This is a genomic window from Pseudoalteromonas sp. SR43-7, from assembly GCF_014163785.1.
Lineage (GTDB): Bacteria > Pseudomonadota > Gammaproteobacteria > Enterobacterales > Alteromonadaceae > Pseudoalteromonas > Pseudoalteromonas distincta.
This window is the reverse complement of the sequence record NZ_JACJDY010000001.1, coordinates 1-57671: the sequence shown is the minus strand read 5'-3', so window position 1 is coordinate 57671 and position 57671 is coordinate 1. Positions and strand designations below refer to the sequence as shown.

Annotated in this window: 57 protein-coding genes and 2 rRNA genes (1 of these 59 running past the window's edge); 22 read left to right on the top strand and 37 right to left on the bottom strand. The window is 39.3% G+C overall.

Annotation, left to right across the window (positions count from 1 at the left end):
- The 4 genes from H5087_RS00295 to H5087_RS00280 form a co-directional block, all read left to right on the top strand.
- Positions 1–726, top strand: the 3' portion of a protein-coding gene (locus H5087_RS00295; RefSeq protein ID WP_008135298.1) for a MoxR family ATPase. It extends 123 nt beyond the left edge of the window; only the last 726 of its 849 coding nucleotides appear in the window; its start codon lies beyond the left edge, outside the window; its stop codon occupies positions 724–726.
- Position 727: 1 nt separating this feature from the next.
- Positions 728–1915, top strand: coding sequence for a VWA domain-containing protein (locus H5087_RS00290; protein WP_182670791.1), 1188 nt, complete (start codon positions 728–730; stop codon positions 1913–1915).
- A gap of 1 nt (position 1916) precedes the next feature.
- On the top strand, positions 1917–2339 hold the full coding sequence (locus H5087_RS00285) for a hypothetical protein (RefSeq protein ID WP_182670790.1): 423 nt from the start codon (positions 1917–1919) through the stop codon (positions 2337–2339).
- A gap of 191 nt (positions 2340–2530) precedes the next feature.
- Positions 2531–3388, top strand: a complete 858-nt coding sequence (locus H5087_RS00280; RefSeq protein ID WP_182670789.1) for a hypothetical protein — start codon at positions 2531–2533, stop codon at positions 3386–3388.
- Positions 3389–3409: 21 nt separating this feature from the next.
- Here the strand turns inward: H5087_RS00280 and H5087_RS00275 are convergent, their stop codons facing one another.
- The 5 genes from H5087_RS00275 to tkt all read right to left on the bottom strand — a co-directional run bounded on the left by H5087_RS00275 (position 3410) and on the right by tkt (position 8349).
- The gene (locus H5087_RS00275; protein WP_182670788.1) at positions 3410–3862 is read right to left on the bottom strand and encodes a GNAT family N-acetyltransferase; all 453 of its coding nucleotides are present in this window, start codon (positions 3860–3862) and stop codon (positions 3410–3412) included.
- Positions 3863–3946: 84 nt separating this feature from the next.
- A complete protein-coding gene (locus H5087_RS00270; protein ID WP_182670906.1) occupies positions 3947–5122 on the bottom strand; it encodes an NRAMP family divalent metal transporter in 1176 nt (391 codons plus the stop codon).
- Between the two features lie 202 nt (positions 5123–5324).
- Entirely contained in the window at positions 5325–5681 is a 357-nt protein-coding gene (gene hpf / locus H5087_RS00265) for a ribosome hibernation-promoting factor, HPF/YfiA family (protein WP_007376058.1), read from the bottom strand.
- Positions 5682–5858: 177 nt separating this feature from the next.
- Positions 5859–6173, bottom strand: a complete 315-nt coding sequence (locus H5087_RS00260) for a pyrimidine/purine nucleoside phosphorylase (RefSeq protein WP_002958974.1) — start codon at positions 6171–6173, stop codon at positions 5859–5861.
- Between the two features lie 184 nt (positions 6174–6357).
- The gene (tkt, locus tag H5087_RS00255) at positions 6358–8349 is read right to left on the bottom strand and encodes a transketolase (protein WP_138489545.1); all 1992 of its coding nucleotides are present in this window, start codon (positions 8347–8349) and stop codon (positions 6358–6360) included.
- A 304-nt stretch (positions 8350–8653) separates the two neighbouring features.
- On the opposite strand from tkt, the gene metK reads away from it, so the two are divergent.
- The 5 genes from metK to serA all read left to right on the top strand — a co-directional run bounded on the left by metK (position 8654) and on the right by serA (position 13090).
- Complete coding sequence (gene metK, locus H5087_RS00250; protein WP_002958976.1) at positions 8654–9805, top strand: methionine adenosyltransferase; 1152 nt, start codon at positions 8654–8656, stop codon at positions 9803–9805.
- 175 nt (positions 9806–9980) lie between these two features.
- Positions 9981–10529, top strand: a complete 549-nt coding sequence (locus H5087_RS00245) for a hypothetical protein (protein WP_182670787.1) — start codon at positions 9981–9983, stop codon at positions 10527–10529.
- Between the two features lie 18 nt (positions 10530–10547).
- A complete protein-coding gene (locus H5087_RS00240) occupies positions 10548–11144 on the top strand; it encodes a 5-formyltetrahydrofolate cyclo-ligase (protein WP_182670786.1) in 597 nt (198 codons plus the stop codon).
- A 53-nt stretch (positions 11145–11197) separates the two neighbouring features.
- A complete protein-coding gene (rpiA, locus tag H5087_RS00235) occupies positions 11198–11851 on the top strand; it encodes a ribose-5-phosphate isomerase RpiA (RefSeq protein WP_002958979.1) in 654 nt (217 codons plus the stop codon).
- A 9-nt stretch (positions 11852–11860) separates the two neighbouring features.
- Positions 11861–13090, top strand: a complete 1230-nt coding sequence (serA, locus tag H5087_RS00230; protein WP_024595232.1) for a phosphoglycerate dehydrogenase — start codon at positions 11861–11863, stop codon at positions 13088–13090.
- A gap of 52 nt (positions 13091–13142) precedes the next feature.
- Here serA and panP read toward each other — a convergent pair whose 3' ends face one another.
- A complete protein-coding gene (gene panP / locus H5087_RS00225; RefSeq protein WP_182670785.1) occupies positions 13143–14768 on the bottom strand; it encodes a pyridoxal-dependent aspartate 1-decarboxylase PanP in 1626 nt (541 codons plus the stop codon).
- Between the two features lie 264 nt (positions 14769–15032).
- Here panP and H5087_RS00220 point away from each other — a divergent pair, with 264 nt between their 5' ends.
- On the top strand, positions 15033–16913 hold the full coding sequence (locus H5087_RS00220; RefSeq protein ID WP_033020723.1) for a GGDEF domain-containing protein: 1881 nt from the start codon (positions 15033–15035) through the stop codon (positions 16911–16913).
- Positions 16914–17156: 243 nt separating this feature from the next.
- Here the strand turns inward: H5087_RS00220 and H5087_RS00215 are convergent, their stop codons facing one another.
- The 8 genes from H5087_RS00215 to folB all read right to left on the bottom strand — a co-directional run bounded on the left by H5087_RS00215 (position 17157) and on the right by folB (position 23329).
- Positions 17157–17834, bottom strand: coding sequence for a tRNA (guanosine(46)-N(7))-methyltransferase TrmB (locus H5087_RS00215; RefSeq protein ID WP_182670784.1), 678 nt, complete (start codon positions 17832–17834; stop codon positions 17157–17159).
- Positions 17834–18601: an ABC transporter permease gene (locus tag H5087_RS00210; protein WP_002961025.1), complete on the bottom strand. Its 768-nt coding sequence runs from the start codon at positions 18599–18601 to the stop codon at positions 17834–17836. The genes H5087_RS00215 and H5087_RS00210 overlap by 1 nt, the downstream gene beginning before the upstream one ends.
- Positions 18602–19531 (bottom strand): ABC transporter ATP-binding protein, encoded by a 930-nt coding sequence (locus tag H5087_RS00205; protein ID WP_182670783.1) that lies wholly within the window; start codon positions 19529–19531, stop codon positions 18602–18604.
- Entirely contained in the window at positions 19528–20151 is a 624-nt protein-coding gene (locus H5087_RS00200; RefSeq protein ID WP_182670782.1) for a flavin prenyltransferase UbiX, read from the bottom strand. Before H5087_RS00200 ends, H5087_RS00205 begins: the two co-directional genes overlap by 4 nt.
- 1 nt (position 20152) lies before the next feature.
- On the bottom strand, positions 20153–21508 hold the full coding sequence (gene mpl, locus H5087_RS00195; protein ID WP_182670781.1) for a UDP-N-acetylmuramate:L-alanyl-gamma-D-glutamyl-meso-diaminopimelate ligase: 1356 nt from the start codon (positions 21506–21508) through the stop codon (positions 20153–20155).
- 175 nt (positions 21509–21683) lie between these two features.
- Positions 21684–22484, bottom strand: a complete 801-nt coding sequence (locus H5087_RS00190) for an undecaprenyl-diphosphate phosphatase (protein ID WP_182670780.1) — start codon at positions 22482–22484, stop codon at positions 21684–21686.
- Complete coding sequence (gene folK, locus H5087_RS00185) at positions 22481–22969, bottom strand: 2-amino-4-hydroxy-6-hydroxymethyldihydropteridine diphosphokinase (protein WP_024604057.1); 489 nt, start codon at positions 22967–22969, stop codon at positions 22481–22483. Before folK ends, H5087_RS00190 begins: the two co-directional genes overlap by 4 nt.
- Positions 22970–23329: a dihydroneopterin aldolase gene (folB, locus tag H5087_RS00180; protein WP_024604056.1), complete on the bottom strand. Its 360-nt coding sequence runs from the start codon at positions 23327–23329 to the stop codon at positions 22970–22972. It abuts the gene before it with no gap.
- Between the two features lie 230 nt (positions 23330–23559).
- Here folB and plsY point away from each other — a divergent pair, with 230 nt between their 5' ends.
- A complete protein-coding gene (gene plsY / locus H5087_RS00175; protein WP_182670779.1) occupies positions 23560–24171 on the top strand; it encodes a glycerol-3-phosphate 1-O-acyltransferase PlsY in 612 nt (203 codons plus the stop codon).
- Positions 24172–24182: 11 nt separating this feature from the next.
- On the opposite strand, the gene tsaD is transcribed toward plsY, so the two are convergent.
- Genes tsaD through H5087_RS00160 form a run of 3 tightly spaced genes read right to left on the bottom strand, consistent with a single transcriptional unit; the run spans position 24183 to position 26171 of the window.
- Positions 24183–25196, bottom strand: a complete 1014-nt coding sequence (gene tsaD / locus H5087_RS00170; protein ID WP_182670778.1) for a tRNA (adenosine(37)-N6)-threonylcarbamoyltransferase complex transferase subunit TsaD — start codon at positions 25194–25196, stop codon at positions 24183–24185.
- Between the two features lie 38 nt (positions 25197–25234).
- A complete protein-coding gene (locus tag H5087_RS00165; protein ID WP_182670777.1) occupies positions 25235–25825 on the bottom strand; it encodes a YjaG family protein in 591 nt (196 codons plus the stop codon).
- On the bottom strand, positions 25818–26171 hold the full coding sequence (locus H5087_RS00160) for a DUF2007 domain-containing protein (RefSeq protein WP_002961041.1): 354 nt from the start codon (positions 26169–26171) through the stop codon (positions 25818–25820). The genes H5087_RS00165 and H5087_RS00160 overlap by 8 nt, the downstream gene beginning before the upstream one ends.
- A gap of 75 nt (positions 26172–26246) precedes the next feature.
- Between H5087_RS00160 and H5087_RS00155 the strand changes: the two genes are divergently transcribed.
- The 3 genes from H5087_RS00155 to H5087_RS00145 all read left to right on the top strand — a co-directional run bounded on the left by H5087_RS00155 (position 26247) and on the right by H5087_RS00145 (position 28644).
- Positions 26247–26669 carry a DUF2721 domain-containing protein gene (locus H5087_RS00155; protein WP_182670776.1) on the top strand — a complete coding sequence of 141 codons (423 nt, stop codon included), beginning with the start codon at positions 26247–26249 and terminating at the stop codon, positions 26667–26669.
- A 378-nt stretch (positions 26670–27047) separates the two neighbouring features.
- Positions 27048–27932, top strand: coding sequence for a LysR family transcriptional regulator (locus tag H5087_RS00150; RefSeq protein ID WP_182670775.1), 885 nt, complete (start codon positions 27048–27050; stop codon positions 27930–27932).
- 91 nt (positions 27933–28023) lie between these two features.
- Positions 28024–28644, top strand: a complete 621-nt coding sequence (locus H5087_RS00145; protein WP_002961046.1) for a 2OG-Fe(II) oxygenase — start codon at positions 28024–28026, stop codon at positions 28642–28644.
- Between the two features lie 38 nt (positions 28645–28682).
- On the opposite strand, the gene ubiA is transcribed toward H5087_RS00145, so the two are convergent.
- The gene (gene ubiA, locus H5087_RS00140; RefSeq protein WP_182670774.1) at positions 28683–29561 is read right to left on the bottom strand and encodes a 4-hydroxybenzoate octaprenyltransferase; all 879 of its coding nucleotides are present in this window, start codon (positions 29559–29561) and stop codon (positions 28683–28685) included.
- The gene (locus H5087_RS00135; RefSeq protein WP_182670773.1) at positions 29558–30097 is read right to left on the bottom strand and encodes a chorismate lyase; all 540 of its coding nucleotides are present in this window, start codon (positions 30095–30097) and stop codon (positions 29558–29560) included. Before H5087_RS00135 ends, ubiA begins: the two co-directional genes overlap by 4 nt.
- A 154-nt stretch (positions 30098–30251) precedes the next feature.
- On the opposite strand from H5087_RS00135, the gene H5087_RS00130 reads away from it, so the two are divergent.
- The gene (locus tag H5087_RS00130; protein WP_002961049.1) at positions 30252–30650 is read left to right on the top strand and encodes a flagellar basal body-associated protein FliL; all 399 of its coding nucleotides are present in this window, start codon (positions 30252–30254) and stop codon (positions 30648–30650) included.
- Positions 30651–30653: 3 nt separating this feature from the next.
- On the opposite strand, the gene glpG is transcribed toward H5087_RS00130, so the two are convergent.
- The 6 genes from glpG to H5087_RS00100 form a co-directional block, all read right to left on the bottom strand.
- Positions 30654–31472 carry a rhomboid family intramembrane serine protease GlpG gene (glpG, locus tag H5087_RS00125; RefSeq protein ID WP_024595695.1) on the bottom strand — a complete coding sequence of 273 codons (819 nt, stop codon included), beginning with the start codon at positions 31470–31472 and terminating at the stop codon, positions 30654–30656.
- Positions 31469–31786: a thiosulfate sulfurtransferase GlpE gene (gene glpE, locus H5087_RS00120; RefSeq protein ID WP_010554397.1), complete on the bottom strand. Its 318-nt coding sequence runs from the start codon at positions 31784–31786 to the stop codon at positions 31469–31471. The genes glpG and glpE overlap by 4 nt, the downstream gene beginning before the upstream one ends.
- 68 nt (positions 31787–31854) lie before the next feature.
- On the bottom strand, positions 31855–32880 hold the full coding sequence (tdh, locus tag H5087_RS00115) for an L-threonine 3-dehydrogenase (RefSeq protein ID WP_024595694.1): 1026 nt from the start codon (positions 32878–32880) through the stop codon (positions 31855–31857).
- A gap of 50 nt (positions 32881–32930) precedes the next feature.
- Entirely contained in the window at positions 32931–34124 is a 1194-nt protein-coding gene (locus H5087_RS00110; RefSeq protein ID WP_002961055.1) for a glycine C-acetyltransferase, read from the bottom strand.
- A 159-nt stretch (positions 34125–34283) separates the two neighbouring features.
- On the bottom strand, positions 34284–34847 hold the full coding sequence (gene gmhB, locus H5087_RS00105) for a D-glycero-beta-D-manno-heptose 1,7-bisphosphate 7-phosphatase (protein ID WP_024604046.1): 564 nt from the start codon (positions 34845–34847) through the stop codon (positions 34284–34286).
- The gene (locus H5087_RS00100) at positions 34847–35905 is read right to left on the bottom strand and encodes a glycosyltransferase family 9 protein (protein WP_182670772.1); all 1059 of its coding nucleotides are present in this window, start codon (positions 35903–35905) and stop codon (positions 34847–34849) included. The genes gmhB and H5087_RS00100 overlap by 1 nt, the downstream gene beginning before the upstream one ends.
- Positions 35906–36027: 122 nt before the next feature.
- On the opposite strand from H5087_RS00100, the gene H5087_RS00095 reads away from it, so the two are divergent.
- Positions 36028–36756: a 3-deoxy-D-manno-octulosonic acid kinase gene (locus tag H5087_RS00095; protein ID WP_182670771.1), complete on the top strand. Its 729-nt coding sequence runs from the start codon at positions 36028–36030 to the stop codon at positions 36754–36756.
- Position 36757: 1 nt separating this feature from the next.
- Here H5087_RS00095 and H5087_RS00090 read toward each other — a convergent pair whose 3' ends face one another.
- Complete coding sequence (locus H5087_RS00090; RefSeq protein WP_182670770.1) at positions 36758–37843, bottom strand: glycosyltransferase; 1086 nt, start codon at positions 37841–37843, stop codon at positions 36758–36760.
- Entirely contained in the window at positions 37840–38913 is a 1074-nt protein-coding gene (locus H5087_RS00085) for a glycosyltransferase (RefSeq protein ID WP_182670769.1), read from the bottom strand. The genes H5087_RS00090 and H5087_RS00085 overlap by 4 nt, the downstream gene beginning before the upstream one ends.
- Before the next feature lie 211 nt (positions 38914–39124).
- Here H5087_RS00085 and H5087_RS00080 point away from each other — a divergent pair, with 211 nt between their 5' ends.
- Complete coding sequence (locus H5087_RS00080) at positions 39125–40630, top strand: capsule assembly Wzi family protein (protein ID WP_182670905.1); 1506 nt, start codon at positions 39125–39127, stop codon at positions 40628–40630.
- An 82-nt stretch (positions 40631–40712) separates the two neighbouring features.
- Here the strand turns inward: H5087_RS00080 and hldE are convergent, their stop codons facing one another.
- Together hldE and H5087_RS00070 are read right to left on the bottom strand one after the other, a co-directional pair.
- Complete coding sequence (gene hldE / locus H5087_RS00075; protein WP_002961064.1) at positions 40713–42152, bottom strand: bifunctional D-glycero-beta-D-manno-heptose-7-phosphate kinase/D-glycero-beta-D-manno-heptose 1-phosphate adenylyltransferase HldE; 1440 nt, start codon at positions 42150–42152, stop codon at positions 40713–40715.
- On the bottom strand, positions 42152–42742 hold the full coding sequence (locus H5087_RS00070) for an SIS domain-containing protein (protein WP_002961065.1): 591 nt from the start codon (positions 42740–42742) through the stop codon (positions 42152–42154). Before H5087_RS00070 ends, hldE begins: the two co-directional genes overlap by 1 nt.
- Before the next feature lie 182 nt (positions 42743–42924).
- Between H5087_RS00070 and waaA the strand changes: the two genes are divergently transcribed.
- Together waaA and H5087_RS00060 are read left to right on the top strand one after the other, a co-directional pair.
- Positions 42925–44208 carry a lipid IV(A) 3-deoxy-D-manno-octulosonic acid transferase gene (gene waaA / locus H5087_RS00065; RefSeq protein WP_182670768.1) on the top strand — a complete coding sequence of 428 codons (1284 nt, stop codon included), beginning with the start codon at positions 42925–42927 and terminating at the stop codon, positions 44206–44208.
- Positions 44205–44753 (top strand): DUF1415 domain-containing protein, encoded by a 549-nt coding sequence (locus H5087_RS00060; RefSeq protein ID WP_024591451.1) that lies wholly within the window; start codon positions 44205–44207, stop codon positions 44751–44753. The genes waaA and H5087_RS00060 overlap by 4 nt, the downstream gene beginning before the upstream one ends.
- A gap of 47 nt (positions 44754–44800) precedes the next feature.
- On the opposite strand, the gene H5087_RS00055 is transcribed toward H5087_RS00060, so the two are convergent.
- From H5087_RS00055 to purL, 4 genes are all read right to left on the bottom strand, one after another.
- Positions 44801–45130 (bottom strand): YdbL family protein, encoded by a 330-nt coding sequence (locus H5087_RS00055; RefSeq protein WP_002961068.1) that lies wholly within the window; start codon positions 45128–45130, stop codon positions 44801–44803.
- 11 nt (positions 45131–45141) lie between these two features.
- Positions 45142–45339 (bottom strand): YnbE family lipoprotein, encoded by a 198-nt coding sequence (locus H5087_RS00050; RefSeq protein ID WP_007378800.1) that lies wholly within the window; start codon positions 45337–45339, stop codon positions 45142–45144.
- A 2-nt stretch (positions 45340–45341) separates the two neighbouring features.
- A complete protein-coding gene (locus H5087_RS00045; protein ID WP_182670767.1) occupies positions 45342–47792 on the bottom strand; it encodes a YdbH domain-containing protein in 2451 nt (816 codons plus the stop codon).
- A 135-nt stretch (positions 47793–47927) separates the two neighbouring features.
- A complete protein-coding gene (gene purL, locus H5087_RS00040) occupies positions 47928–51818 on the bottom strand; it encodes a phosphoribosylformylglycinamidine synthase (RefSeq protein ID WP_182670766.1) in 3891 nt (1296 codons plus the stop codon).
- A gap of 211 nt (positions 51819–52029) precedes the next feature.
- On the opposite strand from purL, the gene mltF reads away from it, so the two are divergent.
- Positions 52030–53538, top strand: a complete 1509-nt coding sequence (gene mltF, locus H5087_RS00035) for a membrane-bound lytic murein transglycosylase MltF (RefSeq protein ID WP_182670765.1) — start codon at positions 52030–52032, stop codon at positions 53536–53538.
- A 164-nt stretch (positions 53539–53702) separates the two neighbouring features.
- Positions 53703–53870 carry a hypothetical protein gene (locus tag H5087_RS00030; RefSeq protein WP_002961076.1) on the top strand — a complete coding sequence of 56 codons (168 nt, stop codon included), beginning with the start codon at positions 53703–53705 and terminating at the stop codon, positions 53868–53870.
- A gap of 2 nt (positions 53871–53872) precedes the next feature.
- Here the strand turns inward: H5087_RS00030 and tadA are convergent, their stop codons facing one another.
- Positions 53873–54388: a tRNA adenosine(34) deaminase TadA gene (gene tadA / locus H5087_RS00025; RefSeq protein WP_002961078.1), complete on the bottom strand. Its 516-nt coding sequence runs from the start codon at positions 54386–54388 to the stop codon at positions 53873–53875.
- 178 nt (positions 54389–54566) lie between these two features.
- Between tadA and H5087_RS00020 the strand changes: the two genes are divergently transcribed.
- The gene (locus H5087_RS00020; protein WP_024597413.1) at positions 54567–55871 is read left to right on the top strand and encodes an inosine/guanosine kinase; all 1305 of its coding nucleotides are present in this window, start codon (positions 54567–54569) and stop codon (positions 55869–55871) included.
- 36 nt (positions 55872–55907) lie between these two features.
- On the opposite strand, the gene glsB is transcribed toward H5087_RS00020, so the two are convergent.
- The 3 genes from glsB to rrf (H5087_RS00005) all read right to left on the bottom strand — a co-directional run bounded on the left by glsB (position 55908) and on the right by rrf (H5087_RS00005) (position 57669).
- Positions 55908–56831, bottom strand: coding sequence for a glutaminase B (glsB, locus tag H5087_RS00015; protein WP_002961081.1), 924 nt, complete (start codon positions 56829–56831; stop codon positions 55908–55910).
- A 546-nt stretch (positions 56832–57377) separates the two neighbouring features.
- Positions 57378–57492 (bottom strand): 5S ribosomal RNA (gene rrf, locus H5087_RS00010).
- Between the two features lie 62 nt (positions 57493–57554).
- Positions 57555–57669 (bottom strand): 5S ribosomal RNA (rrf, locus tag H5087_RS00005).
- Positions 57670–57671 lie beyond the last annotated feature (2 nt).

Here is a 57671-nt window from a genome sequence, read left to right as displayed (position 1 = left end):
CTGGCTGAGGAGTTGGCTAAAAGCCTAGATACCACACTTATTCAGTGGCATATAAAATCGACTACTAAAGCGCAGCAAGGTTTATACGAGTACGACGCGGTTTCGCGCCTGCGCGACAGCCAACTAGGTGACGAGCGCGTACACAACATTAGTAACTACATCGTTAAAGGTAAGCTTTGGCAGGCATTTACGTATGCAGAGCTTAACGGCAAACGCCCAGTACTATTAATTGATGAAATAGACAAAGCCGACATAGAGTTCCCAAACGACTTACTACTTGAGCTTGATAAAATGGAGTTTCATGTTTACGAAACTAACGAGCGCATTGTCGCAAAAGAGCGCCCTATTGTGATCATCACATCAAATAACGAAAAAGAATTACCGGACGCATTTTTACGCCGCTGCTTTTTTCATTATATTGATTTTCCTAGCAGCGATGAAATGCAGCAAATTATTGACGTGCACTACCCTAACGTTAAACAGGATTTAGTACGCCAAGCACTTGAAGTGTTTTTTAACCTGCGCGAAGCAAGCGGCCTTAAAAAGAAACCTTCCACCAGCGAATTACTCGACTGGTTAAAGCTTTTAATGGCTGAAGACATAGACGCTAAAACACTGCACGACAAAGCTAAAAAAGGCGGTTTAATGCCCATGTTCGGCGCATTACTTAAAAATGAGCAAGATATAAGCCTAATCGAAAAATTAGCCTTTATGAGCCGCCGTTAATATGTTGATTGCGTTTTTCTTCAAACTGCGTGAATACCGTTTACCGGTGAGCCTTCGAGAACTACTCGATTTAATAAACGCCTTAAAAAAAGGCGTTATATTTGCCGACGTAGACGCTTTTTACCATTTAGCACGCACCATCATGGTAAAAGATGAAACGCATTTTGATCGATTCGATAAAGCCTTTAGCGACTACTTTAGCGGTATTGCCGATCTTGATTTGCTCGAGAGTTTAAAGCAGCAACACAACTTGCCTGAAGACTGGCTACGTAAAGAGTTTGAAAAAAACCTAAGCGATGAAGAAAAAGCCCAACTCAAAGCTATGGGCGGGCTCGATGAGCTTATGAAAACCCTAAAAGAGCGTTTAGAAGAGCAACAAAAACGCCACGCTGGCGGTAATAAATGGGTAGGTACTGGCGGCACATCACCTTTTGGTGCATACGGCTATAACCCAGAAGGCGTGCGTATTGGGCAAGACGGCAACCGTAACCGCCAAGCAGTAAAAGTGTGGGACAAACGAGAATACAAAAACCTCGACACCGACAGAGAAATTAGTTCGCGCACAGTTAAACTCGCCCTTAAAAAGTTACGTAAGTTTGCCCGCACAGGCGCAAGCGACACGCTTGATTTAAACGAGACTATTCGCGCTACTGCAAAACAAGGCGGCATGCTTGATGTAAAAATGGCACCCGAACGCCACAATGCAGTAAAAGTATTAATGCTGTTTGATATTGGCGGCTCAATGGATGACTACATCCACACCTGCGAAGAATTATTTAGCGCAGCCCACAGCGAGTTTAAACACTTAGAGTTTTACTACTTTCATAACTGTTTATACGAGCACGTTTGGCAAGACAACGCGCGCCGACATTCAAACGTAATAGACACCATGACGCTCATAAACAAGTTCACTAGCGACTATAAAGTAATATTTGTTGGCGATGCCACTATGGGCCCTTACGAAATAGCTTATGCGGGAGGCTCGGTAGAGCACTACAACGAAGAGCCCGGCAGTGCATGGTTGCAACGTATAACAAACCACTTTGATAAAGTCGCTTGGCTCAACCCACAACCCGTTGAACACTGGCCGTACTATCAATCGATTGGGTTTATAAAAGAGCTAATGAACAATCGCATGTATGCACTGAGTTTAGATGGGATAAGTAGAGCGATAAAAGAGCTGAGTTAAAGTGAATAATAGAAATAGATTAAAATTAGTTTTGTTTGCATCACTTATAATAAATATAGTTTTTATTACTACCTTTATAAGTCACTCTAAAAAGGATAAAAGCATTTACTTATTAGCAAGCAATGTTGAAGCTAAATGCTTGAATGACTGGAAGTCACAAGACTTTAGGGTACCTTTTATTACCTCTCATCAAATTTTAGGGCCAGATCCTTTTACTGAGTATAACCTTTTAGAGCTGGGAGGTTATGATCAGTCAACATCTTTCATATACGAATTCTCAGCATGTTTTAAAGATAAATTTTCTACAGTAAGAACAATTGCAGAGATGAAATATGCTATTGATCTCATGAGTAAGCAATCAAAAAATGTAGGGTTTTATAAATTACCAAATTCTGATGAGATTATTGTTTACTCAAATGAGTAACAATTGGGCTAGATTAGCTAAAGTCATAACTCGTTGAGCATTGGCTGTACTATAAATTAACTTTATAAAGTAGCTGTAGATAACAGAATATATCAGCTGGGTTTAGGTGTAATAGGTAAGGTGATAAAAGAACTGAGTTAATTTAACAATCTAAAATTTGATATGCCTAAAACTAATGGAATGACGAGATTATGACTCAACAAACAGAAAATGGAATTATTGATTTATTTCGAGAGCGGCTAGCAAGCCCTTTCATATTTACGTATTTTTGGGTTTCGTGCACTTGGAATTGGAAGGCTATTTACTGGTTTATTTATGAGCCCTTAAAGCCTAGTTTAAAACTTCAAAATATCCCTTTTAAGTGGGACATTTTCATACCGCTATTTATCGCTATAGTCATAGTAGTATTTGTTCCTTGGATCAATAACTTTGTGGAGTTTTTGAAACGGTTTGCTGAGAATAAATATAATCAGTGGCTTCATAAGCATGGCTGGAAAGAAATGATTTCATCAGAAGAGCACTCCATAGCGATTGAAGAAATCGCCAATTTAAAGTCAAAAGTTTATGGACTAGCCAATAATAATGAAGATGTAAAAAAGAAAGAAAATGAACTTAAAATTGAGCTTTTTCAGGAAAAAGAAAAACTATCAAACTCACTTACTGAAATTGGTATATACCAAGATAAAGCTAATAAACTCAAAGAAACACTATCTGCTAGCGAAAACGACATATCACGAATTACATTAGAGAACAGTCAATTATCTAATAAACTTCAAAATGAAACAAAAATTGTAAAACTTAACAATGTGATTTTAGAAGGCTTAAATGTTAAAAATGCTGAATTAAGCTCAATTATTACAATGCTAACTGAGAAAAAAAGTTATTTAGATGAATCAATTAGCAATGTTGATGAACTCAATCGATTACTCCAAACTGACTCCGTCCAAAACAGCAATATTGACTTAGTATTATTACATACCTTAAGAGTCAGAGCAGAGGAGATACAGACCATGCTAACTACATTGAAAAAGTCTTATGAGAAATTATAGCTAATTATAAGCAACCTCTTACTAAGTGCGCTCCATAAACAAGCTGTAAGGATCTAACTCATAATCACCAAATGGTTCGCATTCTTTAAAACCAAATTGAGTGTAAAGCTTTTGTGCGGGTAAAAATGCCTCTGCTGTTCCAGTTTCTAAGTTTAACTTTTTATAACCTCGTAAGGTCGCTTGCTCAATAATATGCGTGAGCAATTTAGCAGCGATGCCTTGGCGTAAATAGTTGCTTGATGTGCGCATTGATTTAATTTCGCCATGCATTGTATTTAGTGCTTTTAAAGCGCCAACACCCGCTAAATTATTATCAATCCATAAGCTATAAAAAGTTATATCGGGCTGAGTGAGTTTACTCACATCTAGTGCATGTACGCTCTCAACGGGTGAGTGTTTTAACATATCGTTATGATGCGCTTGTAGTAACTTTATAACGTGTGGGTTTGAAAGCTCACCTATTCTAATATCCATTTATACCTCGTTTAATCCTAGAATTTAATGCTTTAGGGCTTTAACTAATGCACTTAAGTAAAGCCCTTAAGTAAATAGCGAAATTTAAGCTGCTAGTTTCCACACAACAAAGGCAGCAGCAAAACCTACTAAATACACTAGCCCTAACCACGTTAAGCTGCGTAATAGCACGCTGTGCTTAATAGCGGGTTCTGAGCGTACAAGGCTAAAGTTGAGCCATGCAAATACAGGCGTTGTAACAAATGAAAGTGTCATCGCAAACGTAAGCATGGGGCCAAGGGCTGATTTAAAAAATAAAATAACCGCCATACCGGCAAGTGCTTGTAGTATTAACCAAATATTTAGACTGTGTTTTGATTGCCCAAAGCCAAGTAGTTTATGAGATTCGTTAAGCGTACGGGCGTAGCCATCTAGCACGGTGAGTGTAGTGCCAAACATACATAAAAAGGCGATTGCTGATACAAGCGGCCTTGCCCACTCGCCTATTGTTAATGCGTACATATCAATAAGCTGCTTGGCAAACGCGACACCGCCGAGTTCTATACTACTGGTTTGCCCGTACTGCACTAATACACCTAAGCTAAAAAATACCAAGGCTAAGCCAGCTGTAAGCCAGTAACCTACGTTAAAATCGAACAAGCCTTGGCTTTTAGAAACTGTTTGCTGGGCTTGTTTTTCTTTTAGCCATAAAGAACTTAATGCAGATATTTCGATAGGTGCTGGCATCCAGCCCATTAAAGCCACCATAAAGCTCAGCATAGCCAGCTCGTAAGGTGATGGGCCAACATAGTCAGCAGGCGCCATTGGGCCATTACTAAACGCGATAACTAACGCAATAACAGTAGCCAGCGTTAATAACCCCATTATGCCTTTGGCCACACTGTCGAGCGCTTTAAAGTGCCCTAACAATAATATGACTAAGCACACTCCTAATAATATCCAACATAGCAGTGTTACTTCTATCACTACGGGCAACGCGTAATGCAGTAAGCTTGCAGTAAGTAGTAATACGCCAGCGGTATTAACTACGGCGGCTACAATGTTTAAACCGATAAAACTGTAAAAATAAAACGGGCCTTTGCTTTTATAGCCCTCCACTAGGCTATTTTTAGTGGCGAGTGTGTATTCCATACCAAAGCGAAAAAACGGGTACTTTAAAACATTAACAACAAGGATAAGCCAAAATAATTGCCAGCCAAATATTGCCCCAGCTTGCGTAGAGGCAACTAAGTGAGAACCGCCAATAGCGGCTGTTGCCATGAGTATTCCAGGTCCAAGCGCACCTAGTCGAGACTTCCATACTGCTTTTGTTGTGTGCATTAATTTCTCAAAATATGTGTGTTGTGTGTTCTTTTTATTAATTTTTTTAATTAATAAACTGCAAGAACGCATAACTTACCTAAATTACAGGCAATAAAAAAGAGCCATACGGCTCTTTTTTACAATACTTTGGAACTAAATTTTATTTAAGATCCATCTCTTGGATGATCTCATGTGCGATTTCAGGTGTAGTGCTAACAGGCTTTTCGTGTAAGTTTGCTTTTATCTGCCCTTTTCGATGTTTTAGTGCCGCATCGAGTTTTTTAGCTGCGCTTGCAATAGCTGGGTACATAACTTCGTTTTCCCCTTTTACCGATATGCGCGTGCCTTCGTAATTAGTGCTAATTTCAGCTTGGATTTTATGATGCTCTTTAGACAAAATAATATCGAGTGCAATAAGCGATGGAAAGTGGCTCTCGATTTTTGAAAATTTTTCGTTGATGTGCTCTCTAATAGAGTCAGTAACTTCAACATGGTGACCAGAAAGATTAATTTTCATAGGGTATCCTTTTATTTGTTACCTCATAAATAGTATTGGGGGCTATTTAGATTAACACAAGGAAAAAAGAGAGATATTTGAGGTTTATTTACGGTTTTTGGTGATTTAAATCATGTGTTGCGCAAAGTTTATGCAAAGCCCATAGTGCATGGGCTTTCAGACGTCTAGCTGTATTGATTAATCTGTGTACGAACAACAGTAGTCAGCAAAATCAGATACTTTTACTTTAAAGCTTACATTTGCATCAACATTAAACGATTCACCTGCGTTAAATGTTTTCCACTCACTTGCCCCTGGTAATAAAATATCCCATTGGCCAGCTAAAAGCTCCATGCATTCTTTTTGGTTTGTATCAAAAACAAACTCACCTGGTTGCATAAAGCCTAAAGTTTTCGCTTCTCCATCACCTAAAATAACGGTACGGCTCGACACTTTTCCGTCAAAATATACATTGGCTTTTTTTACTACACTTACGTTATCGAACTTTGGCATTTTTAGCTCCTGCTATTAATTTGAGATTTTTATTTATAAATTTTATCGCACTACCTTGCCTGATAGCTTACTTTCTTGCAAGGAAAGCAGCATTGTTCAAGGTGAAGTTGCTTCATGTTAGGGCATAAAAAAACCCGCAACATGTGCGGGTTTTTCAATTACTTACTTTATTTAATCAAAGCGATTAAAAAAGCTCGTTTGCTTTGCTTACAATGTTTGCCACTGTAAAACCAAAGTGCTCAAACAGCTCACCAGCAGGTGCCGACTCACCAAAGGTAGTCATACCTACTACTGCGCCATTTAGACCTACGTACTTGTACCAGTAGTCAGCAATACCTGCTTCTACTGCTACGCGGCGTGTAACAGATGCCGGTAATACGCTTTCTTTGTACTCTGCGCTTTGATCTTCAAAGGCATCAGTACATGGCATAGATACAACACGTACCTTTTTACCTTGGCTGCGTAGCTCAGTTGCTGAATCTTGTGCTAGTTGCACTTCAGAGCCCGTCGCAATGAAAATAATTTCAGGATTGCCGTCACAGCTAAGGATGTAACCACCCTTTTTAACATCGCTTAATTGCTGTGCGTCACGCGCTTGTTGCTCAAGACCTTGGCGAGTAAAGATTAACGATGTAGGACCGTCTTTACGCTCAATAGCTTGTTGCCATGCAATTGCCGACTCAACTTGGTCACATGGGCGCCAGTTGTATAAGTTAGGCGTTAAACGCATGCTTGCAATTTGCTCTACTGGTTGGTGAGTTGGACCATCTTCACCTAAACCGATTGAATCGTGCGTGTATACAAAAATGCTTGGTTGCTTCATTAATGCAGCCATACGTACGGCATTTTTTGCATATTCAACAAACATTAAGAACGTAGCACCGTAAGGAATAAAGCCTTTATGAAGGGCAATGCCATTCATAATTGCCGACATACCAAACTCACGTACACCGTAGTAAATGTAGTTACCGCTTGCATCGTCGTGTGTTAAACCTTTAGAGCCATCCCAAATTGTTAAGTTTGAGCCTGCTAAATCAGCTGAGCCACCCATAAATTCTGGTAATAACGGACCAAATGCGTTTAATGCATTTTGCGATGCTTTACGAGATGCTGGGTTTGCAGGGTTTGCTTGTAATTGCTCAATGTACGCTTGAGATTTTTCAGCCCAATCGCCAGGCAGTTCGTTATTAATACGACGCTTATATTCAGCTGCAAGCTCTGGGTATGCTTTTGCGTATGCTGCAAATTTTTCGTCCCAGCTTGATTCAAGCTGTTGACCTTTTTCTTTGCTGTCCCATTGTGCGTAAATATCATCAGGAATTTCGAACGCATCGCCAGTCCAACCTAAGAATTCGCGAGACGCTTTAATTTCGTCATCACCTAGTGGTGCACCGTGACAATCGTGGCTACCAGATTTATTAGGTGAGCCGTAACCAATAATTGTTTTACAACAAATTAGTGATGGTTTATCGGTAACACTTTTAGCTTCTGCAATTGCAGCACTTATAGCATCGCTGTCGTGGCCATCAACACCACTAATTACATGCCAACCGTATGCTTTAAAGCGAGCTGGTGTGTCATCTGTAAACCAACCTTCTACTTCACCATCGATAGAGATGCCGTTGTCATCCCAAAATGCAACAAGTTTACCCAGACCTAATGTGCCTGCAAGTGAACCTGCTTCATGAGAAATACCTTCCATAAGGCAGCCATCGCCCATAAATGCATAGGTAAAGTGATCAACAATATCGTGACCTTCACGGTTAAACTGTGCAGCAAGTGCTTTTTCGGCAATTGCCATACCTACGGCATTTGTGATCCCTTGACCTAATGGACCCGTAGTAGTTTCGATTCCTGGTGCATAACCATATTCTGGATGACCTGGTGTTTTAGAATGCATTTGACGGAAGTTTTTAATTTCGTCTAGTGGTAAATCATAACCACTTAGGTGCAATAGAGAATATATAAGCATTGAACCGTGGCCGTTCGATAATATAAATCGATCTCGGTCAGCCCACTCTGGATTTGTTGGGTTATGCTTTAGATAATCGCGCCATAATACTTCTGCGATATCAGCCATGCCCATAGGGGCTCCAGGGTGACCAGATTTGGCCTTTTGTACTGCGTCCATTGACAAGACGCGAATAGCATTTGCAAGTTCTTTGCGAGATGGCATGAATTCTCCTACCTTTATGTGTATTTGCGCGGGTATTTATGTGTTTGTTTATGCACCCAAGTAACTTGGGTTTGTTTATATCGACCATTCTTACTTATTGTGGGGGCTGTGTGCAATTAAAAACCCTATAAAAGTGAGGCATTATGAATATTTTTTAAGACCAAAAAGTTATTAGTAATTTTATTTAGACGTCTAGGCGTAAAAACACTATGCAAGGTGTTTTGTTTTCGATAAAATACGCCCCTTAATTTTTTAGCGCTAATACCGACGTTTGTGAAGCGCAATATTTGTGAGCAGAAATACAATGGCAAAACATTTATTTACTTCTGAATCAGTTTCTGAAGGTCATCCGGATAAAATCGCCGATCAAATCTCTGATGCGGTACTTGATGCTATCCTAGAGCAAGACTCTCATGCCCGTGTTGCGTGCGAAACTTACGTAAAAACAGGTATGGTTATGGTTGGTGGTGAAATCACTACTAGCGCATGGGTTGATATTGAAGAAATTACACGTAAAACAGTACGTGAAATTGGCTACACGCATTCAGACATGGGTTTCGATGCAGATTCATGTGCAATTTTAAACACTATTGGTAAACAGTCTCCTGACATTAACCAAGGTGTTGACCGCACTAGCCCAGAAGAACAAGGTGCTGGCGACCAAGGTCTTATGTTTGGTTACGCATGTAACGAAACAGAAGTGCTAATGCCTGCGCCAATTACTTACTCACACCGTTTAGTACAGCGCCAAGCGCAAGTACGTAAAAGCGGCGAGCTTAACTGGTTACGTCCAGATGCAAAATCTCAAGTTACTTTTGCATACGAAAATGGTAAGCCAGTAGGTATTGATGCAGTAGTACTATCTACTCAGCACAGTGAAGACATTTCACAAAAAGATTTAGTAGAAGCGGTGATGGAAACTATCATCAAGCCGGTACTTCCTGCAGAGCTTATTACAAGCGCGACTAAATTTTTCATTAACCCAACGGGTCGCTTTGTAATTGGCGGACCTATGGGCGATTGTGGTTTAACAGGTCGTAAAATCATCGTTGATACATACGGTGGTATGGCTCGTCACGGTGGTGGTGCTTTCTCTGGTAAAGATCCATCAAAAGTTGACCGCTCAGCTGCATACGCTGCACGTTACGTTGCTAAAAACGTAGTTGCGGCTGGCCTTGCTGATAAATGTGAATTACAAGTTTCTTACGCAATCGGTGTTGCAGAGCCTACATCTATCAGCGTTGAAACGTTTGGTACAAGCAAGTTAGAAGAAAGCCGTTTAATCGAGCTTATTCGTGAACACTTTGACCTGCGCCCTTACGGCTTAATTCAAATGCTTGATTTAGAGCGCCCTATCTACCTTCCTACAGCGGCTTACGGCCACTTTGGTCGTGACGAATTCCCTTGGGAACGTACAGATAAAGCTGATGCACTTCGTGCAGCCGCTGGCCTTTAAGCAAAAAGTGTTGAAGAAAATTAAAAACGGCCCTTAATAGGGCCGTTTTTGTATCTAAAACTTATCAGTTACATTGTTTGTAGTGCGTCTACAAAATAACTATAAAATCGACCTCGAATTCTTTTGTACTTTAGGTATATACTCATTTCATTATAAAAGCTTTAGGGATAGTTAAATGGCCGATAACTTTCGCGTTATATTTGCAGGACTTGCCGATAACGTTGACATAAAAACAGCGTGCGCAAGCTTAGCTGCAAAATTAAAAACGTCAGATGAAAAAGTAGCTCTTTTTTTTAAAGGTAAGCCGCTGTTTGCGCCAAGCGATAAAGACAAAGCGTTAAAACAGACTAAGTTATTAGCAAGCTTAGGTATTAAAAGTAAGCTGCAAGCTGTTTCAAATGCGATTCAAAATAGCTCCCCCGCAGCTGCAAATAACAACCAACGTGATGAACGTATTTTTGATGCACTTGATTACATCACTAGCAGCTTAATACGCCTTGAAGAAAAGCTAGATGAGCTAGAGCAACGCCTTCCTGAAGCTCAATTAAATGCACCAGACGAAAGTGTAGACGAATGGCAAAATGACGACCTAATGCTAGATGAGGATTTAGCGACTCCTAAAAAACACAGTAACTTACTTTTATATTCATTGATTGCAACTGCCACCATTTTGCTAGTCGTACTGGCTGTTTTTTTGATTTTTCCCGATTTATTCTCTTTTTAAAAATGGCTAATTAGTTTAATGAGCAATAAACGCGCACAAATAAGAGCTGAAATTCGTAACACCCGTAAAAACTTGTCAAATAATCAGCAAATAATTGCTGCGCAATCGCTAAAAATGAATTTTATTCAACACTTAAAAAGCGAAAATACAACGAATTCAAAGCATATTGCCATTTATTTAAGTAACGATGGAGAACTAGACACTTCATTGTTAATTAAAGAATTATGGAACTTAAACCATGCTGTTTATCTACCTATAATACACCCATTTAATGGCGCTAATTTACTATTTCAGCGCTATGAGAAAAACTCACCCATGAGGGCAAATCGCTATGGTATCTTGGAGCCTAAGCTGAACTGCTCTCAAATATGCCCATTACCAGTGCTTGATTACCTCCTTATGCCATTAGTTGCATTTGATAAACAAGGTAATCGCCTAGGAATGGGAGGTGGGTTTTACGACCGGACATTGGCGCGTTTACATGAACAAAATTGGCAAAAACCGCAACTAATTGGCCTTGCACATGAATGTCAAAAAGTTGATGCTCTACCAATCGAGTCATGGGACGTACCACTTAAAACCATTATCACCCCAGATAAAACATACTGTTGGTAACATTTAATTTTGGTTACTAACCGCATATTTCTGACATACATGAGCACAAAGCAATGACACAAGACGAATTAAAAAAAGCAGCTGCCTGGGCAGCACTCGAGTTTGTAAAAGAAAACACCATTGTAGGTGTCGGTACAGGCTCTACTGTTAATCACTTTATTGATGCCCTTGGCTCAGTAAAGGACACTATTGTAGGCGCTGTATCAAGCTCAGAAGCGTCAACTGCACGTTTGGAAGCGTTAGGTATTGAAGTGTTTGAACTTAATAACGTTGATGCTTTAGATGTATACGTTGACGGCGCTGACGAAATAAACGCTCAAAACGAAATGATTAAAGGCGGCGGCGCAGCGTTAACACGTGAAAAAATAGTAGCAGCAGTTGCAAAACAGTTTGTGTGTATTGTTGATGACACAAAGCTGGTAGATACATTGGGCGACTTCCCGCTTCCGGTAGAAGTTATTCCAATGGCGCGCAGCTACGTTGCACGAGAATTATTAAAACTTGGTGGTGACCCTGTTTATCGCCAAGGCGTAGTTACCGATAATGGTAACGTTATATTAGATGTATTTAACTTAAAAATTACCAATGCCAAACAACTTGAAACACAAATAAATTCAATTGTTGGCGTAGTTACCAACGGCCTATTTGCGATGCGAGGTGCTGATAAAGTGATTATCGGTACCAAAAATGGGCCACAAATTAAATAGGATGAGGTTATGAGTAAGGTATCGTTAGCAAAAGACAAAATTAAAATTCTCTTGCTTGAAGGTGTTCACCAAAGCGCTGTTGAAACGCTAAAACGTAACGGTTACAGCAATATCGACTACGTTAAAACATCCTTACCTGAGGACGAGCTTAAAGAGCGCATTAAAGATGTTCACTTTGTAGGACTTCGTTCTCGTACTCATATTAACCAAGCCGTATTAGACTCAGCTGAAAAGCTAGTTGCTATTGGTTGTTTTTGTATTGGTACAAACCAAGTTGATTTAGATGCAGCACGCGAACGTGGTATTGCTGTATTTAACGCTCCATTTTCTAATACTCGTTCAGTTGCTGAACTTGTACTTGGCGAAATACTACTTTTATTACGTGGTATTCCAGAGCGTAATGCAGCGGCTCATCGTGGTGGCTGGTTAAAAACAGCAAATGGTTCGTTTGAAGCACGTGGTAAAACATTAGGTATTATTGGCTACGGTCACATTGGTACTCAGCTAGGTATTATGGCTGAAAATATCGGTATGAACGTGGAGTTTTACGATATCGAAGATAAGTTATCACTGGGTAATGCAACACAAGTTCATAACCTTACTCAGCTGTTACAACGCTCTGATATTATTAGCTTACATGTACCAGAAACACCGCAAACTAAAAACCTTATTGGTACAGCAGAACTTGCAGTTATGAAGCAGGGGTCTATTTTGATCAATGCCTCACGCGGAACTGTTGTTGATATTGATGCTCTTGCAGAAGCGCTTACAGAGAAAAAACTAAGTGGTGCAGCAATCGATGTGTTCCCTACTGAGCCAAAATCTAACGATGAAGAATTTGTATCGCCACTGCGCCAATTCGACAATGTTATTTTAACGCCACACATTGGTGGTTCTACACAAGAAGCGCAAGAAAACATTGGTATTGAAGTAGCGGGTAAATTGGCCAAATATTCAGATAATGGCTCAACTATTACTGCGGTTAACTTCCCTGAAGTATCGCTACCTGAGCTTGCTAATCGTAGCCGTTTATTACACGTACACCACAACCGCCCAGGTGTACTAACGCAAATTAACCAAGCGTTTGCACAGCACGGTATTAATATTGCTGCGCAATACCTACAAACAGACGCATCTATTGGTTATGTAGTTATTGATGTTGATACAGATCAATCTGAAGTAGCACTTAAAGAACTAAGCGCTGTTGAGGGTACAATTAGAGCACGTATTTTACATTAACCATTCTTTGATATTAAAAAAGGGTCCTTATGGACCCTTTTTTGTATTTAGATTACATATACTTTCTCAAGTATTTTTTGAATACCGGATCTGTTGCAGCCAACTCTTTTTGCTCAGCTAATATCTCTTTTAAAATAGCGCCTGAGGTAAGCGGGTTAGCAAGAACCACTCTAAATACAACCGTTGGTTGATTGTCGTATTTAGGAGGCGTTAAGCGTGTACGTGATACAAATGAGCGACCAGACTCGCGTTGACGCTTTTGCATACTGGCAGTAAAACGGTTCAGTGAAGCAAAAATATCTAACCGAGTTGCGGCATCAGCATCAGCTATTGCTTGTTTAATTTGCTTAGGTACATAACGATACGTTAATAAGCACAACTCAGGCTCCGAAATAAGCTCAAAGTCTTCATCAGCCTTAATTAAATCAGCAAAGTAATGTGCTTTTTTGATGCTGCGATCAATCAGCATTTCGTAACCTTTGCGACCAATAACACGTAAGCAAGCGTGTACTAACATTGCCATACCCGGTCGGCTGCCTTCAAGCGTGTGGCTACCTAAGTCTTTTGAACCTTTACGTAATATATACTCAGCGTGATGCTCTATTGCATCTGTGGCAGCGGGGTCTTTAAATAAAACCAAACCCGCTCCCATTGGTACATACATTTGTTTATGTGCATCGATGGTAATTGAATCTGCTCGCTCAATCCCTTTTAGTAAAGGACGGTGCGTACTCGATAAAAGGGTCGCTCCCCCCCATGCAGCATCTACATGAAAATGGCAGTTAATGTCTTGTGCTAAGTCGGCCATTTCATCAAGTGGGTCAATATTACCTGTTTCGGTTGTCCCCGCGACCCCAATAATTGCCATTACTTTAATACCTTGCGCTTCAAGCTCACGTGCTTTTTCGCGCATAGCTGTTACATCGACTTTATTATTTTCGCAGGTTTTAATACCAATTAAGTTCTCGCGACCAATGCCGAGTAAATCAACCGATTTACCTAACGAGTAATGCCCGCGTTCTGATATTAATACCGCTAAACCTTTATAACCGTAATGCAGCATACCAGCAATTAAGCCTTGTGCGCCGATACCTCTAAAATCGCCATCAGGTTTTAATAAGCGGTTTCGCGCAATCCAAAGCGCTGTAATATTAGCAACCGTACCACCAGAGCAAAATGCACCTAATGAGGTTTTAGCACTGTGCATCCATTTAGAATAAAATGAGTCTTCTTGCCCATAAGCTAAATGATGCATCATCCCAAGCACTTGACGCTCAAGAGGCGTAAACGCTTTAGATGTTTCTATTTTTACTAGATTTTGATTTAGCCCTACCATCAATTTTGACAGCGGTAATAAAAAGTGCGGCAAGGCAGAGGTCATGTGACCAATAAAACTAGGCGCAGCTGTATGCACAGAATGTGCAACAAGTTGCTCCATTATGTCTTGGGCATAAGCAGAGACAAACGTTGGATCTTCTGGGATCACTGCCGATTGAAAATCTTTTTCTATTTCATGTAATGGTTTTTCAATTGCCGCTATATTTTCGTTTAGAAAACCTGCTAAATTACTCGAAATTTCAAGCTCGATTTTGCTTAAAGTTGAGTCTGGCGCTTCAGGTACAGTAAATATACGCTTAAGGCTTTCTTTAGAGGCGACGGCACAACGCTTTTGATCCATCTTAATACCTAGTGTGTGTAGCTAAAACACGCGCTTACCCATCAAAAACGCCTACTTATTAGGACATTTGGAGCAATCGTGTTTCTTTAAAAATTGCGCTAACTTTACTGCAATATAACTAAAATGTCTCGTTTAAACCTATAAAAGCAATCAAAGCGATGACAAAAAAATGATAATTTAATTAAAACTCTACCAAACCTAATTATTTATTGGGCATTTACTTATTTTGGGTATAATAAATTTGATAACAAAAAAGGGACACATATGCCAGAAGGAAGAGTCAAAGTTAGTTGGATAGTGGCAGGCTTTAGCTTGTTTTTAATAAGCTTGCTAACCTACGTTTACTACACTTACCAAACCACGCGTGCTGAAATAATGCAGTCAGTTGATAATCGCTTACTTAATGCCGCCACCAGCGTTAAACATATTTTAGGTGACGATTATTTAAGTGCGGTTAATCAAGGCGATAATATAAGTTTTTCTTACTATCAAGATAAAAGTAAACAACTCTCTGAATTTGCTCAAGCACTTGATATTGCTTATGTCTATTCAATGATTTTAAAAGACGGTAAGGTGCTTTTTAGCTCATCAAGCTACACGCAAGACGATCAGAATAATGGCAAGGTAACTCAATTTTTAGATCTCTACCCTGAAGCTACCGATGCAAATATAAGTGCTTTTTATTCAACAGAGCCAGTATTTGAAATATCGAGCGATCAGTGGGGCCACTTTAAAACAATTTTTATTCCTTACGTTGACCCAATTAACGGCAATACCTATTTAACGGGTGCCGATATAACTATTTATGACTTAAACGAGAAACTTAAAGAAAGCGTATCAAAAGCTGCTGCAATGGCTAGCTTCTTCTTTTTTATCGCGATACTTGTTGCCGCCATATATATTTATTTACTAAAACGGTCTTTAGCAACTGACTCAAGTACTGGTTTTTCAAATCATATTGCTCTTGAGTACTTTATTAAAAAAAGTAATGCACATCACATGCAATTAGCCGTTATTTGGGTTAATGAAATAGAAGATATAAACAGTTTTTATGGCACTGAAGTGGGTGACAAGGTAATGAAAAACTTACTTATTCACTTTAAACTTAGAAGCTCTACGCATTGCCATATATACAGACTAGCAACAAATAAAATAGTATTACTCGCGCCTAAGGAAATGAGTAATGACGAATTTACCGACCTCGTAAAAACATATAACTTTAATACACCGGTATTAACTGACCCTTTTATCTACATAACCCTATGTGCAGGTATTGCCAGTGGTAATAAATCGCTACTACTTGAAAACGCTCATATAGCAGCGCTGCAAGCTAAACAAGGCAGGCATAGTGTAGTTAACTACTCAAAAGCGCTACACGATGTAAAAACGCAATATCAATACAATGTAGAGATGGCTAAAGAAGTGCGAGAAGCGTTTGATAACAATCGTATAGTGCCTTACTTTCAACCCATTATTGACACAAATACCAATAAGGTCGTTCAATACGAATGTTTAGCTCGAATGGTAACAGCGCAAGGGGAAGTATTAAAACCTGATGCATTTTTAAATGTTGTTACCCGCTCAAGAATGGACGGAATACTTACCCGTACTATATTTTCACAATGTGTTAGTCGCTTTAGAAAAACCGATATTTGCTGGAGTTTAAATATAACAGCACAAGATATGCTCGATCCTAATTTAAGTGAGTTTATTGCGGACGAACTTAAGCGCTACCCGCATCCAGGTAATATCACATTAGAGCTTTTAGAAACCCAAGCTATTGCCAACTTCTCTGAAGTAAAAGCATTTATTGGAATGGTTAAAACGAAAGGCGTTAAGGTTATTATTGATGACTTTGGTAGTGGTTATTCAAATATATCAAACGTACTTAAGCTTGAAGTAGATGGTATTAAATTAGATGGCGCACTAATAAAGCAAATAGTGAATGACAAAGATATCTACTTGTTTATTGAGCATATAGCCAGCTTTGCTAATCAACTTGGTTTACAATTAATGGCAGAATCGGTAGAAAATACAACCATAGTAACCGCACTTAAAAAGGCGAATGTGACACTAATGCAAGGCAACTATTTTGCCCACCCAGTGCCACATGTTAATACGGTTACAGAAGAATTAGCACTTTAACTTACTTTGACTAGGGCGTGTTGATCTTTGTGGATTGAAATTTGTTCAATCTAGGGGCGATTAAATCGCGGCGCGAGGTTTGTAATCTAGTGGGCTAAGTAAAAACTGAGCAAAGCTTCCGCGTCCTGCTCACGCCCCTTACCTACATCCATGTAGGCAACAAAGAGTTAATCGTCCCTAGAAAGAACCCAAAGGGCAGCACATGTTTGGTCTTTATGCTGCTGCAAAATCAATCACGAAAGGTCAACACGCCCTAGGTAAGTTAATAACGAGTCGGTGGCTTTGCTGGCCACTGGCCCAGTATTTACGCTCAAAAGGCGTAATTGCATCGTCTGACTCATAAAGTGTTACATCGCAAGGGTTGCCTGTTAATTCAAGCGCCCGAGCAAACTCCTTAACGTAAATATCCCAATTGCTGCGCACTTCTAATTTTCCACCTAACTTAACGATAAATGGAAAAATAGCTGCGCCATGCCAGCGCCTACGAATATGCTTAGATTTAGGCCACGGGTTTGGATACAACAAATAATGGTGCGTAGGTTGCCAATTGGCGGCTACCGCTAAACGCCAAAAGTCATTTAAATCTGCTTGCACTAAGATGTACTGACCACTGTCGGTTTGCTTATATTCAACATCGTGCTTATCTAATCGGTGCGAAGATTTATCAATACCAATTATAAGTGCGTCAGGGTGGCGCTTAGCTAAGTTAGCTGAGCTTTCACCCACGCCACAACACGAGTCCAAAATAAGCGGACCACTAAAGGCTTGTACTTTAGCGTTTACTTCATCAAATGCGGCCTGAGTATGCGCTGCAATCGGTTTTTTAAACTCAGCCTCTAAGTGCTTATTTACTATTTCATCAAGCTTTTCGTGAATACCCGCTTGATTAGATACAATACTACGTGAATTTGCATCACTCATTAGTGTCTTAGCCCCACACCTTTTTTAATTAAAGTTAGCGCTAAAGTAAATAACACCGTAATAAACACCAAAATAACACCTAGCGCTACACTTAAATCAACATCCGACACACCTAAAAAGCCATAGCGAAATGCATTTACCATGTAAATAATAGGATTTATTTGCGATACGTTTTGCCAAAATTCTGGCAATAACGTTATTGAATAAAATACACCGCCTAAGTAAGTTAATGGCGTTAGTATAAAGGTGGGAATAATGCTTATATCGTCAAAGCTATTTGCGTAAATTGCATTAATTAAACCACCTAAAGCAAACACAGCTGAGGTTAAAATAACGGTCGCCATAATTACAAAAATATTATGAATTTGAATATCAACAAATAACAACGATACACAGGTAACTATAAAGCCCACCATAATACCACGCGTCATACCGCCGCCCATATAACCCAGTACAATGATGTAATTAGGCACTGGTGCAACTAAAAGCTCTTCAATGCTTTTTTGAAATTTTGTTGAGTAAAAACTAGAGGCTACGTTGGAATAGGAATTAGTAATAACCGACATCATTATAAGACCAGGTACAATAAACTCCATATAACTAAAGCCGCCCATATCACCAATACGTGAACCAATTAAGTTACCAAAAATAACAAAATATAAGCTCATCGTAATTGCTGGCGGCACTAAGGTTTGTACCCAGATACGTAAAAAACGAATACACTCTTTAATCCATAAACTCTTTAAGGCTACGCCATATTTAAACATTTATTCGCCCCGCCCTTGCTCTAATAATCCTACAAATAACTCTTCTAGTCTGTTTGCTTTATTTCGCATACTCAATACTGTATTTCCTTGGGTTGTTAATGCGCTAAATACCGCATTTAAGCCCTGTGATTTAGCGACTTCTACTTCAACAGTATGATCGTCCGTCATCGTAAACTTATAACCTTCAAGCGTGACAGGGTATGCTGGCATTTTTAAATCTAAAATAAAGGTTTCTTTATCAAGTTTTGCAAGCAGCGCTTTAATGGTGGTGTTTTCAACAATTCGACCAGAATCAATAATCGCTATGTTTTTACACAGTAACTCAGCTTCCTCAAGGTAGTGTGTGGTTAAAATAATAGTAACGCCTTGCTCATTTATTTGGCGTAAAAAATCCCACATTGAACGACGAAGTTCTATGTCTACACCCGCTGTTGGCTCATCAAGTATAAGTAATTTTGGCTCGTGCATAAGGGCGCGTGCAATCATTAATCGACGTTTCATTCCGCCTGAAAGCGTACGTGCTTGCTTGTCTTTTTTCTCTAACAAACCCAGCTGCGCTAGGTATTTATCAGCACGTTTATGGGCTTCACCACGTGGCACACCATAATAACCGGCTTGGTTAACCAGTATTTGGCTAAGCGTTTCAAACTGGCTAAAATTAAACTCTTGCGGCACTAGGCCTAAATGCGCTTTTGCAGCTTCTAAATCAGTATCAATATCACAGCCAAATACTTCTACTTTGCCTTTTGTTTTATTAACAAGTGACGAAATAACACCAATAGTAGTTGATTTACCAGCTCCATTAGGACCAAGCAAAGCGAAAAAGTCGCCCTCTTCAACTTGTAAATCAACGCCTTTAATTGCCTCAACACCATTTTTATAAACCTTGGTAAGGCCTTCTATATTTAAAGCAATATTTTGCTTATTCATTTCTTACCCTCACCATAACCCCAACGTTTTGTTAGGTTATGCTCAATGTTTAAATGATCTAAAATTCTCGCCACCATAAAATCAACTAAGTCTTCGATACTTTGTGGCTTATGATAAAAACCAGGTGCGGCTGGCATAATTGTTACCCCTAAACGAGATAACTTAAGCATGTTTTCTAAATGAATTTCGTTAAATGGAGTTTCGCGAGGCACTAAAATGAGCTGTCCGCGTTCTTTAATTACCACATCAGCGGCGCGCTCTAATAAATTATCAGACGCCCCCACTGCAATTGCAGAAACCGACCCGGCACTACATGGGCATACTACCATTTTTTTAGGAGCAGCAGAGCCCGAAGCCACAGGGCTAAACCAGTTATCTTTACCGTATACTTTTAGCTGTTCAGGTTTGGCATTAAACAGCGTACTTAACTGCTCTGTGGCTTTATCTTCATTACCAGAGAGCTTAATATTTGATTCTGTATCAAGCACCACGCGTGCTGCACTTGAAATGAGAACGTAGACCTGAAATTGCTGCTCTAGTAATACTTCAAGTAACCTAAGCCCATAAGGCGCACCCGATGCACCACTAAAAGCGAGCGTAATTCTATCTTTAAATTGCACACTATTCTCCGCTGTATTTATCAGCTAAGCCATCAACAAGGTGTTGATGAAGGCCATTAAAGCCGCCATTACTCATAATTAAAATATGCTGATTAGGCTCAATATTTTCAAGCACCGTATCAATAATTGTTTGCGTGCTGCTAAAGCACTGCATGTCTGCTTTATCTGCTTGCTCTTTTAGCGACCAATTTAGATTCTCTGGTTCAAAAAGTAGTACCTCGTCAGCATCACGCAGTGAATCTAATAATGTATGTTGGTGTACGCCCATTTTCATGGTGTTTGAGCGCGGCTCTAAAATAGCGATAATTTTTTCATCGCCTACTTTTGCCCGCAAGCCCGCAAGCGTTGTTTTAATTGCCGTTGGATGATGCGCAAAGTCGTCATACACTTTAATATTATTTATATCAGCCTTAAGCTCCATACGCCTTTTAGGGCTAATAAATTCTCCTAACGCATCAATACTATGATCAATGGCTATACCCACATGGCGCGCTGCTGCGATAGTCATAATCGCATTTTTAACGTTATGCTCGCCTATTGCTTGCCAACAGACAGTGCCCTGCTTTTCGCCATTAAGTAATACATTAAACTCACTTCCATCGGCTTTTATTAATTCATAGCTCCAATCATCGCCTAGCGTTTCGCTTTCGCTCCAAAGCCCTTGTGCTATTACGTCATTAAGCGCTACGTCTTGCTTTGGCCAAATTACCTTGCCGCTTTGAGGTAATGTACGCATTAAGTGATGAAATTGTTTTTTTATTGCGTTTAAATCTTCAAAAATATCAGCGTGATCGAATTCAAGATTATTTAAGATAAGTGTACGCGGGAGGTAATGTACAAACTTACTGCGCTTATCAAAAAAAGCAGTGTCGTATTCATCGGCTTCAATAACAAAAAATGGCGTTTCACCCACTTTTGCCGATACACCAAAATTTTGCACTATGCCGCCAATTAAAAACCCTGGTTTCAAACCTGCGTACTCTAACACCCACGCAAGCATACTTGCTGTGGTTGTTTTACCATGCGTACCAGCAACCGCAAGCACCCAAGAATCTTGCAGTAAGTTATGCTTAAGCCACTCAGGGCCTGAAGTATAAGGCAGGCCTTTATCAAGCACATATTCAACACATGGGTTACCCCGGCTCATTGCATTACCAATAACGACCATATCTGGCTTTAGCTCTAACTGAGATACCGCGTAGCCTTGAGTTAGTTCAATGCCAAGCTCTTCAAGTTGCGTACTCATTGGTGGGTATACGTTTTGATCGGAACCCGTTACTTTATGACCCAACGATTTAGCAATGGCTGCAATACCACCCATAAACGTGCCACAAATACCCAAAATATGTATATGCATATACTTTCCTTAAATCGTATGCTCACTTTACAGCTATGCAAAGTTTAATGGCGCTATAATGCCAAAATTCGTGCTTAGTTACCATTGCGAGTAAGCATTTCACTCGTGCCAAAATGACCACTTGATAATAAAAAAGCCTTCTTAATTAGAAGGCTTTTTTATTAGTCATTATTTGCTACATCATTAAAAATACTATTAAACCTACACCGAGCAATAAACGATATATCACAAATGGCAACATGCCCATTCGCTCTATTACTTTTAAAAACATAAATATACATGCATAAGCCGATAAGAACGATAGCACCACACCTAGTAATAATGTATTCCAATCAACCACATGGTCACCCAAAGCAAGCTCTGCAGTATAATAAAGCCCCATCATAGAAATAATTGGAATTGCCAGTAAGAACGAAAAACGCGCTGCGCTTTGCTTATTCATTCCAAGCATTAAACCAGCAGTCATCGTGATACCTGAGCGAGAAGTTCCCGGGATCATTGCAACAGCTTGTGCAAAACCAATAATAAGTGCTGTTTTCCAATTAAGCTGATAAATAGTTTTAATTTGCTTACCTTTTGCATCCGCGTACCAAAGCAATAAACCAAACACAATTGTGGTAGTGGCAATTACCCAAGCGCTTCGTAGGTACAACTCTATAAAGTCTTTTAAAAGTAAGCCTAAAATAGCGGCAGGCACAGTGCCTAAAATTATCCACCAACCTAGCTTACTATCATCACTAGTACCTTGTGCTCCAAAGGATTTAAACCACGCACTGAGTATGTCGACGACCTCTTTGCGAAAATAAATAACAACGGCAATTAAAGTACCAACATGTACTGCCACGTCAAACGCAAGCCCTTGATCTTCCCAGCCTAAAATTTGCGATGGGAGAATTAAGTGCGCAGAACTAGATATTGGTAAAAACTCAGTAAATCCCTGTATGAGGGCTAAAATAATTATTTCAATGATACTCATGGGTTAGAAAACTCCACCTTCCATAGCTTTTGTTGAGGGTTATTATATTCATTCCATAACTGCGCAATCGTTTGTTTAGCTACAGGATGATAGAAATCTGGGGCAACCTCGCTAAGAGGTTGTAATACAAATGCGTTTTTAGTTATTTCATCTCGTGGTAATTGTGCTGGAGAAGCGCAAATTACATCATCATAAAATAGTAAATCTAAATCGAGCGTTCGTGGACTAAACTTTTTATCGTTCGCTGTGCGTCCATTATCACGCTCTATTTGTTTTAATAAAGCGCATACATCAACAAGCGACATATCAGTTGTAGCGCCAACGACTGAATTATAAAAATTATTGCCAGCAAACCCTACTGCTTCACTTTCAAAAACAGACGAGTGTACAATATGTTCAAAGTGCTGCTTAAGTGCAATTAATGCACATTGTATATAATGCGCTTTATTTATATTTGACCCTAGGCTGATATAAATTTGAGCCATTTAGTCAGTTGCCTTAACACGTGTAATTTCAACACCTACAGTTTGCGCTTGTGCTACTGCTGCTGGTTTACTTACTCTTATAGTAACTTGTGGAGTATTAAACTCGCTTAAAATAATATGCGCTAATTGTTCAACTAAAGTTTCTAGCAACTCTACAGGTTTTAAAGTGCAGTGCTCAATAACTCGCTCACTTACTTTTGAGTAATCGAGTGCTAAATTAATATCGTCATTTTCAGCTGCAGGCTTAATATCGCTTAGCATTTCAATATCAAAATAAAGGCTCTGTTTACTTTCTTTTTCAAAGTCGTACACTCCAATAATAGTGTCGACGTGCAATTGAGATATAAAAACCTTATCCATTGATACTCCAAATAACAACAAACTACTAAGCAACTATACTAAGCATCAATAAAATTAATACTGTATATGGTTTAGCCAGTGTTTAAATATGTAAAAATAACTTCTACAATAGCAAAATAACTAAACTAGCTATTAAATAGCCCGTTAATAATTTTTACGATAAATTTTGCTGCCAATAATAGCCTAAAAGCACTATCAATTGGTATAGCAATTAAAAAATAAGGAAGCGCGTGTTAGCCACTATAATGTTTGTTTTAGCTTATTTACTTGGGTCGATTTCGTCGGCTATTTTAGTGTCGCGGTTGTTCAAACTCCCAGACCCTCGTAATAGTGGTTCTAATAACCCAGGAGCTACAAATGTTTATAGATTAGGCGGAGCATTTCCGGCTTGCTTGGTTCTAGTGTTTGATATTTTAAAAGGCACTATTCCGGTATGGGGGGCTTATTTTTTAGAAGTTGAACCTTTAGAGCTTGGTTTAGTCGCAGTAGCTGCTTGTTTAGGCCATATGTATCCACTGTTTTTTAGCTTCAAAGGCGGTAAAGCCGTAGCAACGGCATTTGGCTCATTATTACCTATTGGCTTATCATTGGCTGGTTTACTTGTGTGTACTTGGTTAGCTATAGTGGCAATAACACGCTATTCATCACTGGCGGCGCTTGTAGCTGTATCTTTAGCGCCCTTGTATACATGGCTAATAAAGCCACTTTATACTCTTCCCGTTACTTTTATCACGCTGTTAATTATATTTCGTCACCGTACTAATATTATTCGATTATTTAGTGGGGAAGAACCAAAAGTGGGTGCTAAAAAAGCACCCACCGATGAAAACAAAAATATCTAAAATATGATTCATTAAATCGGCTCAAGGCTATCTATAGGCCAACGAGGTTTTGTTTTCATATCAAGCGTGGCAAATTGCCCTGCTTTTAAGCGTTGCATTCCAGCATAAGCAATCATTGCACCATTGTCGGTACAAAATTCAGTACGCGGATAAAACACTTCGCCTTTCATACCTTTCATTACGCGTTCGAGCTGCAGTCGAAGCTGTGTATTTGCACTCACACCACCGGCGATGACCAAACGCTTAATACCTGTTTGTTTAAGCGCACGCTTGCACTTAATAACGAGGGTATCAATAACCGCAGTTTGAAATGCATGCGCTATATCAGCTTTGGTTTGATCGTCGTCGTCATTTTCACGAATCGTGATTGATGCCGCTGTTTTTAAACCACTAAAACTAAAATCAAGACCTGGCTTGTCGGTCATAGGGCGAGGAAATACAAAGCGCTTTGCTACGCCATGTTCAGCCATTTTAGCTAAGCGTGGGCCACCGGGGTAATCAAGACCAAGTAACTTAGCCGTTTTATCAAAGGCCTCGCCTGCGGCATCATCAACTGACTCACCTAGTACTTCGTATTGTCCAATACCCGCTACTTTAACCATCATGGTATGACCGCCCGATACAAGCAATGCAATAAACGGAAACTCAGGGGTATTTTCCTCAAGCATCGGAGCAAGTAAATGCCCTTCCATGTGATGTACTGCTACCGCAGGTATATCCCAGCCGTATGCTAATGAACGTCCAATAGACGTACCTACCAATAATGCACCAACTAGACCTGGGCCTGCAGTATAAGCAATACCGTCTAAATCTTCAGGGCCACAACCTGCTTGTGCAAAAGCTGCATCTATAAGTGGTAATGTTTTACGAACATGATCGCGCGATGCAAGTTCCGGCACTACACCGCCGTAATCAGCGTGTACTTTTACTTGGCTGTATAATTGATGAGCTAACAAGCCTTTTCCGTCATCATATATTGCAATACCCGTTTCATCACATGACGATTCAATGCCTAAAATTCGCACTGTACTTCTCCTGCCTTTTAAATTCTACTTTGCTTCTTTTATAACGTAAGACCAATATTTGTTTGGCCATCTTCAAGGGCAAACTTTTTGAGTGCCTTTACGCTATCAGAGGTAATACGCCCCATATTTTCTACAAAATCAATTAGCTCACCTAATACTTCAATTTCGTACTGCATTAATGGGTGCTCTCTCACTGCTGTGTTATCTGCAACCTCACCTTCAACCGTCATTTGATATTCAATAAAGCGAGCCACTGTTGCTTGAGATATTTTGCTCACACTAATGAACTCTTGCTCATCTTGCGCCACTAAACCGTGCATTAAGCTAAGTAAAGACGTTGCAGCATCAATAGCAGGATAAGTACCAAACATATCAAAATCAGCAAGTTCAGGAACATTTGGCTCTATTTTTTCAACTTGTTTTTCGAGATCTATTTTACTTTTAGGCAGTAATATTTTTTCCCAACAAACATTAAGCGAATTACGTAATAAGGTTTCATCACCAAAACCCGTTGCTTCGCTAAATAAACCGTAATTTGGCAGCATTCGCTCTATTAAAGCACTTGCTAAGACGGCCTTTTGTAAATAGTTAAGCTCTCTAATACGCTGAAAATTATTTGCTTTAGTCATTCTTTAACGTCTCACACGACCAACAAAAATCAAATGTTGATCCATTATGCTCATTACAATTAGGGCATACCCAATCTGGAGCGGATTGTTTTACTTGTTGATAGTTTACCAATATTTGCCGCGCATGGCGCTCTTTTATCGCATAAACCTGCACACTAACTTGCGCCTGATCATATGGAATTTCTCCAAGCGCCCCTTGGAGCATCTCGCCTTTAATTTTACACTCTATTCCAGCAGTTTGTATTAAGCCTTTTACGATATTCGCTTCCAAGGTATTTTCAGCTTTATAAATTGTAACCCATTGAAAAGAGCTATCTGTTGAATTGTTATTATTAATATTTTGCAATATTCACCTCATTTATTTTGTGTTAACAATATCCTGCGCTAGATTATTAGCATGCTGTACTTTTAAGGAATAAACATGACACTAACAACCCCAGGCTTACTTTTTCCGGCCATATCGCTGCTATTACTTGCCTATACAAACCGATTTTTAGTTTTAGCGCAATTAATTAGGGAGCTAAATGCACGTGAAGGTGAATCTATTCGGCCTGTTGTAGTGGCTCAAATCACTAACTTACGTAAACGTATTAAGCTAATTAGAACGATGCAAGTGTACGGGGTAGCCTCTTTTCTACTGTGTACACTATCAATGTTTGCATTATTTATTGAGTTTAATACCACAGGAATTATTTTATTTGGCATTAGCTTAGCTTGCTTGAGTTTATCGTTATTAACGTCTTTATTTGAAATACATATTTCCTGTGATGCAATCGAGATAGAACTGCAAAGCATTGAAAATAAACCACTAAGCAGCCGAATAAATAGAAATTTTGTAAAATAGAGTATTATAAATAAAACACTCTATTATTTGTCACAATCATGTTGTATGAACGCCCCTTTTTGGGGCGTACTTTTTTATTAATTAGAACAATTGAATCCAAATATCGTAACTAACTCACTGACAATAAATAACTTTACTTAGATAACCCATTGCAAAAATATAGATAAAATACAATAAACAACTAGTTATGAATTTAAAAAGTAATACTATTTGGTCGCTTTACTCTTTAATTAATACTAAAAGGGGGGTATCCTGCTGGAAACACGTATGAACTTACAAACGTATTTCAATATAGAATTTTACTAAACTTTAGAATAAAAAATTAATGTATTTGATGCCCGTGGTATCTGCGACTTACTTATAAAAAGGGACTATAAAGTGAGATTTGAACAATTAGAGCAATTTGTAGCACTTGGTGTATTACGTCATTTTAGACAAGCTGCTGAACAAACCCAAATTAGTACTTCAGCGCTAACGCGCAGCATTCAAACACTTGAAGATGAAATGGGATATGAATTAGTTAAACGCTCAACACGCTCAGTTAAATTAACGCCAGAAGGCGAACTTTTTCTAGAATATGCTAAAACGACCCTATCGGAACTTGAGCTAACAAAAAAGCGGATTTTTCAATCAGTAAACGGTAATGCTAATGAAAAACTCGTAATTGGGTATACCAATAAGGCAAGCAGCATAGTACCTATTTCTTGTGGGCAGTTTTTGGCTCAATACCCTCATATAAAAATTGAGATGCAGCTTCAAGATCAGCAAGAGCTAACACGCAAACTCCAACAGGGTGAAATAGATATAAGCGTATACTCTCAAGCTATTAACAGCATTGGTAGTGACATTCACTTACCAGATCAGCTTGTATTATTTGTTTCAAAAAACCACCCTCTTGCCCATAAAAACGATATAAGTAAACAAAACCTTGATAGCTACCCGATGTTTGGCTGTTTCTCTGAGTCTAAACAAGTACAAACTATGCTTAATGAAGCAATTGATTCTTTAAATAAATCATCAAGTATTAAAGTGGGCAGTATTGAGCAAGTAATGGCAGGTGTAGTTAAATCAGATCATTTTGCTATTGCAAGCATTGAACATGCTAATGCAATCGCAGAGAATTCTGAATTAGTACAACTTAAAACAAATAAAGATTTAAACCACGAACAACTCGTTGTACAAACAAGCCAACAGACGTCGATTACTGCACATGTAGAGCATTTACTATCGCTTATAAAAAAAGCGGGTGCTGCATTTAGCTAATCTGATATTTCAAAAAGTGCGGCACAATAAACAGTAGCTTTTAACAGCTTTTCGGCTACACTGTCGCACCTTTTTTAAACAGCTGATGTGAATGAACACACTTTTTGGTCCTGATGTCTATTTAGATGATATAGAACGCCAAGGATATACCGTAATTCATAACGCGCTTATTGCCGATTTAGTTAACGATTTAGTTGCAGACTGCCACCGTATAAACCCTCACTTTAGCCTTGCTGGTATTGGTCGATTAAATGACTTACAAATAGATAAAACCGTACGTACTGATAAAACCTATTGGTTTGACGGCAGCTCTCAAGCACAGCTTACCTATCAAGCAATAATGCAAAGTATAAAGACCACGTTAAATCGCAGTTTTTTTATGGGGTTATTTGATTACGAATGCCATTATGCAAAATATACACAGGGTGATTTTTACAAAAAGCACTTAGATGCATTTAAAGGTCGCTCTAATCGAGTATTTACAACGGTACTTTATTTAAATACGCCTAAGCAAGGTGGCGAACTTGTTATTTATAAACCTAAAAGTAAAGAGATAGAAATAACAATTAAACCAACTGCTGGCACATTAGTAATGTTTGAAAGCGAACGCTTTGCCCACGAAGTACTTCCCGCCGTTGACGATCGCTATTCTATTGCAGGCTGGTTTAGAAAAAACGCCTCTATTAGCGGCATTATTGATCCGCCCCGATAACTCCTAATAGAGCATTTTAACAGCCTTTATTGAGGCTTTTAAAATGCTATTGGGTATGAAAGTAATAACCCTATAAAGATAGCCAAACCCACGTAATGATTATTTAAAAACGCTTTAAAACAGGCATCTCTTTCACGTTTATGAATAAGCGTTTGTTGGTATGCCAATAGGCCCGCAGCAATACTTAAACCAACGCCAAACGCGACACTTAAATGATTGCTTATACCAATAAAAGCAACCAACGCTATAAATACAGCATTAAGTAAAAAGATAATATGGCGGTCGTATTTACCAAATAAAATAGCGGTTGATTTTACCCCTATTTTTAAATCGTCGTCCCTATCAACCATCGCATACATGGTGTCGTAAGCCACTGTCCAGCAAATATTGGCTATAAATAATAACCATGCCTGCTGTGGTAGTGCATTAATTGAAGCCATATACGCCATAGGAATAGCCCAACCAAATGCAGCCCCTAAAACAACTTGAGGTAACTGTGTATAGCGCTTCATAAAGGGGTAACAAAAGGCTAAAGCCAAAGCACCAAAAGAAAGCAAAATAGTATTAACGCTAAGCATTAATACTAAAATGAACGCAATAACTATGAGTAGTAAAAATAGACTAAGTGCTTCACCACTACCCACCTGCCCTGAAGCTAGCGGCCGTTGAGCTGTACGTTTTACCGAGCCGTCTATTTTTCTATCTGCAAAATCATTAATTACACACCCTGCGCTACGCATAACAACAACGCCCAGCGTGAATATAATAAGGTTGAGTAAGCTCGGCATCCCACTATTAGCAAGCCATAAAGCCCAGTATGTTGGCCAAAGTAATAACAAGGTACCAATGGGCTTATCTATACGCATTAACTGTATATAATAAGGAATATGTTTTGGCTTTAAAGCGGCTAATTTCATGAGTATAAATATGCTCCAGGTAAAAACACTTCACACACTAAAAACTTATATTCTTTGAGTGAGAATACACTTCGACGCCCTAGTAAGTTTTTCTCGGGTAAGTTCAATTTTGTAACTAATTGCTGAATAGGGTGCGTGTCATCAAAATAAGCAATTTCTATATCCGTTCTTTTTAATGCTGGGTCTCGAAAAATCACATCACCTAAAGGACGCTCGCCCATATTGTGCAAAGGATTAATAGAATCATTTTTAGGAAGCCAGCTTTGTGCGTACACCACAGGTTTGTTATCGCACAGTAAGAGAACTTCTCTATTGATAGCTGTTTTAGCTGTGCTGTTTAGTAGTAAGTTTTGCTCTGGGCTTAAAGTAAATAACTGCTCACTTAATACCTTTACATTAAAAGTTTTTGAGTTACTTTTTAATTTAGCCGTTAATGAATTCTGTTCAAAAAGCCACTCTTGCTCTAGAGGAGATAAGTCACTTATATAAGAAGTGGACTGCCAATTAGCAGATATAGACAGAGGATAAGTAATCACAATAGCTCAACAAAATAAAAAACAACGAGATGATACCATTGCCAAAGCTTTTGAAAAAGTGATGTTTTATAACCATAAATAATTGCTTGGCGCTGTTTATTACCTACTATTAAGTATAAACTATTTGTAACAAGTTTTAAGAAACGCTTTAAATATGAAAAAAATAGTATACGCAGGTCTTTTTACGTTCTTTGTAAGCGTTATAAGCTTTACAGCTCGTGCTGAATCCACAGTTGGTTATTTTGGTTTTGAGCCAGATATAATCACCAACTACATTGGCGCATCAAGTAAAAAAATGGGCTATGTGCGTGTAACTATTGATTTAATGCTTACTGATACTTCTGATATTGCAGTGGTTGAACACCACACGCCATTACTTCGTGATGCCCTAGTAGAGATTTTATCTAAAGAACCAGAAGAAAAAATAAAATCACTTACTGGCCGTGAAGAAATACGTGCAAAGTGCGCCGAAAAACTAAAAAGCCTGCTAAAAGAAGAAACAGGACAAGAGATCATCCGTGAAGTCTTGTTCACTAAATATTTATATCATTAGTATTTAACGTTTTGCGTTAAATATTTTGGCGGTATAGGCAAAAGCCATACCGCTAAGTAACCCACCTAAGTGCGCCCAATTAGCCATACCTACAAACAATACATCAGCAAACCCAAGCACTAACCAAATCAACATAAAGCCAACAATAGCCGTACTTACAAGCGCAGGCTTGTTAGGGTTTAAAAAGCTATGAATCCAGCAAAAACCAAGTAGCCCATACACCACACCACTCAAGCCGCCAAAATTGGGGCCAACCATTAAGTATTGTGCCCAATTACTTATAAGTGCAGTTACTAAAAACAAACCTATTAGGGTGAGTTTTCCGCATTGTTTTTCGATATTGTCACCAAGCGACATCCACCAAATTAAATTAAACACTATATGCATCGCGCTAAAATGTACGAGGGCGGGCGTTAACCAACTTAAAGGCTGCGTAGGTTTAAACTGCATCATGGTGTAAATGGTCTCAAAACCACCTAGTAAAAAAGCAAAATAGATTATAACGCTTACAATACTTACGGTTTGATTTAACCAGCTAAGCGCTTTAAATCGCGTCATTAGATTAAGTGATTGCCCTTGGTATTTAAGCGGCGATTGTGTGCTACCTACATCCCATGAAGCTTGTTGATAGCGTTCATGGTTAGGGTTTTGTGTAAATTCGGCCCATAAAGGTTGTATTTGATGAAAATGCTCAGGCGCAACACTAATAATGACATTGCTACCATCTGAGGAGCTTAATTGTCCTTGTAAACCTTGGCTTTTTAAATAATCTATAAAGCCCTGTGCGGCGCGCGGGTTATTTAAACTGCCAAGCTCTATCATCGCTCTACTTTCTCGCTGTAAGCAGCTTCCCAAGCTGTAAAGCCGCCATCCATACTGTAAACGTCTTCAAAACCTTGCTCAACTAAGTAGCTAGCTGCGCCTTGTGAGCTCATACCGTGGTAGCAGACAATAATAATTGGCTGATCGAATTCTTTTTCCATCATAAATTGTGCGATATTACCGTTAGAAAGTGCTTCTGAGCCTGGAATGCGACCGGCTTGATACGAATTAGGATCGCGAATATCTGCAATTACCACGTCTTCTTTATCTAAAAGCTCTAACGTTTGCGCTATAGAAATATGTTTAAATGCCATTGAAATCTCTTTAATTAATAGTATAAAAAAGGCGGCTAAAGCCGCCCTTCTTGTAATTTAGTGAGGAACTAATCCCAGTTTAAAATTACTTTACCTGACTGACCTGAAATCATCATATCAAAGCCAGCTTGGAAGTCATCCACAGAATATTGATGTGTAATGATTGGGTTTAAATCTAGGCCAGATTGAATCAAACTTGCCATTTTGTACCACGTTTCGAACATTTCGCGACCGTAAATACCTTTAATCACTAAACCTTTAAAAATAACTTGGTTCCAGTCAACTGCCATATCAGATGGTGGAATACCCAGCATGGCAATTTTACCGCCGTGGTTCATATTATTAAGCATTGAATTAAACGCGCTTGGCACACCTGACATTTCAAGGCCAATATCAAAACCCTCTGTCATACCTAGCTCTTTCATTACATCTTCAAGCTTTTCATTAGCAACGTTTACAGCGCGTGAAGCCCCCATTTTACGTGCTAAATCTAGGCGGTATTCGTTTACGTCGGTAATTACAACGTGGCGAGCACCAACATGTTTTGCAACAGCTGCTGCCATAATACCAATTGGGCCTGCACCAGTGATAAGTACATCTTCGCCAACTAAGTCAAACGATAGTGCGGTATGCACTGCGTTACCAAATGGGTCGAAAATAGAAGCCAGTTCGTCAGAAATATTATCTGGAATTTTAAATGCGTTAAATGCAGGAATAACTAAATATTCGGCAAACGCACCTTCACGGTTTACACCTACACCCGTTGTATTACGGCATAAATGTACACGTCCAGCACGACAATTTCGACAATGCCCACACGTAATATGCCCTTCGCCAGATACGCGGTCGCCAACCTGAAAGCCACGAACTTCTTGTCCCATATCAACGACTTCACCAACATATTCATGACCAACAACCATAGGCGTTGGGATGGTTTTACTTGCCCACTCGTCCCACTTGTAAATATGTACGTCGGTACCACAAATAGCTGTTTTGCGAATTTTAATCAGTAAATCGTTGTGACCCACTTCTGGCTTTGGTGCATCTGTCATCCAAATGCCCGGTTCTGCTTTTAATTTAGATAATGCTTTCATAATCCACACTCAACTAAAAAACCGAAGCGAGGCTTCGGTTTAAAATAAAATTAAATAACGCCCATTTCTTTACCAATACGGGTAAATGCATCAATAGCTGTATCGAGTTGCTCAATACTATGTGCCGCTGAAATTTGTGTACGAATACGCGCTTGCCCTTTTGGTACTACAGGGAATGAAAAACCGGTTACGTAAATGCCTTCAGCAAGTAATTTATCAGCCATTAACGAGGCTACTTTGGCATCTCCTAGCATTACAGGGATAATTGCATGATCTTTACCTGCACACGTAAAACCAGCAGCTTCCATTTGCTCACGGAAATATTTAGCATTTGACCAAAGTTTAGCGCGAAGCTCGCCGCCATTTTCAAGCATTTCAAGTACTTTAATTGATGCAGTAACAATTGAAGGCGCTAATGAGTTTGAGAACAAGTATGGGCGTGAACGCTGACGTAACCATTCAACAATTTCTTTTTTACCTGATGTATAACCACCTGAAGCACCGCCCAGCGCCTTACCTAATGTACCGGTGATAATATCTACACGGTCTAATACATTACAGTACTCAGGTGTACCCTTACCGTTTTCGCCAACAAAGCCAACTGCGTGAGAGTCATCTACCATTACAAGCGCATCATATTTATCGGCTAAGTCGCACACAGCTTCTAAATTACAAATAACGCCGTCCATAGAAAACACGCCATCGGTAGCAATTAGTTTAGTTTTAGCACCGGCTTCGTCTGCTGCAATAAGTTGCTTCTCAAGATCAGCCATGTCGTTATTTGCATAACGAAAACGTTTAGCTTTACATAAACGTACACCGTCAATAATTGATGCATGATTTAATGAATCAGAAATAATAGCGTCTTCTGCGCCTAAAATAGTTTCGAACAAACCTGTATTTGCGTCAAAACATGAAGAATATAAAATAGTATCTTCTGTTTCTAAAAACGCACTGATTTTTTGCTCTAGTGTTTTATGGATATCTTGCGTGCCACAAATAAAACGTACTGAAGCCACACCAAAACCATGATTATTTAAACCATTTTGCGCCGCTTCAATTAACTCTGGGCTATTAGCTAAACCTAAGTAGTTATTAGCACAAAAGTTGATTACTTTACCTGATGCAACTTCGATTTGAGCTTGCTGCTGGGACTTAATAATACGTTCGTTTTTATACAAACCTTCGGTTTTTACGTCTTCAATTTGCTGTTGTAACTGGCTAAAAAAAGCAGATGCTCTCATCTAGGTTCTCCATCTATTTGAACGGGTAAACAACCGCACTTTCACGGCTGTTTATTATGCGGGGTATTGTAAAAGTTTAATGGGTAAAATGCACGGTTTGCAGTTCGTCGCAAACACCCTAAGTTGGAAGGAATTCCTGCCAGTTTACAGGCTGTTTATTTATGTGTTTAAAAGTGCAGGTAAACTACTTATAGAATCGATAATTAAATCAGCTTCTTGCTTAGCGCTTTCGTCAAAGCTTTGCCCTGAACGCACTAAAACACGTGTAGTGATCCCTGCTTTTTTCGCAGCCTGCATATCACTGAGTTTATCGCCCACCATAATACTGCAAGCAGGGTCGATATTATGCTCTTGTATGCCTTGTAATAACATACCTGGCGCAGGCTTTCTGCAACTGCACTCTTTCAAATATTCAGGGCCCGCTTTTTTAGGGTGATGCGGGCAAAAATACACATCGGTAACTGCAATGCTGTGGGCACTAAACTGGTCTTTCATCCACTCGGTCAGTGCTAAAAAATCAGCTTCGGTGTAATAACCTCGACCAATTCCAGATTGATTAGTGACGATTATGATTTTATAGCCTGCATCATAAAATGTTTTACAAGTACTAAAAACACCGTCAATAAATTCAAATTTATCGCTTTGATACACATAACCATGATCAACATTTACCACGCCATCTCGGTCTAAAAAAAGCGCTTTATTTTTTTGTTGTGCATTCATTACAAAGACTCTTTTTGTACAACATGGTCAAACATCGCTTTTACATCATCAACTGTAATTTGGCTCATTAAATCATCGCCTTTTACGCGTGTACCCCACGGTACTTGCTCAGCCGTTTTACCTGTTTGCTTAAACAAGTTTTGATGATAAACCTCTACCACGTAGTCTTGATATAAATAAGGACCTGTGCGTGCTGGATTTGAATGTGCATATAAACCAATAACCGGCGTACCAACTGTTACTGCCATATGCGCAGGACCCGTATCGGGCGCAAGCACTAAGCTGCCACGCTTTAACACGCACAACAACTCTTTGAGTTTTGTTTTACCTACTAAATTTAAAATAGGCGTGTTGCTGTGCTCAATAACGCTATTTGCTAGGTTAATTTCAAGCTCTGTTGGGCCACCCGTCAATACCACCTTAAAGCCTTGCTCGCTTGCATAATCAGCCAATGTGGCATAACGATCAGCGAGCCAATTACGCTGCGCTTTACTAGCTGCGGGCGATATTACTAATAGTTTATTAGTTAGGTATTCTGATGTTAATAACTCATCTGCAACCGCTTGGTCTTGCTCGGTGTATGGCATGTCCCAACTCGGTTTATAATCAGCTACACCAATGGCTTTTGCAAAACCTTTAAAGCCTTCAAGCACATGCGCCTGGGCTTGTGGGTCTATTCGTTTATTAATAAATAAGCTGTGCAATTCTTTTGAACGTGCCCAATCGAACCCTACTTTTACTTTTGCAGGAATACAACGCGCTACAAACCCAGCCCTTAATGCAACTTGCATATTGAGAAGCACATCAAATTTTTGGTTGTTGAAGCGTTGCTTTAAGCTTTTAAGCGCTGCTTTGCCTTGCTTTTTATCAAATACCACCAGCTCAACACCCGGTAAGTCAGCAAGTAACATGGCTTCTATTTTGCCAATTACCCAGGTGATTTTTGCATTCGGGTGTGCCTTTTGAATAGCTTGTACTGCACTCACAGCATGACATACGTCACCAATGGCTGAGAGTCTTAATATACAAATAGATGAATAATTAGGAGCTTGAGTCACACATTCCCTTAGGTATTAAATACAAAAGCCGATCTTAAATTATAATCACGCTATTGCAAGCACTTATCCTGCGCTTTAAAACGCGCTAATATAGACTCATTATTTAGCAATTACACAGAGCTATGTTTAAACAACACGTGCAAGGCAATCACACGCTATTAAGCCACCCTAAATACACAAGCCAAATTACCCTCGATTGGTTTGATGCAAATTATTGGCAACAACAAAATAAAATTGTGGGCGCTAAAAAAGGTCGAGCAACTGCGTGGTTTTTTAAGCAAGACGAATTAACAGCCGTACTTAGGCATTATTGGCGCGGTGGCTTAGTGGGTAAATTGCTAAGCGATCAATATTTATACCCAGGACTTGAACAAACCCGCGTATTTAAAGAGTTTAGCTTAATGAGTAAGCTTATAGAGCTTGGTTTAAACGTACCAACCCCTGTTGCAGCTAAAGTAACCCACAGCGGATTAATTTACCGTGGTGATATTATTACCGAGGCTGTTAAAGGCGCTAAAAGTGTACTCGATATATTAATTGAACGCCCATTGACTGAAGATGAGTTGGAGCGCATTGCTAAAACAATCGCGCTATTTCATTCAAAAGGCGTTTGTCACGCCGATTTAAACATTAATAACATTTTATTTAATGATATTGGTGATGTGTATATTATCGACTTTGATAGAGGTGAAATAAGAGCGCCTAACCCACAGTGGCAACAAAGTAATATGGCACGCCTTGAGCGCTCATTTTTAAAAGAGCAAGGTCGAAATGATGTCTTTAATTGGCAAGCGAGTGACTGGCAAACTCTGCACAGCAACTACCTCAAAACACTCGCTAATATAAGTTAACTTAGTTAGCCAATGCTAAATACTGCAGAGCAACCTGCTCTGCCTGTACTTGTTTTAGAATTTCAGCATTTTCTAGATTAGGTTTGTCAGTTAGTACCAACTTAACAGCATTGGCTAATGCCTCACTTTGTCCAGCGGGTACTAAATATTTACTCAGCTCGCCTGTTAATATCTCGCTTGGTCCAAATGTACAATTAGTGCTAACTACCGGAGTACCCACCGCTAAAGCCTCAATTAATACCGTTGGCAGCCCTTCAAAATCAGAGCTCAAAACTAAAGCTTTGGCATGCTGAATCCAGTTGTACGGGTTTTGTTGAAATCCAGGCACTACTAACTGTTTATCTATGCCATATTGCTGTGCAAGCTTTAACGCTTTTGCAGGTTTATTACATAAAAGGACTAACTTGTATTTTTTATCAAGTTTTGCAAATGCTGCAAATAATATATCGTGGCGTTTTTGTTTGGCGAGCCTTCCTACATGAATTAAGTAAGGCTCATTTGGGATGTCGTTATTTTTCTCATTTGCTTGCTGTCTTATTTTTTCAAAATCGAACGGGTTATAAATAGTCGCGATTGCACTTGGGTTAATTAAATCCCCTTGTGTTATTTCTTTTTCAACACCCTTTGATACGCAAATAAGTGATTTACCATTTAAGTTTTGCTTACTTTTTTTAAGGTATAAATATGAAAATGGACCTAATTTTTTTTGGCGTGCAAGTTCTGCATTAACAGAATTATGAATAACAAAGTGAGCATTTTTGATATTACTACGTGCAAGTAAATTATTACTTCTATCAAGGTTAGAAAGCACTAGGTCAATATTGCCAATCTCGCTTTGTTTTTTTTCAAACCACGCTTCTAATCGCAAAATACTATTTTTTCGCTGCCAGAATCTATCTACTTTGGATGCTCTATCAGGAAAAAGGCTATCAACTTTAACTATATCAGGAATGTCATACTCAGCGTTGCTCGCAAGAGATAATATAGTGACATTGTGCTGTAGTTTCGCCATTTTTTCAGCCAAAGTAAGCATTACTTTTTCAGCACCACCACCTACTAGTGAATCAATTACAATCACTATATTCATAAGCGATCTCCTACAAGCATATTTTTTATGCCAGTAGTGATCACGTCGAAGCTATGTGTGCTATCGAGTTGCTTATATTTACCAATAAATTCACTATAAAAAGGCTCGGTAATAACTTGAGCTATTTTCGTTGTAATTTCATCAATATCAAGATTTGCTTTTATTACAACACCTGCATTAACGCAATGATCCAAACGTGTATTTTGATCTTTTGAGATAGCACATGCCACAACAGGGGTTTGAACTGCAATTGCTTGCAATAAAGTATCTCCACCACTAAGTAATGCGACTTTGGCTTGGCTCATTAATGCCAAAAATTCGGTTCCTTGCAGGCTTGATAAACAAGTAACCTCATCACTTTTAGGAATTGCTTTATTATAATTTGCACCAAACACTACAACTGCTTTTAAACCAGTATGCTTAGTAATTTTAAGCGCGGCTTTAAAGTAAACCTCCGCACAATTAAGATTATTTAATATATGCCCGCCAGAACCCGCATTAACAATAAAATAGCCATCAGATACTAAGTTATAGCGATTTAAAACATCACGTTTTTGCTCACAAGAAGCAAATGGAACAAAAGGGCCTACATTACGAGGGTGTGCCAAGGGAAACATGTCTAACTTCGCACTTTCAGCCCATGTAAGTGGCTCAATACAATAATCAGGCTGTACAACCCAATGTGTATCAATTAAATTAATCCTGTTTAGCTTCAATCCCTTAGCGCGTTTTTTTGCATGCTGAGAAATAAATATAACTTTAGCGCCTACTTTTTTAGCCGCTTTCATATGCCCTGCACGTCCTGCACAATCAAAAACAACGACGTCAGGTTTAAATTGCTCTATAAAATCGCAAACAGAATCAAGCTCTTTAGTCGCTGAGTGTTCAAGCAATGTGGCTTCAAAAGGACACTTTTTTGCGTAGCTTGTATGCTTGTTTAGTATGAAGTGAATATCGAGAGAATCAGTAAGTTCTGCCTTTAAACTTTGAGCCAACAACAACGAGCGCATATATTCACCAATGCCTTCTGGTGATGATACGGGAATAAATAAAAGTCGTTTGTTGCTCATTACATTCTCAATTTCCTATTTGAACTCAAGTATACCAATCAGATACTTATTACGATAGCTAGGTTACATTTTAATATATTAAATTAGCTCTATAAATTTGATTATTTACTGCAATAACAAGCTTAGGTTGATAAACTTAGCCGCAATCTAAATCACAAGGATCTGAACTTTGCGAAACAGAATTTTTCTACTTTCTACTCTTTTTTGCGCTATGGGCGCGTCAGTTAATGCTGAGCCTTGGGTAAAACCCGATGATTACGGTCTTAGAGCTGATATTCAACAATTAGCTGATGCCGGTGTTATTTTAGCTCCTGTAACTACCTATCCGCTTATGTGGAAAAGTTTTATAAGTGATGTGCAAAGCATGCCGCTTGAGCAATTATCTCCAAGCTTACAAGATGCTTTACTTCGCGTTAAGCATCGATATAAATCAGAAAATAGCAGCTCGCATAGTCTTCAATTATCAGCTTTTGCAGCCACAGATCCGATCATAGCAACAAGCTTTGGTGCAACAAATACACAAGAAACAGAGCTTTCAGCAGCTTACGCTTATTTAGGCGATAATTTTGCAGCTAAAGTAGCTATAAATTACAGAAAAGACGGTAAAAAATGTTTAGTTGATGGAAAAACGACTGACGATATAGTTACCAACGAGCAAGCTTTAACCGATTGTAACGATACCTCACTTGACGATAGCTACTTAGCTTACCGTTTAGGTAACTGGATTTTTAGAGCGGGTGCTGTTGAGCAATTTTGGGGCCCAGGTGTTGATAACAGCTTAATAATGTCTGGTAATGCGAAACCTTTACCTGCACTAAGTGTAACCAGAGAAAAAAGTACTGCTTTTGAAACACCATGGCTGAGCTGGATTGGTCAATGGAGCTTTACAGCACAAATGGCTAAACTTGAGTCTACACGTGTAATTCCTGATGCTTTACTTTGGAGTACTCGTGTTAATTTTCGCCCTATTCAACAGTTAGAAATTGCACTTAGCTGGTCTGCGCAATGGGCCGGTGACGGACAACCGGGCTCAGCGGGTGACTTTATTGATGTTATAACAGGGCAAACTACATGTGTAGGTGAAGCCAACAGTTGTGATGTTCAATTTGAGTCTAAAATTGGAAACCAATTAGCTGGTATTGATGTTCGTTGGTCAGATACACTATTGAACCAACCTTATGCTGTATATGCCAGTACGATTGGCGAAGATGCAAGCTCACAGTTTAAACCGTCTGATAGAGCTTATTTATTTGGTGTACAGACAACACAACGCATATATGAACAAAACATACTATTTAATATAGAGTATATTGATACAGGTGTAACATGCACCAGTGAGCTAATTCGCGAGAATTGTTACTATGAGAACATTGATTACAAGTCAGGCTATCGTTACCACGGTCGCACTATTGGCTCTACTTATGATAACGATGCACAGTCAGTTGTTTTAACTCTGTTAGGTCAGTTATCTAATGGAGATGATTGGCAGGTAAAATTACGCAGTGTTGATTACAATAGCGATAAAAGTGATCGTTATCCAAATAACCCAGATTTAGGTAATTCTATTACTAAAACAGGCTTTAATAGTAAGCAATTAGAGCTTCGTTATAGAATGCTTTCTATGGGCGGCCGCGTCACTTTAGGTGCTTTCGCATCTAACAATGACGGCGCTGAAAACGATACATCAGCATTTGCTAAGTACGAATTAAATTTTTAGTAAGTTACTTTATTAAAAATAAAAAGGGATGAAAACAGTGTTTTCATCCCTTTTTTGTATTTTTAGTAACTTCAATCAGTAATTACTGTTTAATTTTACTAATTACTTTTGATGTTGAACACCCATCTAAAAACTCAAGCACTTCAACTTTTCCGCCATGGCGTAGCACATGTTCAGCACCTGCTATTTGCTCTACGGTGTAGTCGCCACCTTTAACTAAAATATCTGGGCTTATTTGCTCAATTAATTTAGCGGGAGTATCGTTTTCATCTAAACTTCCAAACGGAATAACCCAATCAACTGATGAAAGTGCGCTAAGTACCATCGCACGCTCATCTAGCGGGTTAATAGGGCGTTCTGCCCCTTTTAAACGCGTAATAGATTCATCATTATTTAATCCAACAACGAGTCTATCGCCTCGTGCTTTAGCTTGCGCTAAATAACGTACATGCCCAGCATGCAAAATATCAAAACAGCCATTAGTGAATACAATGGTTTCGCCGTTTTGTTTTGCAAATTCAATATGCTGAAGGACATCATCAAATGGTGTTTGGTAATGCTCACCCGTAGTATGTAAATACTGACCAAGCTTGCGGCTTAGCTCTTCTGGCGAGACAGTTGCAGCCCCAAACTTACTCACAACTATACCTGCGGCTAAATTAGCAATTTCGACAGCATCTTTAGGTTCCATGCCCGCGCCAAGCATAACCGCGAGTGTAGCTATAACCGTATCACCAGCCCCGGTTACATCGCTTACTTCAAGCTCTTGCGCTGCAAAATCAAATTTTTCATCTGCACTAATAAGCGACATACCTTGCTCTGAACGAGTAAGCAACATAGCTTTAATGCCATTTTTGCTAATTAAATCACGCGCACTTGCGGCTAAAGCCTCTTCTGAATCGGTTTGACCACCCGCTAACTTAAACTCATGTAAGTTAGGTGTAATGTAATCAGCACCTTCATATAAATGTAAATCTGGCGATTTAGGGTCGATTAAAACCGTTTTTCCGGCGCCCTTCGCAAGGCTTACCATTTCTTTAATTAAACTCAAAGATCCTTTGCTGTAATCAGAAAACACAATAAAGTCGTATTCATCAAGTACAAGCTCTAAGCGGTTTAATAAAAGCTGGCTGTGTTGCTCAGTAAACGTTTCTTCTAAATCAAGACGAACCAATTGTTGGTGGCGGCTAATAACACGCATTTTTGAAATAGTCGGTAAATCACATACACTGACCAATTGTGAGCTTATTTTTTCACCTTTTAGGATGGTCTCTAAAATCTGCCCGCTTTCGTCCTCACCAATTAAACCCAATAAGCCAACTTTTGCATCTAACCGCGCTATATTTTTTGCAACATTAGCTGCACCGCCCGCTTTGTCTTCAAATTTACTTACTTTAACTACAGGTACTGGCGCTTCTGGCGAAATGCGACCTGTATCACCATACCAATAGCGGTCTAGCATTACATCGCCAACAACTAATATTCGTGCTGCTGATAAGTTTTTTAATAACGATAAATCCATTACTGCTGCTCCGCAACAACCATATCCATGGCTTCACATAACCAGTGACCTATAAACATGTGAGCTTCTTGAATACGTGCTGTTTCGTCATTTTTTATAATAATAGGTAACTTAGCAATATCTTTTACTTTACCGCCATCACGCCCAGTTAATGCCACTGTAAAAGCGCCTAGTTTATTTGCAGCCTCTAATGCTAAATTAATATTGTTACTAGTACCTGATGTAGTTAAACCAATTACTAAATCTTCTGGCTTACATAACGCTTGAACTTGGCGCTCAAACACCGTATCAAAGTGATAGTCGTTGCTGTGCGCTGTTAAAATTGAGGTGTCGGTGGTCAATGCCATTGAAGCAAGCGGACCACGTTCTAATTTATAACGCACTACAAATTCTGCTGCTAAATGCTGTGCATCTGCTGCACTACCACCGTTACCAAACCAAACAATCTTGCCACCAGCTTGTAATGCACTATGGCATGCTTCTAACAATTGCATAGATTCTTGATGATAAGCCTCCATCGTTTCAAATAATGCCTGATGACGGTTTAATGTTTCAACGTAGCTAGTTGCCACTGAATCGATAATTGACATGAAAAAATTCCTCTTGGAACTGAAATGGCAGGAAAAATTAAATTCATTATTCCATAATTTTATTTAATTGTGTGTATTTTATCGGGTTATAACTGAACCCAGACCATATTTTATAACGAGTCTGTTTAGAAAACGGCTATTTCACGGTAAACTAACGCCACTTCCCTTTAAGAAAGATCAGTATGGCACGCATTTTTTACTCATTCGCATTAATTATTATTAGCCCACTGATTGTATTTTATCTCTATATTTTACGAGGTAAAAAAAACCAAGGCTATCGTGCACACTTTAAAGAGCGCTTTGGGTTTGTCAGTAAGTCTTTGTTTTCGGTTAAAACTAAACCTTTAGTTTTTCATTGTGCTTCTGTTGGTGAGGTACTTGCCGCAACGCCACTTATTAAAGCTTTGCAAAAAGCGCATCCAAACTTAAATATACTTATAACCTGTAATACCCCAACAGGCAGAGAGCAAATACTTAACCAGTTTAAAAATACTGTGGCGTGTAGCTACTTACCAATCGATTTTCCGTTTGCGACAGCCCGATTTTTAAAGCGTATAAAGCCACAAGCATTATGTATTTTAGAAACCGAGCTATGGCCAAATTTAATGGCGATAAGCCACAAAAAAAACATACCAGTACTTGTCATCAATGCAAGACTCTCTGAAAAGTCACAGCAGGGCTATCAAAAGGTCGCTAAATTAACGCATATTATTATGCGCTCAATTACGGTACTTGCGAGTCACAATAAAACAGATGCTAAACGCTTTATTGAACTTGGTCTCGAAGCTTCAAAAAGCCATGTAACAGGCTCAATAAAATTTGATATAACACCAAGTGAAGAGCAACTAGCTAAAGTACTCAACCTTAAACAGCTTTATAGTAGTAATGAACGCTTTGTGTGGGTGGCAGGATCAACACATCCTGTTGAGCATGAGCTGGTACTTTCAGCCCATCAAGAGTTACTAAAAAAGCAACCGAACGCATTACTTATAATTGCCCCGCGCCATCCAGAGCAATTTGACAAAGTGGCAGAGCTTTTAACACAAAGCCCACTTAGCTTTAGCCGTCGTAGCCAAAATAACTATAATAATGAACAAATACTCCTTGCTGATACGCTTGGTGAATTACAGTGTTTATATGGCGCTGCAAATGTGAGCTTTATTGGTGGCAGCTTAATTCGTAGAGGTGGACATAACCCACTAGAATCCGCTGCGTTTTCGGTAGGTGTAATAACAGGTCCACACACATACAATTTTGACCATGTTTATCCCGAGCTAATAAAGCTTAAAGGCGCTGTAGTGGTTGATAGTAACGACGAACTCGCAAAGCAGCTCATAACGTTTAGCCAAAACACAAAAGCGTGCCAAACCTTAGGTATTAAAGCTGCGCAATGCGTAACTAAAAACCAAGGTGCTATACAAAAAACACTTAACATTATTAATCAATATTTAGAGCCAAAACCGTGACCAACATAGCTATAAGCCAAACCCGTGAATGGGTGTCATCTGTTATTGTTAAATATAACTTTTGCCCGTTTGCACGCAAAGAAGTAGAAAACAACTGTATTCATTACATAGTCAGCCCAGCAGCAACTATGGATGATGCTGTGATGGATATGCTTGAGCAATGTGTTGAGCTTGACCGTGAACCAGAGCGCGAAACAACCCTTATCATGTTTGACAATGGCTTTAGTGACTTTGAAGACTTTTTAGACTTGGTCGATTTAGCTAATGCACTTTTAGTCGCGCAAGGCTTTGAAGGTAAGTATCAAATCGCTAATTTTCATCCTGATTACGTATTTGCTGACAGTGATGAAACCGATGCCGCAAACTACACAAATAGAGCGCCCTTTCCTACATTGCATTTAATCCGCGAAGCAAGTATGAGCGAAGCACTTGATAGTTACAACGAGCCCGAGTCGATTCCAGAGCATAATATAAATCTAGCAAGGCGTAAGGGGATTGATTTTTGGCAGCAGTTACTTGAAGGCTGTAAAAAACCGAGCGCTTAAATGCTCGGTTTTATTTGGTTTGTGCAGAACAAGACAATAACAAACGCTTATTTTTTAACCCAGTTACCATTTACTTCAACGTAATGACCACTTTGGGTTTTTTCAATTGTTTTAGCGGCAGCAAGTGCTTCTACTTGTGAAAGCGACAAGTTATTCTTTTTAGCGAGCTTTAAGTACTGCGCTTTACGCTTTGCATTTATGTCATCAACAACGGCTTTTGCCTCTGCGTTTTGTACAACAAGTCCTAAATAACCAGAGCTATCTTCACCTACTAAACCTTGGTTTTTAGCGTCATCAAGGCTAATAGCCCAAGCAGAGAAAGACATACATACTGCACTAACTAACGTAATAATATTTAATTTTTTCTTCGTATTCATGTTCTAGCTCCTTAAAATAACTCACTGTCGTCACTAAATAAATTGTCGAGTTCTTTATCTACTTTTACGCGAATTTCGTGATCGACCTTCACATTTAAATTAATAGTAATGGGCTCTTTAGCAGACACCTCAACACGATGCGTGCAAGCACTGAGTGCACTAATAGCACTCAGCGCGAGCAGTACTTTTATCAATAACGACTGTCTCATTATTAGTTTCCTTTTTGTGAGTATTGTTGCTCAACTTTTTGTGTAATTTCGTCACTTAAACGCAGTGCACGTAAAAGTGTAAATACGTTTTCTTCGTGGTTATAATTAAAGTTAACCTGCTGCTGCTCTGCTTTATTATAGCCTTGCAAATTAACCCCTAGTTTTAACCAACCATCGTTTTTTAGTGCCACACTGCTATTAAGTTTTTGAATATCTAAATTAGTTAATAGCCCTAACACAGGTTGTAACTCTTGCTGTTGCTGCATTACTGAATCAAAAGCGGCATTATTGGTAATTTTTAAATTACCTGTTCCTTGGCTAAATAAGCTTCCGTCAATTATCTCAATTTTTCCACTATCAAAGTGAACCGGTAAAGACCCCGCCAAGCGTCCCGTTAATACAATGCCCGACTTATCGTCGAGTGTAACAAGTTTGCTTGCATCAATATTTTCAAACTTAACATTAGCAACTTGGTTTGGCTTCCCTACTGTGTAGCTATCTAATGAAAACTCGCCACCAAACACACTTCCTTTTACATCATTTATAAGCGCGGTATTGTTATTAACTTGCCATTGACCTTTAATAGTTTTAACTACGGCACCGGCTCTAAATTCATTTAAATTAAAGGTAGTTGGTTTTACATTAAGCTTACCTGAATTATATTCCCCGCTAAATGTACTGCTTAAATCACTCGCAAGGTAATCGTTATACAATGCACTTGTATGACTAATCCCTATATTGAACAGTGCATTTTGTAAGTTTATATCGCCACTAATATAGCCATTAAATTCGCCCTCTGTTAACTGTGCAAGTGGCTCAAATTGACTAATAAACGCATTTAACGACAGCGCACTTTGTTCAGGAATAACCACTTCAAATGGATGAGCTTGCGACGACATATGATGATTTATCACTAACTCAACATTATTTATAAATGCGTGATGCGTAGCTTTTAGTGCACGGCTTTGCAAGCCCGTAGACTCTACTTTTATATTATTAAGTTTTATGTCGGGGCTATTAACAGCCTTTATATTCGTTTTTGCTGTTAGATCAGCAAATAACTCACCTACGCCTAAATTAGCATTTGCTGTTAATGTGTTACTTATATCTGTGACTTTAAATTCTTTATATTCTGCGCTTTTTAATTGCTGCGTTAACGTTACTTCTGTGTTTAACTGTTTATCCATTTTTGCAGTTAAATCACCTTGGTATTGCACTGCACTTATATCAAACGCATCTACACTGTTAAGCGTTAATTTAGCATTTATAAGCCCAATGGGTTTTGAGTCTATAAACTCACTTATATTAAAGTGACCACTAAGGCTAAGCCCATCCGCTGTTGCGGGTACAAACTCAGGTAAATTTTCAAGCATAACGGCGTAATCGCCTTTAATCGCAGCGCCAGATAACTGAGCATTAACGTTAATATTATTTATATCGGGTGTATTTATTTGAGCTGATAAAGTTGACTGTAAGTCTTCAAATGAAGATGTAATATTTAGTGTTGTATCTGTTATTAAAATATCAAATTGCTTATCGCCCACGCTTACCAAATTAATTGCAGGTACCCTCAACTCACTAGCCTCTAAGCGAATTGATTGAGGGAGTTTAAGTTGCCAATTTAAAGGAACTTGTTTGCTAATAAAGCCTGCATATTCACTTGGTGGAATTAACTCAGTACAGCTTGGTGTTAAATTAATTTTGTTATTAAGCAAATCGGTATTAAACATTAACGCTTGGCTATTTAAATTAAAACGCGTCGCCAATTTACCAGTGGTTAATACGTTAACTTTGCACTGCTCATACGTGTGAGTAAACTGGGAGCTAATATCGCCATTTAACTTAAGTTCTATACCATCAAAGCTAAATGCTTGCTGAGTATTAAAGTTAAAATCTGCTATTAATGTATTTTTAGTGTTTATAACGTGCTTTAAAAAAGTGTCATTAATTTCAAACTGACCACTTACTTTATTAGCAGTCAAAATTGCACTTGCGTTTATATCACCTGAGACATTAAATTTATTTAGTTTGGGTTCTAATATGCTTATTTTAAGTGGCTTATTGAGCTCATCACTTTTTACTACAAGCTGTTTAATATTGATTAATGGGCGATTTAAGGGAAGTGCTAAATCGAGATTTTTAGCAAGCTGATTAGCATTATCACTTTTAGGGAGTGGATTAACTGTTAGCACTGCATTTTCAATATCTACACGCTTTGTATTTGCAGTAATACCAGTAAGTTGTAATTGTTGATTTTGATAATTTACACACACTTTATCAGCATGAATATTTAGTTCAGACGTTATTGAAAGATCGAGACAACTTAACGTAATGCCTGCTTTTTTGAGCTCAGGCGCTATAACCCACTGCAATAGCGGCAAGCGAAATACATAACCAAGCAGCAAGGTACTTAGCAATACAACGCCAACAATTAAACCAATTCGCTTAAACATACTATCCTTAAATGCTTTGTGCTTTGTGCTTTGTGCTTTTAGCTAAAACTATACTAATCAAAAAAGGCTGCACAATGCAGCCTTTTTTATTTTACAGTAAGATTATGAATCTAACTTGTATAAACGTAAATATAATTAACCTACGTTTTTACGTGCGTTACGGAACATACGCATCCACGGGCTATCCTCGAGCCACTCATCTGGGTGCCAAGAGTTGGCAACGCTTCTGAATACACGTTCTGGATGCGGCATCATTACAGTGGCGCGACCATCAGTTGACGTAATACCGGTAATACCTTCTGGAGAACCATTAGGGTTAGCTGGGTACTGCGTTGTAGGGTTACCGTAGTTATCTACAAATTTAACCGCTACAGTGCCGCTATCAAGCGCCGCTTTAGTAGCTGCATCGTTTGCAAACTCAGCATGACCTTCACCATGAGAAACTGCAATTGGCATACGCGAGCCAGCCATTCCGTTAAAGAACACAGACGGATTCTCTTGTATTTCTACTAAACTAAAGCGTGCTTCAAAACGCTCTGATTTATTAGTTACAAAGCGCGGCCAATGTTCAGTACCAGGGATCAACTCTTTTAACGTTGATAACATTTGGCAACCGTTACATACACCTAAGCTGAAAGTATCTTCACGGTGGAAAAAGTTTTGGAACTGATCGCGTGCCATGTCGTTAAACAAAATAGACTTAGCCCAACCTTCACCTGCACCAAGTACGTCACCGTATGAGAAACCACCACAGGCCACTAAACCTTTAAATTGCTCTAGTGTTAAACGACCTTCTAAAATGTCGCTCATGTGTACATCAACGGCTGCAAAACCTGCGCGATTAAACGCTGCCGCCATTTCTAAATGAGAGTTAACACCCTGCTCACGTAAAATAGCCATTTGCGGTTTAGCACCGGTTGCAATGTATGGTGCAGCTATATCTTCGTTTAAATCAAAGTTAAGTTTTACGTTTAAGCCTGGATCTTTTGCATCAAATTTAGCATCAAACTCTTGCTTAGCACACTCAGGGTTATCACGGCGTGCTTGCATTTGATACGTTGTTTCAGCCCAAATAGTACGAAGCTCAGTACGCGTATGATTAAGTACCGTATTTTCGCCACGGTGAAACATAATCGTATCGTCACTGTTAAGCGTGCCAATATTGTGACTAATGGCTGCTATACCATGTTGTTCAAACACCGCATTTACTGCATCTAAATCAGCATTCGCAACTTGAATTACCGCACCTAGCTCTTCGTTATAAAGCGCTTCAATGTCAGAACCTGTTAAAGCTGCTAAATCAACCGTTACACCGGTATGACCCGTAAACGCCATTTCAGCTACTGTGGTAAATAAGCCACCGTCTGAGCGGTCATGATAAGCAAGTAACTTACTATCAGCCACAAGTGCTTGCATTGCGTTATAGAAGCCTTTTAATAACTCAGGGCTATCAACATCAGGGGTTACATCACCTAATTGCTTATAAACTTGTGCAAGGCTTGATGCGCCCATGCGGTTTTTACCCGCACCTAAATCAACTAATATAAGCGATGTATCGCCTTTATCTGTGCGCAGTTGTGGAGTTACTGTTTTACGTACGTCGTCAACACGACCAAATGCAGTTATAACCAGTGAAAGCGGCGATGTTACTGATTTCTCTTGTGAGTCACCTTCATCTTTCCATGTCGTTTTCATCGACATAGAATCTTTACCCACTGGAATAGTTAAACCAAGCGCAGGGCAAAGCTCTTCGCCTACGGCTTTAACAGCTTCATATAAACCAGCATCTTCACCTGGGTGACCCGCTGCTGCCATCCAGTTTGCCGATAACTTAATGTTTTCAAGGCTACCAATATTTGCACAAGCAATATTAGTTAACGACTCTGCCACAGCTAAACGAGCAGATGCACCGTAATTAAGTAATGCAGCCGGAGTACGCTCACCGAGTGACATAGCTTCACCGTGGTAAGTATCATACGTTGCCGCAGTTACAGCACAGTTAGCAACAGGTACTTGCCAAGGACCAACCATTTGGTCGCGTGCTACTAAACCCGTAACTGAGCGATCGCCGATTGTTATTAAGAATGTTTTTTCTGCAATGGTTGGTAAACGCATTAAGCGCTGCGCTGCATCTGCTGCATTTATTGATGTGATATCAAGCGCCTTGCCAACAACTTGCTTTGACGTTACATCGCGGTGCATTTTAGGTGCTTTACCTAATAATACGTCCAGCGGCAAATCAACAGGGTTATTTTCAAAGTGGCTGTCTGACACTGTTAAGTGAGGTTCCGCTGTTGCTTCACCAATAACAGCGTACTGGGCACGTTCACGCTTACAAATTGCTTCAAAGCGGTCAAAGTCCTCTACGCCAACAGCGAGTACATAACGCTCTTGTGATTCATTACACCAAATTTCGTGTGGTGCCATGCCTGGCTCATCGTTAGGGATGCTACGTAATTGAAACTTACCACCACGTCCGCCATCATTAACAAGCTCAGGAAACGCGTTAGATAAACCACCGGCACCTACATCATGGATGAATGCAATTGGGTTTTCGTCACCAAGCTGCCAACATTTATCGATAACTTCTTGGCAACGACGTTCCATTTCTGGGTTTTCGCGCTGTACTGAAGCAAAGTCTAAATCTTCGTTTGACTGACCAGAGGCCATACTTGATGCAGCACCACCGCCTAAACCAATGTTCATTGCAGGTCCGCCTAGCGCAATTAACTTAGCGCCAACAGGAATATCGCCTTTTTGAACATGATCAGAGCGAATATTGCCTAAACCACCGGCAAGCATAATTGGTTTATGGTAACCACGCACTTCTTCACCATTATGGCTTGTTACTTTTTCTTCGTAAGTACGGAAATAGCCTAACAAGTTAGGACGACCAAACTCATTATTAAATGCAGCACCACCTAGTGGACCTTCTGTCATTATATCAAGTGCGTTTACAATACGACCCGGCTTACCAAAATCGCTTTCCCACGGTTGCTCGTAACCTGGAATACGTAAATTTGATACAGTAAAGCCAACTAAGCCTGCTTTTGGCTTAGAACCACGACCAGTTGCGCCTTCATCGCGAATCTCACCACCAGAACCTGTAGCAGCACCTGAGAATGGCGCAATAGCTGTTGGGTGGTTATGCGTTTCAACTTTCATTAGTATTTCAATGTCTTCTTGATGATACGCATATTCACCTTGCGCATTTGGGAAGAAGCGACCCGCTTTTGAGCCTTTCATTACTGCCGCGTTATCTTTATACGCCGACAATACATTTTCAGGATTTAGCTCAAACGTATTTTTAATCATTTTAAACAGCGATTTTGGCTGCTCTTTACCATCGATTGTCCAGTCAGCATTAAATATTTTATGGCGACAATGCTCTGAGTTCGCTTGTGCAAACATAAACAATTCGATGTCGTTAGGGTTACGTCCTAACTTTGTAAAATTTTCTACTAAATAGTCTATTTCGTCATCAGCAAGCGCAAAGCCTTGCTCAACATTGGCTATTACTAATGCTTCGCGTCCACCACCTAAAATATCGACAGACGACATTTGGCGTGGGGCATCACTGCGAAACAGCTGAGCCGCATCTTCAAGTTCATTGTGTGTGGCTTCAGTCATGCGGTCGTGCAATAACGCAGTTACTTGTGCAAGTTGTTCTGCGTTTAAATCACCTTCAACATAATAAGCAATACCGCGTTCAACACGGTGAACCTGCTTTAAACCACAGTTGTGGGCGATGTCGGTAGCTTTAGATGCCCAAGGTGAAATGGTACCTGGGCGAGGTGTAACAAGTACAAGTTTGCCAGCTGGGGTATGCTCAGCAATAGTTGGACCGTAAGTTAATAGTTTTTCAAGCTTGGTTTGCTCAGAGCTACTCAACGGCGATGTTAAATCGGCAAAGTGAGCATACTCGGCGTATACGTTAGTGACTGGAAGTTGCGATTGTTGGCAACGCGCTAAAATTTTATTAACTCTGAACTCTGAAAGTGCTGGTGCACCACGAAGGATCAACATAGGTAATTTCATCCGGGGTTAGGGATTGAACGATATTTTAGGCACGCATTATAGTCCAATTAGCATTCAGATTTAACTCAAAATTACGCTTTTCATAAAATTAACTTTTTAGCTTTATTTATAGCCTCTTTTGGTTAATAAAATAAAAGGTAAAGTGACGCGATGGCTTAGTTTTGCTATAACGGTGGCTGGCGAGCTTAAGGGGCACTCAATGTTCAAAGAAAAACTAATAATAATCATTACTTTAGTTATGCTGTTATGTGCATGTGATATGCAAGAGCAGCCAACTCAACTCGCCCAAATAAAAGAGCAAAACAAAATACGTGTGGGTACACTTGCAAGTGCTAGTAATTATTATCAAGCCGTTCAAGGTGAACAAGGCTTTGAATATGAGCTATCTCAAGCATTTGCTGAATATCTAGGTGTAGAGCTTGAAATAGTGCCATTTTTTAACTTATCCGATATGTTTGAACGCCTGGAAAGCGGCGATTTAGATTTAATTGCCTCAGGGCTTACCTATAATAAAACCCGTGCAGAGCAATACCGTTATGGACCAACTTACAGAACAATCAGCCAAAAATTAGTTTATAAGCAAGGACGTGTTCGTCCTCGAGAGTTTGCCGACTTAGAAGGCAACTTTACTGTTATCGCTAAAAGTAGCCATTCGCTTACTCTGCAAAAAATGAAAAAAAACAATCCAGATCTTACTTGGATAGAAAGCGAAGAGTTTGATGAAGAAGAACTACTTCAAGCGGTTATTGATGGCGAAATAGATTACACACTCGCTGATACACATACCCTATCGCTGTTTCGCCGTTATCATCCAAATTTAAGTATCGGTTTTTCTGTTAGTCATAACGACCCGATTGCATGGATACTTAATAAATCAAAAGATGATTCTTTATATTCCTTATTAGTGCCATTTTTTGGCGATATAAAACAGAGTAATCAGCTCTACGTACTTGAAGAAAAATACTTTGGCCACGTGCGCCAATTTAACTATGTAAATACCCTTGCTTATATCGAAGCTATCAAAGAAACCTTACCAACATACCAACCATGGTTTGAACAATATGCTGGTAGCCTTGATTGGCGTTTATTAGCGGCACTTAGCTATCAAGAATCTATGTGGAATCCTCGCGCTAAATCTCCAACAGGCGTTCGCGGTATTATGATGCTAACCCGCAGTACAGCAAAACAAGTAGGTGTTACCAACCGCTTAGAGCCAGAGCAAAATATTCGCGGTGGTGGTAAGTATTTAAGTAAACTGATTAAGCGTATTCCTGATAGAATTCCTCAACCTGATAGAACATGGCTTGCACTAGCGGCTTACAATGTAGGTTGGGGGCACGTTAACGACGCGCGTATAATTACCGAGCAGCAAGGCGCAAGCCCTGATAAATGGGCTGATGTAAAAAAACGCTTACCGCTGTTAATTAAAAAGCGCTATTACCGTAAAACTCGCTATGGTTATGCGCGTGGCGATGTAGCGGTTAAATATGTTGATAATATTCGTCGCTATTACGATGCACTTGTTTGGCTAGATGAGAATAATGCTATTGCTGTAGAACCAGAATCAGAACCAATCACAGAGCAGAGCACTGATACCGAGCCAAAGCTAAATGAAGAAAGTGACGAAAAAAGTAACAAAGATGAAGCGCAAACAGGAAAACAACAGCCTATAATTGAGCCCGAACAACCGAGTGAAAACAATAACTAAGATTTGTATAGGTATCAGCTTTTTGAGTAAGCCAGTAAGCAAAATTTAAGTAAATTAAATATCTGTTTACTTGTCATCAAATGATCACTAATGTGTATTACTTGTATATTATTATTTTATAAGATATACCCTGCGCCTTTCTCACTCTTGCATTAGGAGAAAACATGCTAAAACGTAGACGCACACAAAAATTAAAACGCAATGTGATTTATTCAACAGCCACACGTCGTCGTGTTATGCTAAGAAAACTGCACAAAAAAATCATCTGGCGCCGCCGAATGTTTGCTATGCAGCAAATGGCTGAAACAGAAATAGAGCCAATCGCTAGTTAACTTTAGCTAGGTTTATTTATTTGTTCATCACGAGCAGCTTTCTTAGCTGCTTTAATTTGCGCTCTTCTACGCTTAAAAAAATTCGAAATAGTATCACCACACTGTTGTGCTAAAACACCACCGCATACCTCTACTTGATGATTTAACCTCGGCTCTTGTAATAAGTTCATAATTGAACCTGCAGACCCTGTTTTAGCATCGAGGGCACCAAATACTAAACGCTTTATTCTGCTATGCACCAACAGTCCTGCACACATAGAGCAAGGCTCTAACGTTACATATAGCGTGCAATCAATTAAGCGATAATTATTAAGTACTTTTCCAGCTTCTCTTACTGCAATCATTTCGGCATGAGCAGATGGATCGTTATCCGTTATTGAGCGATTGTACCCCACTGAAATTAGCTGGTTATCTTTTACTACAATTGCTCCAACCGGAATTTCATCAAGCAACTCTGCTTGCTTTGCATACAAAAGCGCTTGCTCCATCCAGTAGGAATCATTAAATGGCTCGTTCATTCTTTCTACTTAAATAACTTTTTATGCTTTAATTATACCTAGTTAGCACCCTAAAGTGCGTCATTCATTACTTTATTGCAAAAATAAAACGATATTTACCTGTTTGTAATGGCTCACTCGTGTGGATTTACGCTATAATCTCACGCTTTTTTTATTTAGCTCACAACACGGGTAGCAAATGAAATTTCCTGGACGCCGCAGGCATAAACATTATTTTCCAGTGGAAGCCAAAGATCCACTTACCAATCAACTTAACGCAACAGAGCGATTACAACGTAGTTATATTACGGGTATCGATCAGATCGTTGTTGATATAGAGGCCAAAGTTGATCAAGCTTTCCTTGACGAATTTCAACTACGTAGAGGTATGTCGCAAGTTATTGATAGCGACATAACAAACGCCTTATACGATCGTTTAAAATTAAACGATATGGTTGATTTTGAGTTTGCCGGTGGGACCATTGGTAACACTATGCACAACTACTCTGTACTTGCAGATGATCGCTCAGTTTTATTAGGCGTAATGAGCGAAAATATAAAAATAGGTAGCTATGCTTACCGCTTTTTATGTAATACCTCAAGCCGTGTAGATTTAAACTATCTTCAACCAGTAGATGGGCCTATAGGTCGTTGTTTTACATTAATTGATGAAACCGGTGAGCGTACTTTTGCAATAAGTGCGGGCCTAATGAATCACTTACGTCCTGAATCTATCGATAAAAACCTTATTGAAAATTCATCAGCATTAGTGATCAGTGCCTACCTCATGCGTACGCAAGGTAGTGAAACGATGACTGAAGCGACTATGCAAGCGGTAAAATACGCTAATGATGCAGGTGTGCCAGTTGTTCTTACACTCGGCACTAAATTCTTAATTGAACAAGACCCGACCTGGTGGGCAAACTTTGTTGAAAAGCATGTTGATATTCTTGCTATGAACGAAGAAGAAGGGTTAGCTATTACAGGTTTTGAAGACCCTCTCCTAGCTGCTGATAAAGCACTTGATTGGGTAGATTTGGTAATTTGCACCGCTGGCGAAAAAGGCTTATTTATGGCCGGCTACGTAGACGAAAGCTTAAAGCGTGAAACCGAATACCCGTTATTACCAGGAGCAATACCTGATTTTAATCGATACGAATTTTCACGTGCTATGCGTAAAACCCAGTGTGATGAGCCTATCAGAGCATATAGCCATACAGCCCCATTTATGGGTGGACCTGACTCAATCAAAAACACCAATGGTGCAGGCGATTGTGCTTTAGCGGCTGTGCTACATGACTTATCAGCAAATGTTTATCATAAACTTAATGTGGCAAACTCAGCTAAGCATCAGCAACAAGCTATTACTTACTCATCACTATCGCAAATTAGTAAATATGCTAATCGAGCTAGTTATGAAGTGTTGGTTCAGCACTCTCCTCGTTTATCTCGCGGTTTACCAGAACGCGAAGACTGCTTAGAACAGGTTTATTGGGAACAATAATAACGGTGGGAGCAATCATTGCTCCCTATCAACTTCCTAAAAAATAGAAATATCGAGCTTTTTAGATAGCAGTTCCAGCGCTGCAATTCCTGCAACCGAATTACCAAACGAATTAAGTCCCGGAGAATAAACAGCTACCGTAAACTTATTTGGTAACACGGCTAAAATAGTCCCTGACACTCCCGATTTACCTGGCATACCTACTCTGTAACCAAAATCCCCCGCAGCATCGTATAAGCCACTGGTAAATAATAGCGAATTAAGCTGCTTATTTTGACGGCTACTTAAAACACGATCGCCCGATCGATTATCAACACCTTTATTTGCTAAAAAATTATAAGCTTTGGCTAATTCAATACAGTTGAGCTCAATAGAACAAAAGTTAAAGTAAGACCATAAAACATCATCGACTTCATTTTCGAAATTACCAAACGACTTCATTAAATGTGCCATAGCCGCATTACGATGCCTAAATTCATACTCAGAATTAGCGACTTTTTTATCAATCACTATCCCTCTATTACCAGCTAACAACCTAAAGGTCTCGAGCATAGAGTGCATTGGTGCAGATAAGCGGCTGTATAACGCATCACACGTTACAATTGCGCCTGCATTTATGAAAGGGTTACGAGGAATCCCTTTTTCAAACTCAAGCTGTGTAAGCGAATTAAAGGCAGTACCTGAAGGCTCCTTTCCAACTCGATGCCAAAGTTCATCACCATAACGTTGCAGTGCCATAGTAAGTGTCATAACTTTTGAAACAGACTGAATGGTAAAACGTTGAGAGCAATCCCCCGCACATACAGTTTTACCATCAGTTGTATAAATAGCGATAGAAAATTGCTCAGGATCGACCTCTGCAAGGGCCGGTATATAATCAGCTACTTTTCCTTGTGATAATAAAGGGCGTACTTCATGTGCTATTTCATCAAGCACCTTTTGGTAATCAGCTGTAGGCAAACTAGACCTCTATATCATCATTCATAAAAATTGGATTTTAGCACGCGCGAATAGACGCAACTAGTTTTGTTGTTGAATTTAAAGGGGGATGTTTTTCTTAATTTAAAAAAGCAAAAAACCCGTCACATTACTGTAACGGGTTTTTCTTAATTAAATCCTGGTAATGTCGTAGTGCCACAGCAGTGGAGAAGCACATAGCAAATGCTACACTATCTTTGTGTCGGGGCGTCCTTCTGCGGGGCTCGCCTTAGAACTATTTTATTTCGCCACTGAGTTCGGCATGGACTATTTACAAAATTTCAAAAAGCAAAAAACCGTCACATTACTGTAACGGGTTTTTCTTAATTAAATCTTGGTAATGTCGTAGTGCCACAGCGGTGGAGAGCCACATAGCAAATGCTACACTATCTTTGTGTCGAGGCGTCCTTCTGCGGGGCTCGCCTTAGAACTATTTTATTTCGCTACTGAGTTCGGCATGGACTATTTACAAAATTCCAAAAAGCAAAAAACCCGTCACATTACTGTAACGGGTTTCTCTTAATTAAATCCTGGTAATGTCCTACTTTCACATAGCAAATGCTACACTATCATCGGCGCTGTTTCGTTTCACTACTGAGTTCGGCATGGGATCAGGTGGGTCCAAAACGCTATTGTCACCAAGAAAATTCTTTTCAATTTTCTTATTTTAATTATTAAGGTTAAAGTCCTTCGACTGAATTTGAAGCCTGGTAATGTCCTACTTTCACATAGCAAATGCTACACTATCATCGGCGCTGTTTCGTTTCACTACTGAGTTCGGCATGGAGTCAGGTGGGTCCAAAACGCTATTGTCACCAAGCA

Excerpts from the sequence above, each read along its gene's own strand:
- tkt (WP_138489545.1), bottom strand. The coding sequence starts at position 8,349 with ATGCCATCTCGCAAAGAACTTGCAAATGCTATTCGCGTCTTGTCAATG.
- ubiA (WP_182670774.1), bottom strand. The coding sequence starts at position 29,561 with ATGAAATTAGCCGCTTTAAAGCCAAAACATATTCCTTATTATATACAG.
- mpl (WP_182670781.1), bottom strand. The coding sequence starts at position 21,508 with ATGCATATACATATTTTGGGTATTTGTGGCACGTTTATGGGTGGTATT.
- H5087_RS00070 (WP_002961065.1), bottom strand. The coding sequence starts at position 42,742 with ATGTCAATTATCGATTCAGTGGCAACTAGCTACGTTGAAACATTAAAC.
- H5087_RS00145 (WP_002961046.1), top strand. The coding sequence starts at position 28,024 with ATGAACACACTTTTTGGTCCTGATGTCTATTTAGATGATATAGAACGC.
- gmhB (WP_024604046.1), bottom strand. The coding sequence starts at position 34,847 with ATGAATGCACAACAAAAAAATAAAGCGCTTTTTTTAGACCGAGATGGC.
- mltF (WP_182670765.1), top strand. The coding sequence starts at position 52,030 with ATGTTCAAAGAAAAACTAATAATAATCATTACTTTAGTTATGCTGTTA.
- H5087_RS00275 (WP_182670788.1), bottom strand. The coding sequence starts at position 3,862 with ATGGATATTAGAATAGGTGAGCTTTCAAACCCACACGTTATAAAGTTA.
- H5087_RS00050 (WP_007378800.1), bottom strand. The coding sequence starts at position 45,339 with ATGAGACAGTCGTTATTGATAAAAGTACTGCTCGCGCTGAGTGCTATT.
- rpiA (WP_002958979.1), top strand. The coding sequence starts at position 11,198 with ATGACACAAGACGAATTAAAAAAAGCAGCTGCCTGGGCAGCACTCGAG.
- H5087_RS00240 (WP_182670786.1), top strand. The coding sequence starts at position 10,548 with ATGAGCAATAAACGCGCACAAATAAGAGCTGAAATTCGTAACACCCGT.
- tdh (WP_024595694.1), bottom strand. The coding sequence starts at position 32,880 with ATGAAAGCATTATCTAAATTAAAAGCAGAACCGGGCATTTGGATGACA.
- H5087_RS00055 (WP_002961068.1), bottom strand. The coding sequence starts at position 45,130 with ATGAATACGAAGAAAAAATTAAATATTATTACGTTAGTTAGTGCAGTA.
- H5087_RS00290 (WP_182670791.1), top strand. The coding sequence starts at position 728 with ATGTTGATTGCGTTTTTCTTCAAACTGCGTGAATACCGTTTACCGGTG.
- H5087_RS00110 (WP_002961055.1), bottom strand. The coding sequence starts at position 34,124 with ATGAGAGCATCTGCTTTTTTTAGCCAGTTACAACAGCAAATTGAAGAC.
- H5087_RS00245 (WP_182670787.1), top strand. The coding sequence starts at position 9,981 with ATGGCCGATAACTTTCGCGTTATATTTGCAGGACTTGCCGATAACGTT.
- folK (WP_024604057.1), bottom strand. The coding sequence starts at position 22,969 with ATGGCTCAAATTTATATCAGCCTAGGGTCAAATATAAATAAAGCGCAT.
- H5087_RS00260 (WP_002958974.1), bottom strand. The coding sequence starts at position 6,173 with ATGCCAAAGTTCGATAACGTAAGTGTAGTAAAAAAAGCCAATGTATAT.
- H5087_RS00020 (WP_024597413.1), top strand. The coding sequence starts at position 54,567 with ATGAAATTTCCTGGACGCCGCAGGCATAAACATTATTTTCCAGTGGAA.
- metK (WP_002958976.1), top strand. The coding sequence starts at position 8,654 with ATGGCAAAACATTTATTTACTTCTGAATCAGTTTCTGAAGGTCATCCG.
- glpG (WP_024595695.1), bottom strand. The coding sequence starts at position 31,472 with ATGATAGAGCTTGGCAGTTTAAATAACCCGCGCGCCGCACAGGGCTTT.
- H5087_RS00165 (WP_182670777.1), bottom strand. The coding sequence starts at position 25,825 with ATGACTAAAGCAAATAATTTTCAGCGTATTAGAGAGCTTAACTATTTA.
- hpf (WP_007376058.1), bottom strand. The coding sequence starts at position 5,681 with ATGAAAATTAATCTTTCTGGTCACCATGTTGAAGTTACTGACTCTATT.
- H5087_RS00190 (WP_182670780.1), bottom strand. The coding sequence starts at position 22,484 with ATGAGTATCATTGAAATAATTATTTTAGCCCTCATACAGGGATTTACT.
- H5087_RS00090 (WP_182670770.1), bottom strand. The coding sequence starts at position 37,843 with ATGAATATAGTGATTGTAATTGATTCACTAGTAGGTGGTGGTGCTGAA.
- serA (WP_024595232.1), top strand. The coding sequence starts at position 11,861 with ATGAGTAAGGTATCGTTAGCAAAAGACAAAATTAAAATTCTCTTGCTT.
- H5087_RS00085 (WP_182670769.1), bottom strand. The coding sequence starts at position 38,913 with ATGAGCAACAAACGACTTTTATTTATTCCCGTATCATCACCAGAAGGC.
- H5087_RS00155 (WP_182670776.1), top strand. The coding sequence starts at position 26,247 with ATGACACTAACAACCCCAGGCTTACTTTTTCCGGCCATATCGCTGCTA.
- hldE (WP_002961064.1), bottom strand. The coding sequence starts at position 42,152 with ATGGATTTATCGTTATTAAAAAACTTATCAGCAGCACGAATATTAGTT.
- glpE (WP_010554397.1), bottom strand. The coding sequence starts at position 31,786 with ATGGCATTTAAACATATTTCTATAGCGCAAACGTTAGAGCTTTTAGAT.
- H5087_RS00205 (WP_182670783.1), bottom strand. The coding sequence starts at position 19,531 with ATGAATAAGCAAAATATTGCTTTAAATATAGAAGGCCTTACCAAGGTT.
- H5087_RS00220 (WP_033020723.1), top strand. The coding sequence starts at position 15,033 with ATGCCAGAAGGAAGAGTCAAAGTTAGTTGGATAGTGGCAGGCTTTAGC.
- H5087_RS00130 (WP_002961049.1), top strand. The coding sequence starts at position 30,252 with ATGAAAAAAATAGTATACGCAGGTCTTTTTACGTTCTTTGTAAGCGTT.
- H5087_RS00215 (WP_182670784.1), bottom strand. The coding sequence starts at position 17,834 with ATGAGTGATGCAAATTCACGTAGTATTGTATCTAATCAAGCGGGTATT.
- H5087_RS00210 (WP_002961025.1), bottom strand. The coding sequence starts at position 18,601 with ATGTTTAAATATGGCGTAGCCTTAAAGAGTTTATGGATTAAAGAGTGT.
- purL (WP_182670766.1), bottom strand. The coding sequence starts at position 51,818 with ATGTTGATCCTTCGTGGTGCACCAGCACTTTCAGAGTTCAGAGTTAAT.
- tadA (WP_002961078.1), bottom strand. The coding sequence starts at position 54,388 with ATGAACGAGCCATTTAATGATTCCTACTGGATGGAGCAAGCGCTTTTG.
- folB (WP_024604056.1), bottom strand. The coding sequence starts at position 23,329 with ATGGATAAGGTTTTTATATCTCAATTGCACGTCGACACTATTATTGGA.
- H5087_RS00045 (WP_182670767.1), bottom strand. The coding sequence starts at position 47,792 with ATGTTTAAGCGAATTGGTTTAATTGTTGGCGTTGTATTGCTAAGTACC.
- H5087_RS00280 (WP_182670789.1), top strand. The coding sequence starts at position 2,531 with ATGACTCAACAAACAGAAAATGGAATTATTGATTTATTTCGAGAGCGG.
- panP (WP_182670785.1), bottom strand. The coding sequence starts at position 14,768 with ATGGATCAAAAGCGTTGTGCCGTCGCCTCTAAAGAAAGCCTTAAGCGT.
- waaA (WP_182670768.1), top strand. The coding sequence starts at position 42,925 with ATGGCACGCATTTTTTACTCATTCGCATTAATTATTATTAGCCCACTG.
- H5087_RS00080 (WP_182670905.1), top strand. The coding sequence starts at position 39,125 with ATGGGCGCGTCAGTTAATGCTGAGCCTTGGGTAAAACCCGATGATTAC.
- H5087_RS00095 (WP_182670771.1), top strand. The coding sequence starts at position 36,028 with ATGTTTAAACAACACGTGCAAGGCAATCACACGCTATTAAGCCACCCT.
- H5087_RS00270 (WP_182670906.1), bottom strand. The coding sequence starts at position 5,122 with ATGGCAACAGCCGCTATTGGCGGTTCTCACTTAGTTGCCTCTACGCAA.
- H5087_RS00030 (WP_002961076.1), top strand. The coding sequence starts at position 53,703 with ATGCTAAAACGTAGACGCACACAAAAATTAAAACGCAATGTGATTTAT.